Here is a 57,671-nt window from a genome sequence, read left to right as displayed (position 1 = left end):
TGTTATTAGACATTAACTAATTGATAATCTAACTATGATTTTATAATAGATATCAATTTAAAAATAACTTAAATAACAAATATGTTAGTAAAGGTGCAAATGAACAGTGAATCTGTTGATTATAGTTTCGAAATGATATAAGATTGTAATGAGAATAAATTGAGAATGGATTTAGTTTTTCCATATCTACAATATCATCATAATAAAGTTCTGGAGGTATATATATGGCGGGATCTACGTTAGAAATTAAGGATCTTCATGTAACTATTGAGGATCAAGAAATATTAAAAGGTGTTAATTTAACAATTACAGGTGGAGAATTTCATGCGGTCATGGGACCAAATGGAACAGGGAAGTCTACGCTTGCATCTGCAATAATGGGGCATCCAAAATATGAAATAACTAAAGGAAGCGTACTTCTAGATGGCGAAGATGTATTAGAAATGGAAGTCGATGAAAGAGCACGAGCAGGTCTGTTTTTGGGAATGCAATATCCAAGTGAAATCAGCGGAGTAACAACTTCCGATTTTCTACGTTCTTCTATCAATGCCCACCGTGAAGAGGGTGACCAAATTTCATTGATGAAGTTCATTAAAGAAATGGATGCTGCAATGGATTATTTAGAAATGGATAAAAACATGGCACAACGTTACCTAAACGCAGGTTTTTCTGGCGGGGAGAAAAAACGCAATGAAATTTTGCAATTAATGATGATTAAACCAGCTATCGGAATTTTAGATGAAATTGATTCTGGTTTGGATATTGATGCTCTTAAAGTAGTTTCAAAAGGAATTAATAAATTACGTAACGAATCATTCGGTTGTTTGATAATCACTCACTATCAACGGTTATTAGAATACATTACACCAGATAAAGTACACGTTATGATGCAAGGACGCGTTGTAAAATCAGGTGGTCCAGAACTAGCACAACGCTTAGAAGCAGAAGGTTATGAATGGATTAAAGAAGAATTAGGTATCGAAAACGAAGTTGTAGGGCAAAAAGCGTAAGTAAGGAGGGTTATTATGGCTATAGATACAAAACTTCCATATGAGAAGGATTATGTTAGCAGTTATTCAGAGCGTCTCAATGAACCGGAATGGTTGAAGTCATTGCGATTTCAAGGATTGGAATTAGCAAATACACTTCCAATGCCTAAGCCGGATAAAACGAATATAAGTAAATGGAACTTTTCAGATTTTAAACATGAAGCTGAAGGTAAAAAAATAGATTCATTAGAGGAATTACCTAATGATATCAAGGTATTGTTAGATCTTGAAAATGAGAATAAGAATTTGATTATTCAACGTAACCAATCTGTTGGATACCAATCATTATCCTCTTCACTTACAGAAAAAGGTGTTATTTTTACTGATATTTTCTCAGCAATAAGAGAGCATAGCAATCTTGTTCAACGTTATTTTATGAAAGATGCCGTATCAATTGATGAAAATCGATTAACTGCATTACACACTGCATTAATGAATGGTGGAGTCTTCGTCTATGTTCCCAAAAATGTAGTTATTGAAGATCCACTTCAGGCTATATTTTGGCAAGAAGATTTAGAAGTAGCTTCTTTTAATCATGTTATAGTCGTAGCTGAAGAAAATAGTTCTTTAACTTATGTCGAGAACTATGTCTCTAATAACAAGACTGAAAATGCGGTAGCAAACATCGTTACAGAAGTAATCGCACACGACAATGCTAAAGTGTCATTTGGAGCAGTTGATAATTTCGGTGCAGGCACTACAGTATATGTGAATCGTCGCGGTGTTGCTTATCGTGATGCTACAATTGATTGGGCATTAGGACAAATGAATGATGGTAATACAGTTTCTGAAAATATTACTCACTTGATTGGTGATAATTCTATTTCACATGCAAAAACAGTTACTGTTGGACGTGGTGATCAAACACAAAATTTCACAGCTAAAATCGTACACTTCGGACAAAACTCTGAAGGCTACATTTTACAGCATGGAGTTATGAAAGATAGTGCTTCTTCGGTATTTAATGGCATAGGTAAAATTGAGCATGGTGCAACTAAATCCAATGCCGAGCAGGAATCACGTGTATTGATGCTAAGTGAAAATGCTAGAGGTGACGCTAACCCTGTTCTATTGATTGATGAAGATGATGTAACAGCAGGGCATGCTGCATCAGTTGGCCGTGTTGACCCATTACAAATCTTTTATCTAATGAGTCGTGGTATTTCGAGATTTGAAGCGGAACGTTTAATTATACATGGTTTCCTTGCTCCAGTAGTTAATGAAATTCCAATTAAGGCTGTAAAGGAACAACTAACAGAGGTTATTGAAGGGAAAGTACTTTAATGGATGTTAATGCCATTAGAAAACAATTTCCTATTTTAGACCAGAATGTTAACGGACAACCGTTAGTGTATTTAGATTCATCGGCAACTTCTCAAAAACCACTAGCTGTAATTGAAGCAGTTGAGAATTACTATAAATTTCATAATTCAAACGTTCACCGCGGTGTTCATACCTTAGGTACTAGGGCAACAGATCAGTATGAGGGTGCAAGAGAAAAGGTTAGAAACTTTATTAATGCAGAGAGTACTTCACAAGTAATCTTTACTCGAGGTACAACGACCTCTATTAATACAGTTGCCTATAGTTATGCTCGTAACAACTTAACTGAAGGCGATGAAATACTAATTACTCCTATGGAACATCACAGCAACATTATTCCATGGCAACAAGCTGTTAAAGCGACCGGAGCAACGTTGAAGTATTTACCACTTCAAGAAAATGGAACAATTAGCTTGGATGATGTTAAGGAAGCAATTACTAATAAAACAAAAATTGTAGCGATTATGCATGTTTCGAATGTTTTAGGTACGATAAACCCTATAAAAGAAATAGCTCAGATAGCGCATCAAAATGGTGCTGTTATGTTAGTCGATGGTGCGCAAGGTATTCCACACCTTAAAGTTGATGTTCAAGATTTAGACTGTGATTTTTATGCCTTTTCTGGACATAAAATGTGTGGTCCAACTGGAATTGGTGTTTTATATGGAAAGAAACAGCTGTTAGAAGAAATGGAGCCTGTTGAATTTGGCGGAGAAATGATTGATTTTGTAAACCTTTATGACTCTACTTGGAAGGAATTACCATGGAAGTTTGAAGGCGGAACACCAATCATTGCCGGCGCAATTGGCTTAGGTGCAGCTATTGACTTTTTAACAGAAATTGGACTTGAGAATATAGAGAAGCATGAGTCAGAGTTAGCTTCCTATGCCTTACAACAATTGCGAACAATTGATGGTCTAACGATCTATGGACCAAAAGAAAGAGCAGGTCTTGTGACATTTAATTTGGATGATGTCCATCCGCATGATACGGCAACGGTATTAGACGCTGAAGGAATTGCTGTTCGTGCTGGTCACCATTGCGCACAACCTCTGATGCGATGGCTAGATGTATCTTCTACTGCAAGAGCGAGTTTCTATTTGTATAATACAAAAGAAGAAATTGATCGGCTTGTAGAAGGATTAAACAAAACAAAGGAGTACTTTGGTGATGTCTTTTAATAACCTCGATACGTTGTACAGACAAGTGATTATGGACCATTATAAGAATCCGCGTAATCGGGGTGCATTATCTGATGAATCTTTAACGATTGACATGAACAACCCGACTTGCGGAGATAGAATACAAATACACCTACAAGTAAATAACGGAAAAGTTGAAGATGCTAAATTTGAAGGAGAAGGCTGTTCAATTAGTCTATCTTCAGCTTCGATGATGACGCAAGCTATAAAAGGAAAGAATATTGACGAGGCTTTAAAAATGTCAAAGATTTTTTCAGATATGATGCTTGGTGAAGAAATAGATGAAGATGAGATTGACTTAGGTGATATCGAAGCACTACAAGGTGTATCTAAATTTCCTGCCCGAATTAAATGTGCTACGCTTGCTTGGAAAGCGATGGAAAAGGGAATAGATGAAAAGAAAAAGTAGATAGCTTTTGGACGTATAACCTAAATAGGAGGTTTTAAAATGGCGAAAAAAGCGCCTGAAGTTGGAGAAGTTGAAGATTACAAATATGGATTTAGTGATAGAGACGTTTCTATTTTCCGAACAGAAAAAGGACTAACTAAAAATATTGTTGTAGAAATTTCAAAAATGAAAGAAGAACCTCAGTGGATGCTCGACTATCGTCTTAAAGCGCTAGAGCAGTTTTATAAAAAACCAATGCCACAATGGGGTGGGGATCTCGCTGAGTTAAATTTCGATGAGATTACCTACTATGTAAAACCATCCGAGAGATCAGAACGTTCTTGGGATGAAGTTCCAGAAGAAATTAAAAACACGTTTGATAAACTAGGCATACCAGAAGCTGAACAGAAGTATTTATCAGGGGTATCCGCACAATATGAATCAGAAGTTGTTTACCATAGTCTTAAGGAAGACTTAACTGAGAAAGGAATCATCTTTAAGGATACCGACTCAGCTCTAAAAGAAAATGAAGAATTATTCAAAGAATACTTTGGTAAGGTGATCCCTTCACCTGATAACAAGTTTTCAGCATTAAATTCAGCTGTATGGTCTGGAGGATCCTTCATCTATGTACCAAAAGGTGTAAAGGTTGATACTCCACTGCAGGCTTACTTCCGAATTAATTCAGAGAATATGGGTCAATTCGAACGTACGTTAATTATTGTTGATGAAGGTGCATCTGTACACTATGTAGAAGGTTGTACGGCGCCTGTTTATACAACAAATTCCCTGCATAGTGCTGTAGTTGAAATCTTTGTTAAAAAAGACGCTTATTGCCGTTACACTACTGTACAAAACTGGGCGAATAATGTTTATAACCTAGTTACGAAACGTGCAATTTGTGATGAAAATGCAACAATGGAATGGGTTGATGGTAACATTGGTTCTAAACTAACAATGAAATACCCAGCTGTTATCTTAAAAGGTCAAGGTTCTCGTGGTATGACTCTTTCCATTGCTATTGCAGGAAAAGGTCAACACCAAGATGCTGGAGCTAAAATGCATCACCTAGCGCCAAACACATCATCAACTATTGTTTCAAAATCAATTTCGAAACATGGTGGTAAAGTAACCTATCGCGGAATCGTTCACTTTGGACGTAAAGCAGATGGTGCACGTTCTAATATTGAGTGTGACACATTAATTATGGATAATAAGTCAACTTCTGATACTATTCCTTACAATGAAATCTTTAACGAAAATATTTCATTGGAGCATGAAGCTAAGGTCTCTAAAGTTTCAGAAGAGCAGCTATTTTATCTAATGAGTCGTGGTATTTCAGAACAGGAAGCAACAGAAATGATTGTAATGGGCTTTATCGAGCCATTTACAAAAGAACTTCCGATGGAATATGCGGTTGAAATGAACCGACTAATCAAGTTCGAAATGGAAGGTTCTATCGGTTAATACCTTTTAATGTTAAACCATGATGCAAAGTATTTGCATCATGGTTTTTTCTTTGTGAATATCCTCTTGTGCCTACCCAAAATTAAATAAGGATTCTGTGAGATTTTTTTGTTGAGATGAATTTATTCAGCTCATCCTCATCGGTTTAATCAACGACATCAAGATAGATATCAGAAGTATTTTTCTATCTATTCCTCACTGGTTTTTATTTGACATTCCTCTTTGTTCTGATCCAATCGATACAAATTTGGTTACCTTCCTTTAAAATTCAAGCTTAGCTTTTACCAGTTCTTTAAAAACAACCCCCAAACAAAGAACTCAGCTGTGACTAACTCCCATAAAGAAAGTAAGATACGAGGTAGATATCAAGGGACTAAGTCAGCTTAGCATTTCGTAATCAAAATTTTAAAGGGATAACCCTATATAAAAAGGAATCATTCAGCCTGAAAAACACCCGAAGGATCTCCTGAAACTTTTTTTACTCAGAAGTTGATAACGAGACTAAAATCTCCTTGGGAGCTATTGAAAGAATTAAGTGGTCAATGGTTTGGAGAATGAGAGAGTCGAAAAGTTCATCTGTAGATTGCAATTAAACCGTAAAATAGTAAGTGCTGCATATTATTAAATATGTTATTCCATTATTATTTTTGTCTAATTAAACATTCTTTTCGATAACTCGATGGTGTCTGATTAGTAATTCGTTTAAACGCTTGTGTGAAAAATGATTGAGAAGAAAAACCATTGATTTCAGCAATCTCTGCAATACTGTAGTTTGTGATTTCTAACAAAATTTTCGATTCTTTAATTCTAATGTTATTTAAGTAATCAATTGGAGCGATTCCCATATCCTTTTTAAATAGGTGTGCTAAGTAGTATTTGTTGATGTGTCCAGCATCAGCTAGTATGTCCAGTGTAATCGTATCTCGATAATTCTGATTCATATAATGTATGGTATGTGTAACAGCTTTATTTATATTTTTTGTTACTGTTTTCTCAATAGTGAAATTCTTTTCTCTCTTCAGTTTAACAATCAGAATTTCAATTATATTCTGGCAGATAAATTCATAATCTTTGTGGCTATTTTTCGCCTCGTCCAATAATTTATTAAGATAAAATAAGATATCTTCACGTTCTTCTTGATATGTGTACAAGCCCATAGGAGAATCATCATGTTTAGATGGTGAAAAAGCCAGACCTTCAATTCCTAACGCAATGTATTGGAGAGAATCCTGGTGATTGGATTTTTCGGTATGCTCGACATTGGGATTAATAACTACTAAATCATTTTCTTTTACGGGTATTTCATGATTTGTTAATACAAAATAGCCTTTTCCTTTTACAATATAAAGTAGTTCCGTGAAGTAGTGGCTATGTTGTGTGCTGTGCCAGCCTTTATCGTATTCTGAGCGAGTAATATAGAGGAGTTTAAAAGGCGTATGTTCAGTTGGAGTTTCTTCCATTTCATAAAATTCATGGGACATAATATACACTCCCTAACATCGATTTAATTATATTTTATAGCTAGGATAAATAAAAAGCAATATAACTAAAAATATCGACAAGATTTTTATTGTGAAAGCGCTTTTTTACATATAGGATTAGTGTATGGTATTAATAAAAAGGGGGCATTTGAATGAATGTTAAAAAGCTATTATTTGCTTTATCTGTTCTATTTTTAACAATTGGACTGGTTGCTTGTAGTGATTCAAAAAGTTCTGAAGGTAAAGAAACAAATGAAGAAACAAATGAAGAAACAAATGAAGAAACAAATGAAGAAACAAATGAGGAAGGAAATGAAGAAGAAGGTACAACTCTACATGTTGCTGCTTTGGAGTCAGCGTATGGTGCTGACATGTGGGAAAAGATTGCTGATTCCTATGAAACGACTAATGAGAATGTAAAGATTGAACTTACCATTAAAAAGAATCTGGAAGAAGTAATCCGCCCAAATATGCAGGCAGGGGAATATCCCGATGTTGTTTTACTCGCAACCGGAAGACCTGAAGCATTGACAGAAACATTGATGAAGGAAAATGGCTTAGAAAATATTACAGATATATTCGACCAGAAAGTTTCTGGTGAAGATAGTACCGTTAATGAAAAGATTCTTGACGGGTTTACCGATACACTAGCTACAAACCCTTATGCGGATGGAGAAACATATCTAGCACCAATGTTCTACAGCCCGACTGGATTATTTTACAATGCTGGTTTATTTGAAGAAAAGGGCTGGGACGTTCCAAAAACATGGGATGAAATGTGGGAGCTAGGTGATAAGGCAAGTGAGGAAGGAATTGCATTGTTCACGTATCCAACAACAGGATATTTTGATACATTTATTGGCTCTATGTTGTATGCATTAGGCGGACCGGATTTCTTCAACTCAGCAATGACCTATGAAGATGGTATTTGGGAGTCTGATAAATCAACAGAGGTATTTGAAACGATAGAGAAATTGGCTTCGTACACAGAAAAAAACACGGTTGCAAATGCGAATCCAAATGACTTTACAAAAAATCAACAGTTGGTTTTAGACAATAAAGCATTATTCATGCCAAATGGTAACTGGGTAGTTGATGAAATGAAAGAAGCACCTAGAGCAGATAACTTTGAATGGGGCATGACATCCATTCCAGCATTTGAGGATGGTGGAGACCGTTATGCATTTACTTTCTTTGAGCAAATATGGGTCCCTTCTGCTGCTGAAAACAAAGTTGATGCAAAAGACTTTATTACGTACATGTATTCAGATGAAGCATCATCTATCTTTTTAGAAGCTGGTGCAGTACAGCCAATTGAAGGAATTACCGACCAGCTTGATGGACAAAAGCAAATCTTCTACGGTATTTATGATGACGAAGATGTACTCCCTGCAATGGGAACCTTTGCTTCGACTGAACCAGTAGCCGGTGTAAATATGGGTGATACTTTGTATGGAACTATTGGCAGTGTGATCAGTGGAAAAATTACAATTGAAGAATGGCGGGCCAGTGTTGAAGAAGCTAGTGATAAGCTAAGAGAAGCTATGAATTAGGGGATTTAACGTATGAAATTTAAGTTCAGTAATAAACGGCGGGTAAATACTGACTCGCCGATTTATTTTCTGAAGAGAGGTGACTACCCTGAAGAAAACAACTTCTAGAAATATATTTATTGGTGTATGTATAACTCCTGCAATTCTCTTATTTTTTTCCTTTATGGTTGTACCAACATTTGAGGTATTTCGAATGTCTCTTTATCGTTGGGGAGGTTTTTCCAATACCAAAGAATTTGTAGGGTTTGATAATTTTATAACACTTTGGAATGATGTAGATTTCATCCAATCCTTCCAAAACTCAATTCTATTAATAGTAGTCGTCGCTATTTTTACCTTGTTAATTGCGGTGTTTTTTGCAGCTGTTTTAACAAAAGAAACGATTCCTGGTGGGAATTTCTTCAGAGTAATATTCTATGTACCAAATATTCTATCGATTGTAGTTATTGCGGGTGTTTTTTCGGCTATTTATGACCCATCCAGTGGTTTATTAAACAGTATCTTTGGAACACTCAGCCTGGAAAATTTCCAGCAAATGTGGCTAGGTGATCAGGACATTATTATTTATAGTGTTGCAGGTGCTTTAGTCTGGCAGGCAATTGGATATTACATGGTGATGTATATGTCCAGCATGGCTAGTATTCCGCCAAGCTTTTATGAGGCTGCTTCATTGGAGGGAGCTAGCAAATGGAAGCAATTTACCAACATCACCTTGCCCTTAATCTGGAATACCATAAGGACAACATTAACTTTTTATATTATTAGTACGATTAATTTAAGCTTCCTACTCGTAAAAGCGATGACAGGTGGAGGACCTGATGGATCAACTGAAGTCTTCCTCTCCTATATGTATGACCAAGCTTATGGGAATTCAACCTATGGCTATGGAATGGCGATTGGTGTAGTTGTCTTTATCTTCTCATTTGCACTCGCTGCTATTGTAAACCATATTACTAAACGCGACGTGCTGGAGTACTAAGGAGGGTTTGCACGGTTATGAGTAAATCAAATGGTCCACGTACAGAGGTCTTATTTAAACTATTCATTTATGTGGCACTAATTACACTTGCCATTTTTATTATTGTACCAGTTGGATGGGTGTTCTTAGCATCCATTAAAGAGAACGCTGAATTTTATGGAAGTCCGTGGGCAATGCCAGTTGGTTTCCACTTTGAAAATTTTATCGAAGCATTTAATGAAGCGCAAATGGGTGAATATCTATTAAATTCAATTGTGGTTACAGTATTTGCGCTATTAATTCTACTAGTAGTAGCTTTACCTGCAGCCTACGTTTTATCTAGATTTAAATTTAGAGGAAACGGTTTTATTAACTCTTTTGTTAAAGCAGGATTATTTATAAATGTAAGCTACATTGCTGTACCTATTTTTCTAATGCTTCTGGATTGGAACACGGTTATGAACACAATATTTGGCGAAGGATTATTGTTAAATAATCGGTTGGTTCTTGCTTTTATTTATGCGGCTACAGCATTGCCGTTTACCATTTTTTTGCTTTCAAGTTATTTTGAGACACTACCGTCTGATTTCGAAGAAGCGGCAAGCATAGATGGTGCGGGTTATTATAGAACAATGTTTTCTGTCATGTTACCAATGGCAATCCCGAGTATAGTAATCGTTATCTTGTTCAATTTTTTATTGTTTTGGAATGAGTATATTCTGGCATTAACTTTAATGCCTGGAGAAAATCAGACATTGCCAGTTGGTTTATTAAACCTAATGGCAGCTGAACGCTCGGCAGTTAATTATGGACCAATGTACGCTGGAATGGTGATAGTTATGCTACCAACATTAATTTTATATATTTTTGTACAAAAACGTTTAACTCAAGGTATGACAGTTGGAGGATTGAAAGGATAGGTGGTAAAGATGAAAAAATTAACAGGACGAGTGACGTTACCGAGTGAACAGAACTTTTTAGAAGAAACAAAGGAATTGATGGTGCGTTGGGGTGCAGATTCTCTGCGAGACAGTGATGGAACGAAGCTGGATGATGAGCTGAAACAATTAAATGCAAAAATTTATACAACATATTTTGTAGCACGAAATCATAATGAGTTTGCAGAGCAGCATCCTGAAGAAATGCAGCAATTATATCTAATGTCACAACATAATACTGCAACAGGCAATGAATTATCTGTTCCATTTATGAAGGGGTATTTTGATGAACAGGTAGAACCGGATTATATTAATAATCCAAAGGTTTGGTGGGAAGTCATTGATCGTACAACTGGAGATGTGATTGATCCGGATAAATGGGAGGTCATCAAAGATGAGAATGTTGTTTTAATCCATGATACAAAAGCATGGCATGAGTACACAATTTCTTTCCTTGTATATATGAAGTGGGATCCGACCCAGATGTATAATCATATTACAAACGATTGGGGAGATACGCCGCATGATATCCCCTTTGATGTTCGTCAGCCTTTTTCGAATCAATTTGTAAATGACTATTTAAATAAGTGGCTGCAGGAAAACCCTGATACAGATGTTGTTCGATTTACCACCTTTTTTTATCATTTTACCCTAATATTTAATAATCTAGGTAAAGAAAAATTTGTTGATTGGTTCGGTTATGGCGCAAGTGTTTCCGTTGCAGCACTTCAAGCATTTGAAAAAGAGAAAGGCTATCAATTAAGACCAGAAGACATTGTTGATCAAGGATATTATAATACGACATTCCGTGTTCCGACTCAGGCCTATTTGGATTACATGGATTTTATTCAGCAATTTGTTGCGGGTGAAGTTAAAAAACTTGTTAGTATGGTGCGGGAAAGCGGCAAGGAATCAATGATGTTTTTAGGTGATAACTGGATTGGAACAGAACCTTATGGAGACTATTTTAAGGAAATAGGCATTGATGCAGTTGTTGGTAGTGTTGGGGATGGATCTACATTACGAATGATTGCAGATATTCCACATGTTAAATATACAGAAGGTAGGTTCTTGCCCTACTTTTTCCCTGATACTTTTTATGAGGGGAATAATCCGGTTTTGGAAGCCAATGAAAATTGGATGACTGCGAGAAGAGCGCTAATGCGCAAACCTCTTGATCGAATCGGTTATGGTGGATATCCGAGTTTGGCTTATAAATTCCCTGAGTTTGTCAGTTATGTAGAAAAAATCACCGATGAATTTCGTGAAATCTATGAAAAAATTAAAGATATACAACCATATACGGGCATCAAAGTAGCAATTCTTAATTCTTGGGGGAAAATTAGAACTTGGCAAACACATATGGTGGCACATGGAAAATGGTATAAACAAGCATATTCCTATCAAGGTATCTTAGAAGCACTAAGTGGTTCAGCAGTAGAGGTAACATTTATCAGTTTTGATGATGTCATTAAAGAGGGAATCCCTGAAGATGTTGATGTTATCATTAATGCAGGGGACGCGGGAACGGCTTTTTCTGGTGGAGAAAAATGGCTTGACGTAGAGCTGGCATCAACCTTAAGGAAGTGGGTATATAATGGGGGAGGTTTTATCGGTGTTGGTGAACCAACGGCCTGCCATTCCCAAGGACACTTTTTTCAACTAGCAAACCTATTAGGGGTTGATAAGGAATTAGGGTACAGCTTATCAACTAATAAATACTTTATGGAAGCTGTCGCGACGCATTTTATTAAGGAAGATCTTACTGAGTATAACTTTGGAGAAGATGTAAGGAATATTTATGCATTAACTAAGGATACCGAGATTATTAGATGCTCCAATGAAGGAATCCAGCTCTCCAGTTCTTCCTTTGGAAATGGCAGAAGTGTTTATATGGCTGGATTACCTTATAGCTATGAGAACACTCGTCTCTTGATGCGATCCTTATTCTTTGCAGCAAATAAAGAGAATGAACTTAAAAAATGGTATGCTTCAAACGTCCATTGTGAGGTTCACGCTTATCCAGAAGCTGCAATTTATGCAACTGTAAATAATTCAAATGAAAAACAAACTACTACTATCTATGACGGATTAGGAAAAACGCATATGTTGACACTAGAACCAAGCGAAATTATATGGGAGGAATATTAAGGTGAATGAAAACATTAAGAAGCTTTTAAAAATCATCTTTTTTTTCTTTTGTATGTTTCTAATTATTAATGGGCAAAGAACTGTAGGCAAGGTGGAATTACTGACTCAATTAATCGGTTTAGCAGGATTACTTTTTTTACTGTGGAATTATAATAGAAAATTTGTTTGAAAAGAAACAGGCAAAACTTATTGGATTAACTCCAGTTAGTTTTGTCTTTTATTGAAACGAGAGAGGGAGGGGATTAAATGAAATACGCGATTGGACTTGATATTGGTGGTACAAAGATCGCAGCAGGTTTAGTGAACGAAAAGGGTGAGCTAGGTCAAAAGGAAATAGTTAAAAGTAAAGCCATGGATAAAGAGAGCATGTATACACAAGTGGTTACATGTATTAATCAGCTCTTGAATCAAACGAGTATTCCAGTCGGTGAAATCTATGGCGTTGGTGCTGGAATACCAGGTAAGGTTGACCGGGAGAATGGGGTAGCTATTTTCCAAAACAATTTGCCATGGGCGAACTTTCCATTTGCAAAAAGACTGAAAGATTCTCTGGGGATAGACCGGATAGTAATCGACAACGATGTGCACATGGCAGCATTTGCAGAATGGAAAAGAGCCGGTTTACAAAAAAATGAATTATTTGTATATATGACGATTAGTACAGGAATATCCTGTTCTATTATCCAAGGAGGGGAATTTATCCGCGGAAATGGATTTGCTGGAGAATTAGGTTTAATTCCTGTTTTTACACCGAATATCGAAAAGCAGATGGAAAGACTGGAAATAGCAGCTTCAGGGCTAGCATTGGAAAAAAGGGCGAAGAAATTGTTTTCAAATGAAGCAATAACGACATCAGATCTATTTGTCGCGTTTAACAGGGGTGATCCCGATGCGATTCAGCTTATTGACAATATGGCAGGGGCATTAGCTCAAGGTGTGTATATGATTAATAGCTTGCTCGACCCACAACAGATTGTATTTGGGGGGAGTGTATCTACAAATAATCCCTTTTTACTGGAGATAGTGAAAGAAAAACTGTATCCTTACATGATTGATGAACAGAGACATATATTAGGTGAAATGCATGTAAGTCGCGACAATGACCAAGGACTTATTGGGGCAGGATTAAGTGTATTAAATAGCTGAAAGACTAGGTAGTGATTTCCGTTAGTTAGAAAATAGAAAGTGTTAAAATGAGATACAGGGTTGAAGCAAATAGAAAGCTAAGTGAATAATAATAGATACTATGAAAAAACATTTAAAAGAAACCCTTTACATTTCGAGTTTAGTATATTAAACTGTATTCAACTGGTTATAACCAATAATTTTTAATGAAGTTTATTGGAGGTGACAATATATAATTGGATAGAAATAGTAGGGTTCCTTTATATCTGCAATTAATAGAAGATTTAATTAAGAAAATTGAAGCCGAGGAATACGAGCAGCATCAAAAGCTGCCTTCAGAGCGCGAGTTATGTGATATCTATAATTTAAGTCGAATAACAGTTAGACAAGCTTTGCAGGAGTTGGAGCAAGAGGGTTATATTTATAAGTTACATGGAAAAGGGACCTTTGTTGCTCCTAAGTCAATTAACCAAAATTTAGTTAAGCTTTATAGCTTTACGGAAGAAATGAAAGAGATGGGTAAGACTCCGACTACACAAGTCCTTTCTTTTAAGGAAATAGCGATTGATGAACGTGTGGCACAGAAAATGGACCTCGTGCCGCTAGATGAAGTGTTCAAGGTAGTTCGTTTGCGTCTGGCAGATGATGAGCCTTTAATGTATGAAACATCCTATTTGCCTAAGAAATTTTTCCCTAGATTAACAAAAAAAGATTTAGAGGAAAGACCAATGTATGATATTTTTCACGATGATTACAAGGTTGTTGTGACTAAAGCAATTGAACGTTTTTCTGCTACAAATATACGTGAAGTGGAATCTGAGTATCTAGGTATGATAACGAATAGCCCTTCTATGCTTATCAAGCGCTTCGCTTACCGTAAGAATCAGTTAATCGAATATACAATTAGTGTGGCACGAGGAGACAAATTTGATTATACTGTTGAATTAAATTAATATCTCTATTAAGTAGCAAGATACCTTAATAGAGTATATTTTTTAAGTTAACTGGTAATGACAACATAACCAGTATTAATGATAGATTACTAGAAATAAAAAAGTATGGGGGATGTAAAATGTTTAACATATCAGCTGAAGAGTTAGAAAACAGCAAAGCAGTAAATACAGCTAATGAGATTTACCAACAGCCAGGTGTTTGGAAGGAAATGTTGGAGTCGCTTTTTAATAATAAGGCCTCCATTCAGGAGTTCATTGATTCTATTTATAAAAAACATGATCGTGTACGTGTTGTGTTAACTGGGGCTGGAACGTCCGCATTTGTAGGAGATACATTAGTCCCGGAATTACAGAAACAAAATCAATCAAATGTTGAATTTGAAGCAGTTCCTACAACGGATATTGTGTCAAATCCTTCGGGATACCTGTTTAAAGATAAACCTACTATATTAGTCTCGTTTGCAAGATCAGGGAATAGTCCAGAAAGTGTCGCGGCTGTTTCGTTAGGGAAACAAATCATAGACAATTTCTATCAAGTTGTTATTACGTGTAACAAAGATGGTAAATTAGCACAAAACATTAAAGATGATAGCAATAGTATTACGGTATTAACGCCGGAAAAAGCTCACGATCAAGCTTTTGCTATGACTAGCAGTTTCACGAGTATGATTCTTGCTGCTTATTCTATTTTCTCTGTAACTGAATTTACAGGTAGTCAACAGAAACAATTAATTGTAAATGCAGAGCGTCTAATAGATTCTATTACGGATAAGATTGATAAGATTCTCACCTTTGATTTTGAAAGAATTGTTTATTTAGGGTCTGGTTTACTTGGTCAGTTAGCACATGAGGCTTCGTTAAAAATGCTTGAGCTATCGGCTGGTAAAGTTGTTGCTATTCATGAATCATCTTTAGGTTTTCGACATGGACCTAAATCAATTTTAAATGATAGATCCGTTGTTGTCTTATTTATGTCAGAAGATCCTTATACTAGAAAATATGATATGGATATTTTACGTGAATTAGCAGGAGATGATTCTGGAATTAAGGTGATTGCTCTATCCGAAAAACTTGATAAAGAAGTGGAACAACTTGCAGATTGGTCCATTCATGTAAATTTTGGAGAAGAAGATCTGTCAAGTGATTTTAATTTGGCATTGCTATATGTAATTTTTGCCCAAACCTTGTCATTAAAGAAATCACTACAATTATGTATTACACCAGATAATCCAAGTCCAGATGGTCGTGTAAACCGTGTGGTGCAAGGTGTTACGATATATGATTATACTGATGGAAAATAGAGGCAACATCAGCCTCTAACAAAAAAATGATAGCACTTACAGTAAATGTAAAAACGTAAAAATGAAAGGATGATACGTATGTCAGGCCCCAATATTTTATTAACAAGAATTGATAATCGTTTAATTCATGGACAAGTAGGAGTTACTTGGGTAAACCACCTCGGTGCAAATCTGGTGGTAGTCGCTAATGATAAAGTTTCTGAGGATGAAGTACAACAAAGTTTGATGGATATGGTTTTACCGGACGTAATCCAAGCAAGATACTTTTCATTGCAAAAAACAATTGATGTGATTCATAAAGCGTCACCAAAACAAAAAATATTTCTTGTTGTAAAAGATGTGCATGACGTATTGGCACTGAAAGAAGGTGGCGTACCAATCGATCACATAAATATTGGAAATATGCATTATGAAGAAGGTAAAAAACAGGTCTCATCTACAGTTTCTGTCAACGAGAAGGATATTAAAGCATTTAAACGCCTTGATGAATTGGGGGTGAATCTTGATTTACGAAAAGTGCCAAATGAAAAGGGACAGAACATTTTAGATTTATTTTAAAAAAGTTAGATGTTACAAGATAGTAGAAATTTATGAAAAGGGAGTGTTTAACTATGTTTGTAGAAGCTATATTGATAGCTTTATGGGCTGGGATTATTGGTATTGACCTGTACAACGGGTTAACGCATATTCATCGACCGCTAGTTACTGGTCTAGTAGTTGGACTGATATTAGGTGATGTTACAACGGGTCTAATTGTCGGAGGTACATTGGAGTTAATTTGGATGGGAATGGTTCCGCTTGCAGGCGCACAACCACCGAATGTGGTTATTGGTGGAGTAATTGGTACGGCATTTGGTATTATCGCTGGCCAGGATCCAAATGTTGCAGTTGGGGTAGCAATTCCATTTGCTGTTGCTGTACAAGGGTTGATCACATTGTTCTTTACAATATTTGCTCCTGTAATGCACAAAGCAGATAAGTTTGCTCTTGATGCAAATTACAAGGGTATAGAGCGGATAAATTATCTTGGTTTAGTTATCTTGTTTTTCTTCAATGCAATCATCGCATTTTTACCGATTTATTTTGGAGCTCAATCAGCTGCCAACCTTGTAGAATCAGTTCCTGAGTGGATAATTAATGGACTGTCCATTGCTGGTGGAATCATGCCTGCTATTGGTTTCGCGATGTTATTAAGAATTATGATGAAGGTCGAATATGTCATGTTCTTTATTGTTGGATTTGTTTTAGCTGCTTATTTAGAAATGCCAATCTTAGCTATAGCGTTAATTGGTTTAGCGATTGCACTGTATGATTTTAATCAAAATAAAAACAAACAAGGACCAGCACCCAGAGAGGAGGAAATAACCGATGGAATCTAATGGATATAAATATGAAGATACAACCGAAGCAACGGAGCTGAATTCGAAACAATTACGACATCTAGCATGGAGATCGCTGTTACTGCAAGCATCATTTAACTATGAAAGAATGCAGGCAGCAGGTTGGCTGTACTCAATTTTACCGGGATTAAGACACATCCATAAAGATAAAAAAGATTTAAGTAAATCAATGAAAGATCATATGGAATTCTTCAACACGCATCCATTTTTGGTTACCTTTATTATGGGGATTATCCTAGCAATGGAGCAAAAGAAAGAAGATAGAGAAGCAATTCGAGGAATCAAGGTTGCTACAATGGGACCTTTAGGTGGTATCGGAGATGCAATGTTCTTTTTAACACTACTGCCAATTACAGCCAGTATTGGTGCATCGTTAGCAGTTGAAGGGAATGTTCTCGGGCCATTTGTATTCCTGATAATGTTCAACGTTATTCACTTTGGTGTTCGCTTTGGTCTAATGGGCTATGGTTACAGAACAGGTGTTAAAGCCATCGCCAAATTAAAAGAAGGAACAAAACACGTATCCCGTGCTGCATCAATCGTTGGTTTAACGGTTGTAGGTGGATTAATCGCAACGTATGTATCGTTTAATATTGATTATGCATGGGTTTCAGGAGAAGCAGAATTAAATGTTCAAACTGACATTCTAGATCAGATTATGCCAGCATTACTTCCATTAGCTTACACGCTTTTAGTTTATTGGTTATTGAAAAAAGGTCGTTCACCAATAGCATTAATTGGTCTTACAGTTGTTGTTGGTTTACTAGGTTCCTTCCTAGGCGTTATGTAACTATAGGTAATAGGGAGAAGCTTTCGGATTGTTAGATAGCTTTTCCCTCATCAACACCATGAAAGGGTGAATTAAATGATCGGATTTGTAATAACAGGACATGGATCATTCCCAAATGGATTGCTAGAATCGGTTCAGTTAATTGCCGGGGATATAGAGCAAGTTGAAGTAATTCCATTTGAAGAAAGTTCAGATAGACTGGAAAAATTATTAACTCAATCTATAGAAAATGTTGACACTGGATCTGGAGTTGTCTGTTTCGCAGATTTAGCTGGTGGTACGCCATTTAATGTAAGTTCAAAAATAGCTTCCATAAATGATAATATTCGTGTGATTGGTGGTGCAAATTCACCAATGCTTTTAAGTGGACTATTCCAACGGAAACTTCCTGTTGATGATTTTGTCGATATCGTTTTAAAAGAAGGAAAAGAAAACATTAAAAAGTTTGAAGTTAATGTGATAGATACTGTAGTAGATTCGGATGGAATTTAATAAATTAAAAACCAAAAGGAAGCATGTCTAATGAAGTATTTTATAAAAGCAGATCGTTTTTTGCTCGAAAAGGAAGTAAAGAAAGGGAGCTATTTAGTAGTAGAAGACGGACATTTTGGTTCGTTTGTTGATAGCCTTCCAGCTAATTCGAAAATTATGGATTGGAGCGGATATACCATTGCTCCTGGTCTGTTTGATACCCACATTCATGGAATAGATGGACACGACATTATGGATGGCAGAACAGATGTAGTACATGGTATTTCTGAAGCTTTACTAAAACTTGGAGTGACAAGGTTTTTGCCGACAACATTAACATCTAACAAGGAAGATTTAAACCAAGCAATTAAAGCAGTTACGGATGCTGTTAGCACGGGATTAGCAGGTGCTCAGTCTGAAGGCATTTATCTGGAAGGTCCGTATTTTACGGAAAAACATAAGGGAGCGCAAAATAAAAATTATTTTCGTGATCCTGCTATTGACGAGTTCTTAGAGTGGCAGCAGCTTTCCAAGGGTACAATTGTAAAAATTGCGCTGGCTCCTGAACGGGAGGGATCAATGGGATTTATTCGTTCAGTAAGTGAAAGAGGTGTCCTGGTAAGCATAGGGCATACGGATGCGAGTTATAACTGCTGTACTGAAGCGGTTGATGCAGGTGCGCGAAATTTTGTTCACTTATTTAATGGTATGTCTGGGCTGCACCATCGTGAACCAGGAGCTACAGGTGCCGGACTAATTGATCAGCGCGCATATAGTGAGCTGATTTGTGATGGCTTTCATGTGCATCCTGACATTGCATGCTTTGCACTAAAGACGAAGCAGGATAAACTTCTTTTAATTACAGATTGCATGCGAGCAGGATTAATGCCTGACGGAGATTATCTGCTTGGCGAGTTTCCTGTTGTGATGCGAAATGGTGTTGCGCGGACTGAGACAGGATCATTAGCCGGCAGTACCTTAAATTTAATAGATGGAATCAAGAATCTTCAGCAATGGAGCGGAAATTCATTGACTGAAATCTGGCATCTTGCATCATTGTCACCTGCAAGGAGTTTAGGAAAAGAAACTATTTTAGGTAGCATTAAGCCTGAGAAGACAGCAGATTATGTGGTAGTAGATGATAACCTGCACGTTCAGGCAACAGCTGTTCAGGGAGAAATTAAATACCGTAAACAGGATCTGTAAAATAACATCATTGTCAAGGAGGAGTATTATTATGGGTTACGTTCAAAATACGAAAGAAATGCTTATTAAAGCACGAAAAGAAGGGTATGCAGTACCTGCATTCAACATTCATAATCTCGAAACGATTCAAACGGTTGTTGAAGCTGCAGTTGAAATGAATTCGCCACTTATTCTAGCAGCAACACCAGGAACAATGAAATATGCTGGTCGTGCATACATCCAAGCAATAGTTGAGGTTGCAGCGAGGGAAAACGATATTCCCATCGCATTACATTTAGATCATCATGAGACGGTTGAATCGATTGATGAATCGTTGGAACTTGGTACGAAATCGGTGATGATAGACGGCTCACATGGCACGTTTGAAGATAATATAGCACTTTCTAAACAAGTTGCTGATAAGGCACATACTCATGGCGCTACAATTGAAGCTGAACTTGGAAAGTTAGTGGGCCAGGAAGATGATTTAATTGTTGAGGCAAAGGATGCAGCTTACACAGATCCCGATACTGTACAAGAATTCGTTGAACGTACGGGTATTGATTCTTTAGCTGTAGCAATTGGTACCGGACATGGTTTATATGAAAGCAAACCAGACCTAGACTTCGATCGTTTGGAAAAGATTAAAAACCTTGTTGATATTCCGATTGTTTTACATGGTGCATCTGGAATATCTAAAGAGGATGTACAAAAGTGTATCTCTCTTGGTTGTGCTAAGGTAAATATTTCCACAGAACTAAAAATTCCGTTTTCAACAGCATTACGAGATCATTTATTCGCAAATCCCGATGAAACAGATCCAAGAAAATATATGAATCCAGCAAAAGCTAAAATGAAAGAAGCGGCTATTGAAAAAATACTGATTTGTATGAGTGATGGAAAAGCATAGATTTATAGGGGGAAGTGAGATCTTGATCTCACTTCTTTTCAGAATGCTAGAAATGAGGTGAAGAAAAGTTGATTTTAACTATTACATTGAACCCGTCTGTTGATATAAGCTATAAACTAGATTCGTTTTCACTTGATACAGTTAATCGAGTAAATGATGTTTCAAAAACTGCTGGAGGCAAGGGGTTAAATGTTGCACGTGTAGTGCATCAACTTGAAGAGGAAGTAGGTGCTTCAGGTTTTCTGGGCGGAAACTTGGGAGACTATATCCGGACGGAAATCACAACACTCGGTATCCGGGATCTATTTTTAAATATCCAAGACGAAACACGTAATTGTATAGCGGTAATTCATGAAGGAAAACAAACAGAAATACTAGAGTCTGGACCGACTATTTCGAGTAGTGAAGCTGACTTGTTTTTAGAAGAAATATCTAACCATGTCCAGCAAGCGAAAGTTATCACGATTTCTGGTAGCTTGCCAAAGGGTTTAGAAGATAAATTTTACAAAAAGATATTAGAGATCGCCAATCGGCATAAGACGCCAGTGCTGTTGGATACGAAGGGTGAGTTACTTTCAGTGACTCTAGAAAGTGAAAGTAAGCCATATTTAATAAAACCCAATCAGGACGAACTAACCGACTTAGTTGGTAGAAATTTAGATTCAGAAGCTGCTATTATCGACGTTTTGCGTTCATTTCGATTTGAATATATTCCATGGGTCGTTGTTACACTTGGAGCAGATGGCGCGATTGTGAAACACGGTAACAACATCTATCGAGCAATACCCCCAAAAGTTAACGCAGTTAATCCAGTTGGATCAGGGGATTCAGTAATCGCAGGATTTGCAACAGGAATTTCCCGTGAGTTGACAGATGTCGACCTAATTAAATTTGGTCTCTCCATGGGGATTTTGAATGCAATGGAAGAAAAAACAGGCTATATTGATGCTACAAAAATCACTTGGTGTGTTCGAGAAATGCAGGTTAATCAGATTTTTTAAATATACGATTAAACATCCCGGAGTTAAATGTGTCTCATCCAAAAATTAAAATTATATCTTAATGCAATTATGATCTGTTTAAGGGCTCATTCTTTCGTTTGGACAGTAAACGTCCAAGCGAAAGAATGAGCCCGTTTATACACACACATTCACACAAGCCTCTATTAAACGGGTTCCGATACCTGTCACAAACGTTAAAAAGGTAATTTGAAACGGCCATCAACATTCATACTGGTTGGTAGCCGTTTTTTGTTAGTATATTAATACTTTCAATGTGATTTATTAAATTTTGTAGTGTAATTTGCACCCCAAACTGTAAGAATAATAGCCGGCTACAAATGCTTTTTTATTTGAGTCAGAACTTCTGTGGCTAGTTTGTTTGTATCTTTAAAATCTCTTGAATCGATGGGATCAGAGTAATGGACAGAAACTTTTGCTGGTGTATTCTTGCCCTTTTTTCCTATCAATTTGTAAGAATCCTTGAAGGTCACAGGAACGACTTTTACCCCTGATTTAATCGCAATTCGTAAACTGCCCGATTTAAAGTTTCCAATTTCAGGACCTTTACTTCTCGTTCCTTCTGGAAAAACTGCTATTGAATTACCGGATTTTAAACTTTCTATTGCTTGCTGAATAGCTTTTAGGGAACTACGAGCGTTATCCCTATTGATAAACACGCATCCTCGTTCCTTCATCCAATAACCCAACAATGGAATTTTCTCCATTTCTTTTTTCGCAACAAAAGCCATCGTTTGAGGAGCGGTTGAATATAAAATTGGTATATCCATATTACCTTGATGGTTGCCAACATATAATACAGGTTCATCTAAAGGGATATTTTCTGTTCCGGTTATTATAAGGTCTGCACCTGAAATATTAATTAAATTCTTTGTACATTTTAAAATAATTTTATCCATTAGTTCTAGTTTTTCTTTCATCTTACCTGCCTTGTTTAATCTATTAATAGTAAATGATTTATTTGCTTTACTTAAAATATAACCCCACATGTATCCTTGAAATAATAGAGTGCGCATATTTATTCCTCTTTTCGAACATATTTAATCTATTGCAATCATAAAAGACATGAACAAATTAAATAAGTTACAAATGTCACTAGTTGATATTGAATTTGTCACACTGTTTTAATAGAATAATTAACATTTAAGTTCATATTAAAAATTGCTTAGTTATGAATGTAGTATGGTAAGGTAAAGTAGATTGATTGGCAGTAGGTCAATCACAGTACTTAAATTATAGTCTGGTCAAAATACATGTTAAAATAGACAAACAATAACTTTAAGAACGGTAGTGGTTTAGTTTGGTTTTCCTCTTTTGTGTAACAATTGGTTTTTTGTCCGCTTTAACTGGAAGTCTTGTTGGTTTGGGCGGTGGCGTAATCCTTGTACCGAGTTTATTAATTTTAAATGAGTTTATTGAAAGTTTTAATTGGGCAACAGCTCAAAATATTGTTGGGATTTCTTTGATTGTAATGGTGTTCACTGCGTTGTCATCCAGTATCTCCTATTTTAAAGACAAACGGATTGATTATAAAAGTGGTACTCTATTTGTGCTAGCAAGTGTTCCTGGTGGAATTGTTGGATCATGGCTGAACCAGTTTATTGATACAGACTCATTTTCTTTGTATTTTGGATTTTTAATGCTTGCTATGTTTGTAATGTTTTTCTTTAAGACAAATGTTCCAAAAAAAAGAAATAGAACTATTACTACGAAATGGACAATAAATAGAGAAGTAATCATAAATGGTGAGGCTAAGACGTATTCTTATCCGTGGATTGCTGCAGTGGGTCTTGCATTTTTAGTAGGAAATTTATCGGGGTTATTTGGGATCGGTGGTGGATCTTTAATGGTACCGATTATGATTTTATTATTTGGTTTTCCTGCTCACGTTGCAATTGCAACGTCCATGTTTATGATTCTTTTCTTAAGTTTAATAAGTTCGCTAACACACATAAATCTTGGTCACGTACCATGGGAATATGTTTGGCTTTTCATTCCTGGTGCATGGATCGGTGGAACGATTGGTGCAAAAGTAAATCAACGATTAAAAGAGAGTACGGTTGAATTGATTTTGCGTTTCATTCTTATTATTATTGGTATTAGACTAATTTGGCAAGGACTAGGCTAAGGGAGTAATTACATGGAAGAGAAAATATTTTTCTATTATACAAGTGATATACATAGTCATTTTGAAAATTGGTCAAAGGTTGTAGGCCATTTTAATGAAAAAAAACGGCAAAGAAAAAGAGATAATCAATCCTATTGGTTAATAGACAATGGTGATTTCGTTGACCGCTTTCATCCAATTGCTGAAGCAACAATGGGTAGAACAAATGTGCAACTGTTGAATGCTGCAGAATATGATTTTGCGACAATCGGAAATAACGAGGGGATTACGCTCAAGTATGATGATTTATATCATTTATACGATGATGCTCAGTTTGAATTAATATGTGCAAATTTACATACAATTAATGGGGTAAACCCTTCTTGGTTGAAACCCACGTTAACAGTAGAATCGAAAAACGGTATTAAAATAGGAGTAATTGGACTAACTGCTCCTTTTAACGCATTTTATAATTTATTAGGATGGAACGTGAACTATCCGCTTGATGTATTAGATCAATACATCAAGCAATTAGCTAATGAAACGGACATCATTTTATTACTATCTCACTTAGGAATTAACGAAGATGAAGAAATAGCGCGTCGTTATCCAGAAATAGACGTAATTATTGGTGGGCATACACATCACTTATTTCGAGATGGCGAATACATTGATAATACACTATTAACCGCAGCCGGTAAGCATGGTAATTATGTCGGAGAGGTTATTCTAACATGGGACCATCTTGCTGGTAAATTAACAAAAAAAGAAGCTTACACAACGAATATAGCGCCATTTCATCAAGATTTGGATACGCAGAGTCAACTGGAAATCTATGGTGAACAATCAAAGCAAATTCTAAACAAGCCGGTCATGACGTTAACCGCTCCCCTTGAAGTGGATTGGTTCTGTGAGACGCATGTAATAAGCAAGTTAACAGAGACACTGAAAGAGTGGACGGATGCTGATTGTGCTATGTTAAATGCTGGTTTATTATTGGAAAGTTTTAACGAGGGAATAGTGAGCTATGCTGATGTACATAGGATTTGCCCTCATCCAATCAATCCTTGTGTCGTAGAGATTAGGGGAACAGAACTAATTGAAGTGATTAGAGGCTCATTTGCAAAGTCATTTATGGAATTGGAATTAAAAGGATTTGGGTTTCGAGGGAAGATAATTGGAAGAATGATTTACTCAGGAATAGAAGTTGATGTTGTTTCTAGTGATAGTGGAGATCTTCATGTCAAAAAGATTTTGATAAATGGCGCCCCAGTAGATATGGAAAGAACATATAAAATCGCAACTGCAGATATGTTTACTTTTGGTAAGTTATTACCAGAAATATCTAGATCGAAGTCAAAAAGCTTTTATATGCCGGAATTATTAAGGGACTTATTGGTAAAGACATTGCAGGAAAAAATATAAATTATTCACACGAGCCTCTTTTCTCCATATATTGAATGGAGAAGGGAGTGTTTTAATTGATTTCGGTAAAACCTTTAATGATTGAAGATCACTCTTTTGTAGCAACTAGCGTACAATTACCTAAGACAAATTTGCTGATTATCTCTAATGAAATTGGCTATGTGATGTGCGGTGCGCTGGATGTGGATTTATTGAATGAAAAACTATCAGATAGAAAAATTATTGCAGCTCGAGCGACTGGAGTTAAAACCATTGAACAATTACTTGAAGCACCACTTGACAAAGTGACAATTGAAGCTAAAAACAAAGGCTGGTATAAAGGGATTACGACTAAGGATGCACTGCTTAAAATTGCAGAGTAGTAGTTTAGAGGGTTATCTTTTTATGAAAAAGTTAACCCTCTTTCAGTTAATGAATTTTATTACCTTCTTCTATAGATCCTTTCGATTGCGATATTTGTAGAAATTTACAGGAATTTGTAGCTTGTCTTGTCTTTTTTTGGTAATATGAACTAAGGTGTCGATTGATATCATAGTAAGTAAGGAGAACAATATGAGACTAGTAGCTACAAAATCTACTGTACAAGGAACAGAGCTTGCTAAACCAATATACAATGATAACGGACAAGTCTTAATTCAAAAAGACGTAAAACTTACTAAGAGAATGTTGATGAGACTTCAACATTTAGGGATTACATATGTTTATATTAAGGACGCCTATACAGATGATATTATTATAAATCCACCGATTCCAGATGAACTCCGTATTGAAGCGATACAAATGGTTAAGACTTCTTTTGATCATTTTCAACAAGATGGGTTGATGAAGAACTCATTTCTATTTGATAAAACCGGTCAAAAAATGACTGATATGGTTCGTGTTATAGTAGACCAAGTAAATAACCGTGAAGAAGTTTTATCTATTCTTTCTGATATATTGATAAGTGATGACTATATATTTGCACATTCAATTAATGTTACGATTTACTCATTGGCACTTGCAACTGAATTAGGTTTACCACAAAAGAAGATAGAACAAATTGGACTTGGTTCTATGCTTCATGATGTGGGTAAGGTGTTAATCCCAGAAGAAATACTTCAAAAAAATTCTCGATTATCTAAACATGAATATGAAATTGTTAAAACTCATACCGAAGAAGGTTTTAATTTATTAAGAAAATCACCTAATATACCTTTACTTGTGGCCCACTGTGCTTTTCAGCACCATGAACGATTAAATGGTTCTGGATATCCAAGAGGATTAAGTAACAATGAAATCCATCCTTATGCAAAACTATTAGGTGTTGCTGATGTATTCGATGCTGTAACAAGTAATCGTGTGTATCGCGATGCTATGCTCCCACATGAAGGATTAGAGATTCTCTATGCTGGGTCAGGAGAATTATTTGAAAAACAAACAATAGAAGCATTTCGTAAAACAATTGCTGTTTATCCAAAAGGCCTCACAGTGGAATTAAGTGATGGAAGAACTGGCATTGTTGTTAAACAAAACAAGAATTTATACGAAAGACCTTTTATACGAGTTATAAAGGAACAAGATCAAGAAGTTGCTCCTTACGATATAGATTTAGCTGAATCTTTAAATGTAGTGATTACAGCTTGTAATACAGACGGTGCTAATAAAGTTAAATAATAATTCTAATCAATTTCATAATACTGATTTTTTGCAATTGTCATTCATATATAGTTGGGATAGACCGTTCCCAAACTATATGTGAATGACAATTACTACATAAGGTAATTATGAAATTAATTCTAATGCCTTCTTAAAAAGCATATTGTTTTTTGAGGGGGTTTTTAATTTGAGACGACGGCCTAAATTTAAAAGACATATTACTCCACCTCCAGCAAGACAAATATTCATGGTAACTCTTGTTTTCTTTTTATTATCAACTTTGATTAGTATATTAATTATAAACAATCAAATAAAGCCAGTACTAATGAGTATTGCTGTTGATAGAACTGAACAATATGCAAACAAGGCAATGGGGATAGCTGTTAGTAAGAGAATATCTGATGATTTGGATACGACAAATCTGTATCAGGCTCAAACGGATGAAGCCGGCAACATAATTAGTTATGTATTTAATACAGATGTAGAAAATAGAATTCAAAGAGATATACAGTATCGAGTCGAAAATTTCTTAGACAGAGTAGAAAAAGGGGATATTCCTGGTCCGGGTGCACCACTCGATGTAGAAGTGGAGCCTGAAGAAGAACAAACAATTGAAAAGGTTAAGGAAAATCAAAATTTGTTGGAAATTCCGATTGGTCAAGTTTTAGGCATACCATTACTTGCAAATTTAGGTCCTACCGTACCTGTAAATATCGACACGATTGGTATTGTCTCTACGGAGGTAACTGATGAGTTTATTGAGTCTGGCATAAACGGTGCTTATATTAATGTATTAGTCCATATTGAAGTAGAAGTAAGTGTTGTTATACCTTTTGCATCAGCTCCAATTAAACTTGAACAAGATATACCGATTACTCGTTTTTTTCAACCAGGCGATGTTCCGCAGTATTATAATAAAGGGGGAAATAACGATCCATCTTTATCAATACCAATTGACCCCTTGCAATAGTAGTGACGGATTGATATAATTCCTTTTGGAAATTAAATAAAAACTTGTCAGATCGGTGAGGTAGAGGTGCAGGTTAACAGAATTAATTAATGTAAGGATGACACCAGTGATCATTGATGAAAGGGTTAACTTGCCGAAGCAATAAAGAATGTCGAATCTCTATTGCTGGTATATCTTCAGAAGAGGAGATGTACTGTCATGTCTTGATGATACATGAGGGGCTACTGATCGAATCCTGAGGATAACATAGTTGCTAAAAGGCAGTGGTAGGTTATTTTCTATCACTGTTTTTTTATACTGTTATAAAGAATATACTTTTTAAGGAACCCACAGTATAGGAAAATAGTAGTTAAAACTGGATGATCCTTGAGAAGCGAAAAACAAAAATTATAGATTGATGCGGTTGATTTACGTTATAAGGTTACAAATGAAGCGCTTTTTAGATGAAATTTATTTGAGGTTTATTCCTGTAATTTAAAACTAAACCTCGTTTATGTAGAATTTAACGTTTGTCGTTTTTTCTAAATAAACCTAGTGATATCAAAACTAAACATGGGTAGATTAATCATCAAGACACTACTTTAATAGATATAGTTAATTGTCACAGTTTTTTGATTTCCACCAACTATTCTAATGGAGGTTACAGCATGGAAGGAACCATTTTTTCATTAATACCCGCATTGCTTATGCTTATTCTTGTTTTATTAACAAGGCGTGTCTTACTTTCACTTGGATCGGGTGTTCTAGTAGGCGCATTTATGTTGCATGATTTAAATTTATTAGGTGCTTCTAATGAAATTTGGCAAGTTTTCAGAAATATATTTGTAACTGATGAGGGGCTAAACCTAGGTAATCTGTACTTATTTGGTTTTTTATTATTATTAGGTATTACTACGGCTTTTATGACCGCATCAGGGGGGAGCCACGCATTTGGAGAATGGGCAATAGAGAAAGTCAAAACTCGCAAAGGAGCGCAAATTCTACCAGCTATTTTAGGTGTAATAATATTCATTGATGATTATTTTAACAGTCTAGCAGTAGGACAAGTTGCTCGTCCTGTAACAGACCGATATAAAATCTCAAGGGCAAAGCTTGCTTACATTATTGACTCAACGTCTGCACCAATCACTGTAATTTCACCAATATCGAGTTGGGGTGCATATATCATTGGTACAATTGGCTTTATTTTAGTTGAAAATGAAATTACTAATTTTCAACCATTGGAAGCATTTGTGAAAATGATTCCGCTAAATATGTACGCATTTGCTGCAATTTTCTTAGTTTTCTTTGTTGCAATAACTAATTTAGATATTGGACCTATGAAAAAACACGAGAAACGTGCGAAAAACACAGGTGAACTTTATGATATTGAAAAAGGTAATATTCCTGGGGACATGAAAGAAACATTTAAAGTAAATAAAAATGGTAAAATCTATCATTTAATTATTCCAATCGGGGCATTAATTATTGGTACTGTAGCTGCTATGATTGGAACTGGATTTCTTAATACGGATGAACAAGCGACTGTATTACTGATTTTTGAAAATACAGATGTGAATCTTTCGTTATTTTTAGGAGGACTATCTGCTGTAATAATTGCTTTTATCCTTTATCTATTTCAATTGCAGCCCAAAGCTAATTCTGCGAAAGTTTTTTGGGAAGGCGCAAAGACAATGCTTCCGGCTATATATATATTAATCTTGGCATGGATGATTGGAGCAATCATAGATAACTTGGGGACAGGTGAGTACTTAGCACAACTTGTTGAACGGACATCGTTAAACCCTGCTCTTTTACCGTTACTTCTATTTGCGGTTGCAAGCTTTATGGCTTTAGCAACTGGTACTTCTTGGGGAACATTTGGTATCATGTTGCCGATAGCAGGCGAAATTGCGGCTGTTACGGATATTGATCTTGTTTTGCCAGCACTAGCGGCCGTACTTGCAGGTTCTGTATTTGGAGACCACTGTTCACCAATTTCTGATACATCAATTCTTTCGTCTACAGGTGCTGGGTCAAATCATATTGACCACGTAATAACCCAGATACCATATGCTTTAATTGGTGCGGGAGCATCGGTAGGTGGATATTTATTATTAGGCTTTACTGGACAAGTGTTATTATCTCTTATTGCAACACTACTAATTGTGATAATACTTGCTATAGCTCTAAAGATGTTAAATACAAAAAAAGGCATAAACTAAACGAAAAGTACTTCACTATTTGTATTAATGAAGTACTGTGAGCAGAAAAATAGTAGCTGGGCATTTTAGGATGCTATTACATTGATTGTGGTACTAAGTCTTGCCTAGTTTTACGGTTAATCTAGTTATTTCAACTCTTTATTAACAAATAACAGAATCAATTTCATAATGACACTATGCAGCAGTTGTCATCCACATATAGTTCGGTAGCGGTCTATCCCAACTATATGCGGATGATAACTTTCAAAAAATCAATAGTATAAATTGACTGAACAGTAAAATTTTTCCTTAGTATGTAATCTTTTCTTACAATAGTTTTTAATTCCTTTGACAATGAAGAAAGTACTAGTTATAATCATTAATTATCAGAATACAATAAAAATTTGAAACATTCTTTCGCAAATAGTATTAATTTTTTAATTCATATGTTGAGTGTTTCCAAATTTGAAAAGGGGAGTAACAAATGGAAAATCGTTCACAATGGGGAACACGTCTTGGTTTCCTACTAGCAGCAATGGGTTCAGCAATTGGTTTAGGTAACATTTGGCGTTTCCCGGCAACAGCTTTTGAAAATGGCGGGGGAGCGTTTTTTATACCATACCTATTTGCCCTTCTAACGGCAGGTATTCCACTTCTTATTCTTGAATACACAATTGGGCATAAGTACCGTGGATCGGCACCAAGATCTTATTCTAAAATCAGCAAAGGTATGGAATGGATTGGGTGGTGGCAAGTTGCTGTTTCCTTCGTTATTTCTACTTATTACCCAATAATTATTGCATGGGCAATTATGTATTCTTATTTTTCTTTTGGGCAACAGTGGGGAAGCGATGCAACAGCTTTCTTTGTAGGAGATTATTTACAGTTAGCTGATCCAGGAACATTTGGGTCAATGGTACCTAAGGTGCTATTTCCAGTACTAGCTGTATGGTTAATTGTGTTTTTCTTCCTAGGTAAAGGTGTCAGAAAAGGCATTGAAGTAGCCAATAAAATATTTATTCCAACTTTAATTGTTATCTTTTTAATTATAGTTGTTCGTGCAGTTACGTTACCAGGCGCGTTACAAGGTTTAGATGCTTTCTTTAAACCGGATTGGTCCAGTATTACAGATGCTTCGGTATGGGTTGCAGCTTATGGACAAATATTCTTTAGTTTATCTATTGCATTTGCGATTATGATTACTTATGCTTCGTATTTGCCTAAAAAGTCTGATATTACCAATAACGCATTTATCACTGGTTTTGCGAACTCTTCGTTTGAATTATTAGCTGGTATCGGGGTATTTGCTACCTTAGGTTTCATGGCATCACAATCTGGTGAAGCAGTTTCTGATGTAGTAGCTGGTGGTGTTGGGCTAGCCTTTATGGTATTCCCGGAAATTATCAGTCAAATGCCAATGGCAGGATTGTTTGGATTCTTGTTCTTTGCATCGTTAGTACTTGCTGGTTTATCTTCAATGATTTCAATTTCTGAAACCTATATTGCCGGTATTCAGGAAAAGTTTAATGTTTCACGTGGTAAAGCTGTCGCATTCGGTGGTGGTCTTGCTGCAGTATTTTCATTATTTTTTGCCAATCAAGGCGGACTAAACCTTCTTGATACGGTTGATTACTTCATTAACAGTTATGGTGTAGCGTTAGCGGGTCTGTTTGAGGTTGTAGCAATCGCTTGGTTTGCTAAAGGGTTAAAAGATTTTCAAGCTCATGCAGACGGTGTCTCAGATATTAAACTTGGACTATGGTGGAGAATTTGTCTAGGTATTATTACCCCTGTAGTATTGGGTTATATGATGTTTCAAAATCTTAAAACAGAGGTAGTTGGTGATCCTGAAACAGGTGCACCATATGGTGGTTATCCACTTGAATTTTTATTCACCTATGGTTGGGTAGTAGCAATCGGTGCAATGTTTGTTGGTGCCTTAATGACTGTGAAAAAATGGCCAAAGAATGCATCTGAAGCAAAATTACATGATTCTGAAGATGAGGGGGTTGCTAAATAATGTCAGTTAGCGCTATTGTAATGGCTGTTATTGGTATAGTAATTATATGGGGAGGACTTGCAGCTAGCATCACTCATGCTGTTAAGTCATCAAAATAAATGATAAGATAACAAACCCTTACCGGATCCAATTCGGTAAGGGTTTTCTTAACTTTGGAAATAATAAATGACTACCCCACCTGAGATTTTAAGACACGCCATTCTGTTGAAAAAACCACGACGAGGTTTGTCTTATTGCCCTAGGGTGCTGTTAAAGGCGCCTGTTTATTTTAAGGATTCAATAAGAGGGTTAGACAATGTAGAACCGAATCTTCCTAACAATTTTAACCAATTATTTACTATTTCTTGCATTCCTTTCCCATCGTTTGAGTGATGGATATGGGTCAAACGACCATTCGCTATAACCATTGTCTTTATACATCCCATAATGCAAATGAGGAGGGAACTTTCCAGATGTCCCAGGTGGACCATATCCAGTTGCACCAACAGAACCAATAACGTCTCCTGGTTTTACTACATCTCCAACTTCAATGCCCTCCTGGTATCCATTTAAGTGAGCATAATAATGGTATCTGTTTTGAACATCACGTATCCCTATTCTCCAACCACCATATCTGTTCCAACCTTTTATTTCTACGACGCCATAAGTGGTAGATTTTACAGGTACACCATAGTTGGCAAAGATATCAGTACCTTCATGAATTCTTCTTCCACCGAAACCACGAGCATCTCCCCAAGTGTTTTTATAGCTAAAATTCATATTGAGTGGTAACGGAAAATCATTATCTTCCAGGGTAATGGTATTAAAGGTTTGGTAAACCTTAGCAATATTCATAATCGTTTGGACAGTAAGTTCACGTTGATAGTACTTCCATAAAGCGATTTTTATATCTTGTCTTGTTTTTCCTTGTCGCTCAATAAAGCTTGCCATGCTGTATAAAATATCTTCATCATCTGTTGGGTCAGCGGTTCCATCACCGTTACCATCTTGTCCAAAACCATTAAACATAGATATCCATGCTGATGTTTTATCCTTGCTAGGGTTTCCAATACCAAACCAATTAATTTCAGGAATGGTTATTGAAATGAGGTCATCAGAGGCTGTTTCTTTTTGACTATGTTTTTCATATTGATCTATAGCAGCTAAGTAGAACCAGGATATATTGGTTAACGCCTCAGTTTTCTTATATAAAGCCATTTTTTCTTTATCAATGTCTTCTTTTTTATCATTTTCCTCAGCATTTAATTCTAAAGGAAACATAGAAAAAGCAAGGAAGAAAATAATGATTTTTTTAACAATTTGATTTGAAATGATTTACACCCCCTAATCGTTTTGTTTTTGATATTAAGTAGTGTGCACGACATCTTTATAAAGATAATTGGAAATAGAACCCTTATCATTTCTGAGGATTGTAAACGTCCGTAAAACCCTCACTCTAAGTGTCTCTGCTAACGAAGTAACTGTTAGTGAGGATTTTACGAACAACCATAGTTTGATTTTGAAACTGTTGTGTACGTGTGCAGATTGTAAATTTATTCGATTAAAAATTTACCTATTCATATGCTCTACTTGTTCATTATTACTTTTATATTCATCGTACACTTCTTCACCTTGAGGTGTTTTTTTCATATCTTTAATAATACTCTCAAGTGTACTTTCATACTCATCGTCAACTGTTAAGGAGTTTTCTAGGCTTTGGATATCTCTAAACGTAACGGACTGATCTGAAACATAAACTTTATAGAAACGTGGCAAAAGTGATAAACCTGTTTTTCGTGCTATTGTTGCAGCTTTTTCTCTTTCCATATTTTCAGGTTTATTATAAGCAATTAACACTTCTTTGTCGGTAACTAATGTAGCAACATCTTCAAACCCATCATAACGAATAATCATACGGGTAATTGTATCAGCCATTTCCCATCGATCCATCGCGACATAATGATTACTTTCTTCTTCCATATCGATTTCATCTTTGTTATATTTAACGTATCCAAGGCGTGATGTGATTTCTTGATCAACATCCTTTTGATCGGACTGAAACTCATCTCTAGCATTGTCTCCCTGCTGAGTACCACTGTTTTCATCACGTTCTAAGGTGCGCTCTAGATCATGTCCAGCTTCATTACCTGCAGCACAACCTGAAATGACTAAAGTACTAGCAAATAGGGATGACAAGATAAACGTTTTTGTGCTCATAATTTATCCTCCTGACCTAATAAATCTCCCCGTTTTAGTGTTAGTATTTTATCCTGAACACATGCTAGCAAAAATAATACTATTATAATAAATCCTTCCAATCTTGGGTAAATAACCAAGTTGATTCAAATTCAAAAAAATATGGTACACTATATACAGTTTAAGGAGTGGATGGGCATGATTGAAATTCAAGGAAAAAAGTATGAAATGATAGAGAATATAAGAGAAGGTTTTCAAGAAGAGGCGTTCATTGAAAGATATAGTGAAATTTTAAATAAATATGACTTTATATTGGGCGACTGGGGTTATGACCAATTAAGGCTAAAGGGTTTTTTTGATGATCAAAATCCAAAAGCAGCTTTTGATACAAAAATAAGTACTGTAGATGATTATTTATATGAATATTGTAATTTTGGTTGTGCCTATTTTATAATAAAACGTATTTATACATAAAAGCTAGTTCGTTTTTTCACCCTTTTTAGCATAAATAAAAAATCCTCCAGATTTTCGGTTATGTTTGCTGGAAAAAGGAGGATTTACTAGCCATGAAATTATAAAATGGACTCTTGTGGATGACCTAAGTCCTAAGTAGCCACCTCGAGTTCCAGTGAAAGCACTTTACTGAATTTACTTCGAAGCTTTGTATCGAGTAATCGCACTTGGTTGGTGAATAATCTAAGTCCCAACTACCCCCACCTGAGGTCATAAGACTTCCCTCATCACAGGTAATAACACCATGACAAGGCTGTCTATTGCACTAGGATGACCACTTAGGAAATTTGTTCAAAGGCGTCTTTTACTTTTGCTGTTGATTAAACTATCTCACTGCTCTGCAGGCTATAAAAGCTCTTGAAGAAAACTTCGTAAATCTTGAGCATCAATTTCTGTCAGCTTGTAGGCATGTTCAAGAGTTCCTTTTTCAGCTATATTTTCCTTATTTAACAGTGCATACCTGTTGCTGTTTAAATCTAGAATTAGCTTTTTGTTTTCATATTGTTCAGTAGTAATTATAGCGATATCAAAGCGTTTATAATCACCTTTAAAACTTACAATTCTTGTCTTTGCATGGAAACTTTCATCCTTAATTAGTACATGACTATCTTTCATCTCATACCTCCGTCATTAACTGTTCTATTTAGTAATTGACATTATAAAGACCGTTATTCATCACGTCTTCTATATTAAAATAACAAATAGATGCGACAAATTAAAGGGATATCTTAAGGAATAGCATTAATATATGGTATGATAAATGTATCCTTAATGTAAACAGGAGGCTGTTAGATTGTACTTTGTTGATAGAAACGAAATAGAGAAAACATTATTATATATAGAAGGATTGCTCCAGGAGATTGAACAACATCAATTTAATTCCTTTCTAGAGAGATTAAGTTTGGAAAGAATGTCCCATATGATTATTGAATCGATCCTTGATGTGGGGAACATGATGATTGATGGTTTTATTATGAGAGACCCTGGAAGTTTTACAGATATAATTGATATCCTAGTTGATGAAGATGTGTTGCCAGAGACAGAATCAGATAATTATAAAGAAGTAATTAATTTAAGAAAGATGTTAGTAAAGGAGTATTTAACGATTGATCATGACCAAATACTTTCTTTGATAAATAACAATTATGATTCTCTTGAGAAATTCAGTATGCGTATTAGAAGTTATCTTGATAATCAAACAAACGTTGCGACAGCATTTTCTAATCAGTAATAGGATTATCTCGTATTCACATCGTGATACCCCTCGTTCAATTTAACGAGCAAGGCCTAAGCTTAACGGGTAATCTACTCTATTAGTCACTGTTCGATTAAAATTGAAAAGGAGGTTTTTTTGATGATTAAAAAAAGTTCTGTCAAAGAAAAAATATTACTGCAACTTAAACAGAAAAATAAACTTTCGATTGTTCAATTAATGGAAAATTTTCAAATTACGGACATCGCTTTACGAAGGCATATTCATAAGCTTGAGCAGGATGGTTATATAAATTCCTTCCAAGAAAAACAAACGGTAGGCCGCCCTTACCATATTTATCAGTTAACTCCAAAAGGGGAGGATATATTCCCTTCTCATTATCAACAGTTTTCTGTGGACCTGTTAAAAGAGCTTGAGGAATTAAAAGGAAAAGATTTTGTTTATCAACTTTTAGCTAGTAGAGCGGAAAAAACTACAAGTGAGTATAAAAGTAAAATAGCGAATGAAGAGGATTATTTAAATAGAATAGAAAAATTAGTTCAAGTTCAAGAAGAGAAAGGTTATATGACCGATTTACAAACAAACACAGATGGTTCTTATACGTTAAAACAATTTAATTGCCCAATTTCAAGTGTTGCCCATGAATATAAAGGTATTTGTGAGCAGGAAGTCGATTTATTCACAGAACTATTGAAGGATAGTAAGGTAGTTGCAAGTACATGTATTGTAAACGGTGCTAACTGTTGTAGCTTTTTAATTGAAGATAATCGAAAATAAGACAGGCTCCTTTTATAAAGGGAGCCTGTCTTATTTTCGATTATCCTTGGATTTTATATTAGGTAAGGACCGAAGAAAAACGCTAGCATTGTGATGTGAACACCCATAAAGTAGAGCAGTCTAACTGGAACATTCCACTCATTTTGAGTAGCCCCAATTGAGGCGCATAAATGGGCTAATATACCTAAAATTAGTAAGAATACCAAATCACTATTTTGGAAAGTAAGATAGCCAGGTGCTTTTATGTCTATTGTGTCGATAAAGAAACGGTGTTTGAACAAAAGTACGGCCACTGCATAGGATATTAACCCAACATAGTAGACCCAAGTTGGATCTCGATCTAGCAGGTTTCGTTTAGACATGTAGATAATTGTTATCAGCAGTAACGGCCAAATGAACCACATACTAGATATTAAGATAGCGAATATAGCTACTGAACCCATGCCGATGGTTTTGCCTAAAGCCTTGATATATTCAGTACCAGTATATTGCTTCGTCAGGCCAATTAACGCTTGGTCAGAAGAAGAAAGGAGAATGTCATTAGCCTCACTTTGAAAATCTATCCATGATATTGTATCGTTATTAATCCACTGAGGTTTAGCTGAATAATCGGATGTATTACTTCTACGATAAATTTTATAATCTTCTTCATTTACTACAGCTTCGTAAATATTAAAAGCAGTTGTTCCTTGATATTTTGTTTTACTTTTACCTTTTGCTGAGAAAAGTATCTTCACATTTTCATTTTCAAATGCTAAAGAAAGATCACTAATATTTCTTAACTCATTAGCTCCTTTTGGATCGTTAAATGTGATTTTGTTTAATTTAGGTTTGTTTTCATTTTCGAAGAGATATACGTTATTAACCGGTACTGAACCTCCTGCACCTTTTCGTTCTGTTTTAAACACAAAGGCTAGATGGTTATCTTTATATGCTAGAGCGGCATCTTGTACTCGTTCACTTCGTGATATAGAGAACTTTTGTTTGTGAATGGTTGTTGTCAAATTATCGCTATGTTTATATACGGAAACATCTAATTTGTCCTGATTCTTAGCATATGTGAGAAAAACAAGTTCTTCAGTCTCTGCTTGATAAGTAACCAGTTCATCAAATTCACCTTCAATGGTGTAAAGTATTTCTGATGTTTTTGTTTTTAGATTTAATTGATAAACCACATTGTTTTTTAGATAAATAAGTGCATCCCTAAGTGGATGAAAACTATCTGCGTTTGTAATTTCCTTTTTCGTGGTACCATCGTATATCGTTTTATATTGGAAATAAACTAAATCGTTCCCCTTTGAAAATACTTTCGTCCACTTATTAAACGGTATATCCGGGAAATTCTCCTCATCAATTACATTATACTGGCTTCCATAGGTTTTCTTAACTAATATTTGGTCATCGAATTCTACAATCTCAATGGCACCATCCTCAGTTTTTGAAATAAACGGGTACTTATTTATGTTGGTGCTTCCAATCGGTAATGCTCTACTCCAGTCCTCATCAGGAACCTCTGTTACATTTTTAAAATTCTCGCTAAATAATAAACCAATGGCAACTAATAAAATGATTGCTGGAATTAACCAATATAGGCGTGATTTTAAACGCATACCATAGACCTTCTTTTTTAGATTTTTTGATTATTAAATACTAAACTTATGGAAATTTTATCATTTTTCAGAAAAATTTGGAAGTAGTTAATCTAATGCTGTCTTCAGTTATAAAAGATTCGAGAGGACTAATTTGACAGCATAGATAAATAATAGGGGAATTTCCCCCTCAAGATGAGGAGGTTCCCCTATACCATTGTCTCCATAATTTGCTTACAATTAAATTAATAAAGAAAACGTTCGTAAAGGGAGAGTTCAAATGGAAGATGTCAGTATGAAAGAACCAATGGGTAATATGGAAAAAAGGACTAATTCGATAAATAACGCATTTGCATCAAAATTTGCGAAATCAATGTTTCTCGCCGTAAGTGGTCTAGTAATTCTTTCTATTATTGGTACTAGAATGTTTACGCATGTGGATTTAAATCTATATGGGTACATGGTTGGTACAATTGTTTTTTTAGGTGGCTTTTTCTATCGCTTTATTGCTTGGGGGGAGAGACCACCAACCAAAATTTTTATTAAAAAAGGATTTAAGCTATTATTTCGTAAAACGACACCGAAAACTGCGGTGAATCATCTAGCGGTATATAAATTCATCTGGAATAGGGGAATTTACCGATGGACTCAACACATCTTAATAGGTTGGGGCGTTATACTATCGTGTCTAGTGACCTTCCCACTCGTATTTGGCTGGATGTATTTTACAATGGAAGATAGCGGAATGTACACGATCGTTGGAATGGGAATGGATCTTATGACTGTTCCAGCTGATGGTTTTATCGCTTTTATGTCTTATAACGCGCTTAATTTCAGCGCAATTATGGTAATCATGGGTGTTTGTATGGCACTCTATCGACGCCTTAAAAATATGCAGGCTAGAGCAGAACAGAATTTCATGTATGACTTTTTACCACTTTATCTTTTGATTTTTATAAGTGTAACAGGTCTTCTGTTAACGTTTATCAATGTATTCTTACATGGTGCAGGACATTATGTGATGTCTCTAATCCATCAATATTCAGTTATTGTTACCTTAATTTACTTGCCTTTTGGAAAGCTTGCTCACATTCCTTTTAGACCACTTAGTGTGTTTGCCAGAAACTACCGTGAACATTACGGAGAGAAATCTATGAAACAATGTAAGGTTTGTGGAGATGACTTTGTTTCAATTGAACAATCCAACGATGTTATCGAGGTGTTAGGAACGAATGATATTGAATTCAACATGAAAGATGGTTTCAATCTAGCTGAACTGTGTTTACCTTGTCGAAGAAAATATCGTATTTCAAGATTTTCTGGCTTTGCTACACATGAAGTACCAATCAAGGAGGCAAATCAAAATGCAAAAGGATAAATTTTTTAGAGATATAGAAAACGTAAGACATCGAAATGAAGAGTTGGTTAAGACACATTGTAGCTATTGTGGTATGCAGTGTGGTATGAACTTACGAGTAGATAAAAGTACAAATAAAATTATTGGTGTTGAACCGAGATATGACTGGCCAGTAACTCTCGGAAAGATGTGTCCTAAAGGTGTTACGGCTTATCAACAAACAAACCACGACGACCGCATTCTTAAACCACTTATTCGCGATGACGCTTCATTAAAAGGAACGAAAGAAGGCTTTCGTGAGGCGAGTTGGGACGAAGCATATGATCTGATTGCTAAAAAGTTTGGTGAACTTCAAGAAGATTATGGTAAAGATAGCCTTTCCGTATTTAGCGGTGTATCAATGACTAATGAAAAGTGTTATTTAACTGGTAAATTTGCCAGAGTTGCAATGGGAACTAGATACATAGACTACAACGGACGTTTCTGTATGTCTAGTGCTGCAGGTGGTTTTTTAAGATCATTTGGTGTTGACCGTGGATCAACCTTACCTTGGACAGATGTTCATCAAACTGATTGTCTGTTTATTGCTGGAAGTAATACGGCTGAATGTCATCCGACTTCAATGTTTAGAGTATGGGCTGTTCAAGAACGTGGTGGTTATCTAATCGTTGCAGATCCAAGAGAAACCCCTGTAGCTAGAAGAGCAGATGTACACTTAGACCTAAGACCAGGGACGGACTTAGCGTTAGCAAATGGTATCTTGAATTTATTGATTCAAAATGGTTATGCAGATGAATCTTTCGTTAATCAACACACAAATGGATTTGAAGAGACAAAAGAGTTAGTAAAAGATTTCACTCCGGAATACACAAGCATGATTACTGGTGTTGCGGTTGAAAAGATTGAAAGAGCAGCTGAAATATACGGAAAAGCTCCTAATGCGATTGTTATGTTTGCTAGAGGAGTTGAACAACAACATAAAGGTGTTGATAACGTTTCAGCATATACAAACATGGCGCTAGTTACAGGAAAGATTGGTAGACCAAAAGCGGGTGTAGCTACCTTTACTGGACAAGGAAATGGCCAAGGTGGTCGAGAACACGGACAAAAGAGTGACCTACTACCAGGTTATCAAAAAATAACAAACCCTGAAGCGGTCGAACGTGTAAGTAAGGTCTGGGGAATTGAGCCTGAAGAAATGCCAAAACCTGGTGTATCTGCTTATGAAATGTTTGAACTAATGGATAATAAAACAATTCGTGGACTATATTTACTTTGTTCGAACCCGGCTGTTTCGGCACCGAATTTAAATTTTGTAAGAGGCGCACTGAAAAAATTAGACTTTATGGTATGTGGGGATTTCTTTTTATCGGAATCAGCAGAATATGCAGATGTGATTCTACCCTCAGTTTCATGGTCTGAGGATGAAGGAACAACAACGAATCTTGAGGGTCGAATTATTAAAATTAATAAAGCACAGGAACCTATTGGTGAATCAAAGCCGGATTGGCTGATGCAGGTTGAGCTTGCTGAAAGACTTGGTAAGGGTAAGCATTTTTCACACTTAAAGACTGCTAAAGATGTAGCGGAAGAATTCAGATTAGCTTCAAAGGGTGGAGTTGCCGATTATTACGGGGCTACTTGGGATAAGATCGATGAACAAGACGGTGTTTTTTGGCCTTGTACAGATAAAGAAGATAAGGGAACTCCGCATATGTTCCTTGATAAACAGTTTTATCACCCTGATGGAAAAGCGAAAATTTGTGCACTTCCATACAGACCGCCAGCAGAGGAACCGTCTGAGAAGTATCCACTTCGTTTAACAACCGGACGTGTCGTTTACCATTATTTATCAGGAAACCAAACGAGGAGAATTAAGTTTCTTAACGATATGTGTCCAGACCCATACGTTGAAGTTCATCCAATTACTGCAGCGGAGTATGACATCGAGCATGATGAAGTAGTTCTTCTCTATACACTTAGAGGGAAGGCAAATTATAAAGTGAAAATAACAGAGGCAATTCGAGAAGACACTGTTTTTGTCCCTTATCATTTTGGAGATTTAGAATCAATTAATTTATTAACTATAGCGGCATTAGATCCTATATCAAAAATGCCGGAATATAAAGCATGTGCTGCTCAAATTGACAAAATAAAAGTTGCTGGGAAGGTGCTTTAAATGACGACAACAACAACGACAAGAAGAAAATTATACATGGAACTTGAGAATTGTATAGGCTGTAGAGCGTGTCTTGCTGCTTGTACGCAGTGCGGAGGACATGAACAGAAAAACAGAAACTATGTCTATGATGTAAATCCTTTAGTAAACAGTCAAACAATGCCATTGATGTGTTTACATTGCGTAGATCCTGCTTGTGCTAGAAGCTGTCCTGCTCAAGCGATACAAATCCATGAAACTGGTGCAGTATTATCTGCCACGGTAGACAAATGTATTGGTTGTCAAAACTGTACAATTGCTTGTCCATATGGAATACCTAAATTTGACGAGGAAGAAAACCTCATGTACAAATGCGACTTATGTATTGATCGTACCAAAGATGATATCCCACCAATGTGTGCAAGTGTATGTCCTTCAAACACGCTGCAATGGTTAACAGAGGACGAAATCGCAGACAAAAAACAAGCTACTGATGTTGGTAACGATAAATGGGTAACAAGCATGCCTTATCTTGAGGGCGAAACACATGTAACAGTTAATCTTCCTGGTGTCTTACAGGGGACAGTAAAACTGTTTTAGGGAGGGTATTTAAATGACAAACAAAAACGGTAAAATTCCAGAAAAAGATGACAATTACACAAATAATATTAATAGAAACAATGATCGTTCACTAGACCGTCGTGGATTCATGAAGACATTAGCAGGTGCTGCTGGCGTATTCGCAGTTGCCTCCCTTCCTTGGGGCACATTGGCTGCCAAAGAACTCATGGGACTCGCCGATAAAGAATATCCACATAAAAAGATAGTTGATATAAAAGATATCGCAGTAGGAGAATCTGTCGAGTTTCATTTCCCAAGTGACCACGATAGTGCAGTATTAATAAGGCTGGAAGAAAATAAATATGTTGCCTATCAAAATGCTTGCACACACTTGAGATGTCCAGTTTATTGGGTAAAAGAACAAAAAGAAATGGTATGTCCTTGTCATCATGGAAAATTTGATGTAAATACTGGTGCGCCTACTGCTGGACCTCCAAGACGACCACTTCCTGAAATTGTAGTACATCAAGAGGATGAAGCGATCTTCGCAGTAAGGGTGAAACGTTATGAAGCGTAGCTATCTAGGAGTCATTATTCTTTGTCTTATTTTAGCGATGAATATTGTTTTTACTCAATTAATTGTTCACCAATATTACCATGAAAATTATCAAAATGTCCTAATTTATATGGGGATTAACATTATACTATTTCCTATTGCCATTCTTGTTTATAAAAAGGAAAAAAACAAAGGAGGCAGTTAAAAATTATGAAAAAAAGCGAAACTTACTTAGACTTTTGTTTTATTCGAGAGAAGTCAGGTCAACTAGCAACAGAGGTCGAATCAATATTTGAACAATTATTTAAATACGAACGTCTCCAGTGGTATCTAGATGAAAAAGAGGAAATGGGAGCTGAAATAGTCGTAGCTGAGGTTAAAGGCATGAGCAGGTGGTTAACAGAACAAGAAGTTATTGATTATTTAGAGGATAATGCTAGTGAAAACTTTTGGTCTATGTTACAAGGTTATCAGTTTCAAGTTCTTCCTGTAATGAAAGGATGTTAGTCTATGGAAACTGTGAAAATGAATGATTTAGAAAAATATATTAATTCCCCTGTTGAGGTTTGTATTCATGGTAAAGAAGGTGAAGATAGAGCACCTTGGATAAATAGGAAAATTAGTAATTTAGAATTGTGCCCTGATAAGACGCATTTAAGGATATATTTTGACAAGCATTTCTTTTTCGCTGTCCCTTTAACGAGTACAGTTGTTCAAAAGGAAAGTGAATGGTCAGCTTATGACGAAACTGCCGCTCTTTATTATTCAATTAGAAGCGAGGAAAAATAAATGATACAAAAAATGCAACTTCCATTACAGACAATGAATTTAATAGTAGGGTTTATGGTATGGGTGATTTTATCTTCTTTACTATCTTTTATTATAGAGGATATACAAATAACTCCACAGCAAGCTGCTTGGGTTACGGCAATCCCGGTAATTCTTGGATCGATACTTCGTGTTCCACTTGGCTACTTAACAAATCTATTAGGAGCTAGATTGATTTTCATCATCAGTTTTATTCTCTTAATACCACCGGTTTATTATATAAGCATAGCGGACTCTTTTATTGATCTTGTAATCGGTGGATTATTCATAGGTATTGGTGGTGCTATCTTCTCTGTAGGTGTTACTTCATTACCTAAATACTATTCAAAAGAGCGTCATGGCTTTGTAAATGGAATCTATGGTGCTGGTAACATTGGTACGGCAATTACAGCTTTTGCAGCACCAGTACTTGCTGCAAAGTTTGGCTGGTCGACAACAGTCCAATTCTATATGGTACTTCTTGGAATTTTTATCCTAGCCAATATATTTATGGGTGATAGACAAGAAACAAAAGTTAAAACGCCGTTAATTCAACAAATAAAAAGTGTATATAAAAATGAAAAACTATGGTTATTTTCATTATTTTATTTTATAACATTTGGTTCTTTTGTTGCGTTTACAGTTTATCTTCCGAATTTTTTAGTTTCTGAGTTCAATCTAGCTCAAGTTGATGCCGGGTTACGCACAGCAGGATTTATTGCAATAGCAACAGTTACACGTCCTCTTGGCGGGTGGTTAGCGGATCGTTTCAATCCATTAATAATGCTAATGTATATCTTTGCAGGTTTTACTTTAGCAGCAATGCTACTATCTTTTGCTCCTTCAATAAATTTATATACTGTCGGCTGTTTAACAATCGCTAGTGTTGCTGGTGCAGGAAATGGTGTTATATTTAAACTTGTACCAATGTATTTTAATAAGCAAGCGGGAATAGTGAACGGAATTGTTGCTGCAATGGGTGGCTTAGGTGGATTTTTCCCGCCACTGATACTTACGAGCCTATATACATTGACTGGTCACTATGCAATTGGTTTTATGGCTCTATCACAAATTGCACTAGCAAGTTTAGTAATTGTTATTTGGATGTATTACCATGATAAGCTTACCTTATCGCACCAAGTGATGAAAACTACTCCTTTAGGGATGATGGTGACAGATATTAATGGTAAAATAGTTACTGTGAATCCTGCATTCACAGAACATACAGGATACAGTCTTGAAGAATCAGTAGGTAATAATCCTAAGATGCTTAGCTCTGGGAAGCAATCAAAAGAATTTTATCAAAAAATGTGGATAGAATTGAAAAACAAGGACTTTTGGCAAGGAGAAATTTGGAATAAACGAAAAGATGGTAGTCACTATCTTGAATGGTTAACGATCAATGCGATTAAAGATGATAGTGGTGAAATAATCCAATATGCTGGCGTATTTAGTGATATTACTGAAAAAAACAAAATAGCGGAGAATAAATTAGAATCCAGAAAGATAAATTAGGGAATGGTAAAGTCCGGTAATAATCAGCCCAAAAGAGGTGAGCTATCTTAGTTTTTAAAGGCTAAATTGTGTTTAACTATTAGGGTTCGCAGTTATTATAGAGGAGGTTAGTTATTATGGAGCTTAGGGAAATGAACCATGCAAGCACGTATATCATTCAATCACAAGAAGAGGAAATAAAACGGATTGCTCTTGAGCTTCATGAGGGAATTAGCCAAAACCTCTATAGCGTATCCACAGGATTAGAGTTTATCCAATCTGGGATTGAACATCCAGATCTACAAGCTTACACAAAAGAATTGTCAGAAATCGTTAATCGTACCATTAAGGAAGTTAGACTGTTATCTGTTGAACTCTATCCTTCTACACTAATGACGCTAGGATTAAGTTCAGCTTTAAAGAGCTATATTAAATTATTTACCTCAACGTTTGGCGTCAAGATTAATGTTGAATCTAGTGGCGAAGAACAAAAGATATCGGAATCAAAAGGTTTGGCAGTTTTTAGATCATGCCAAGAAGCTTTGATTAATATAGCTAAATATGCTGATACATCTGAGGCGAACTTATCTTTCAAATGGGAAGAAAACTTGTTAGAAATAGTCATTGATGACATCGGAATTGGTTTCAATGTACAAGAAGCGATAGATAATAACCTATTTAAAGGTATAGCAGCGATGAAGCAACGGATGACTACTGCTGGAGGCAATTGTTATCTGTCTTCTAGTATAGGAAAAGGTACAAAAGTAACAATAGTTTTGCCTACTGAAATAGGAGGAATGTAAATTGATAAAAATCCTATTAGTAGATGACCATGCGGTTGTTAGGATGGGGCTAAAGGTATTATTAAATGCGGTACCAGATATGGAAGTGGTAGGAGAAGCTTCAGAAGGCAATGAAGGTATAGAGAAAGCACTGGATTTAACACCTGATGTTGTGTTAATGGACCTAAGTATGCCACATGGTAAAGACGGATTATCCGCAACTTCTGAATTAAAGAAACTATTAGCAAAAACATCTATCTTAATATTGACGATGCATGATGATGAAGAATATTTGTTCCGTGCTATTCAAGCTGGTGCATCTGGATGTGTATTAAAAAGCGCACCGCATGAAGAACTTATTAGCGCAATAAAATCTGTATGTAATGGAGATGCTTACTTGCATGCTGCTGCAACCAAGCGGTTAATGGAAGAATATTTAGGTTCAGTAAAAAGTGATGGGTCTGACAACTATCAACTTTTATCTGATCGTGAAAAGGAAGTATTAACACTTATTGCAAAAGGTTACGCCAATAAGGATATTGGTGAGCAGTTAATCATAAGTGTAAAGACTGTTGAAACACATAAAAGTAACCTAATGGATAAATTACAAATGAAAACAAGACCTGAGTTGGTTGCCTATGCTCTCAAGAAAGGTTTGCTTGGTTATGGAATTTGAACAGAGCTCAAAAGCTGAAGAATTAACAGATTTACTTTTGTTAGAATGTGATCAATTGAAAGAAAACATGCCGTGTGATTTCAGTGGAATAGCATTACAAAAATATGGGGAAATGGATGTTGTATGGCCATATGTTAGTGGCAACAGAAATGAAAAATACAAGTACATTACAGTTCGATATGGCAAGGGAATAGCCGGAAAAGTAATATCAAGCGGAAGTTCAATGACGATAGCATCTTTTCCAAATGATATTATCGGTAAGTCAACAGAATACCCAATTATGTTAGCTGAAAAAATCATATCTGCTTATGCATGTCCATTGATATGGAAAGGGGTACCTAAAGGTGCTCTTTTAATTGGTTTTAGGGACCCACATACTTTCAATCAAGATAATTATCAGAAGGTGAAGCAAACAGCTGAAAAGGTGGAAAGTTTATTAGCTTCTTATTATTTTGGGAACTAGGAGGGGAAGCTGAAGCTATGAAAAAATTAAATCCTAATAATAATTCAACCAGTCTAACTCCTGGAGATGGATCCATTGTCGTTGATGAATACGGTGTGATTCAGTCTGTAAATCATAAAGCTACTCAAATGCTTCACCTTGAACAAGGTGATTATCTAGGCGAAAATATACAACAGCTAATGCCTTATATAGATTTTAATAGGATTGAAGAGGGAAAGATTATCCAACATTTTGCAAAAAATAAACAAGAGACTTCAATCCCTTTATTTGTCCGGAAAAGTCTCATTTCTATCAAAGGTGAAAGCTACACCTTACTCTTTATCCAACGCAGTAACAACTATTCTAATCTTGGAATGGAGCCTCAAAAAATATCAGATGAATTATTCGATATGAAATACGCCCTTGACCAATCAACTATCGTAGCTATCACAGATCAAACAGGAAAAATTAAATATGTAAATGATAAATTTTGTGAAATATCACAGTATTCAAGCGACGAATTAATTGGTAAAGACCACAGAATTATAAACTCTGGACATCATTCAAAAGAATTTATACGTAATCTGTGGCGAACAATTGCTAACGGTAAGGTTTGGCACGGGGAAATAAAGAACAAGGCAAAGGATGGAACATATTATTGGGTTGATACAACGATTGTTCCTTTCATAACTAATGAAGGAAAGCCATATCAATATTTAGCAATTAGAAAAGAAATTACTGATTATAAGCGTGTCGTTGATGAACTGAACAAGTCTATGCAAGAATTGGTAGATTTTAAATTTGCTTTAGATGAGTCTTCGATTGTAGCAATTACAGACCAGCAAGGAAAGATTACCTACGTGAATGATCAGTTTGTCCATGTTTCAAAGTATCCTAGAGAAGAATTAATTGGTAATACACATGCCATTATTAACTCTAGGTATCACCCTAGGACATTTTTTAAAAACCTATGGAATACCATTGGTAATGGCCATGTCTGGCATGGCGAAATCTATAATAAAGCAAAGGATGGCACCCATTATTGGGTAGATACAACAATTGTTCCTTTTTTGAATGAACATGGAAAACCTTATCAGTATTTAGCCATACGTTTTGATATTACCAACAGAAAAAAGGTTGAAGAAGAATTACAGCACACGATGACACGTATTATTGACGTTCAAGAAGATGAGAGAAAGAGATTGTCACGTGAGCTTCATGACGGAATCGGTCAGAACCTATATAGTCACTTAATAACTATTAACCGTTTAGGTAATGAAATAAATCATCCCTTACACGAACAAATGGTCAGAGAAGCAACAGAATTAATTGAAGAAATCAGAGATTTCTCTTGGGAACTCAGGCCTTCTGTTCTAGATGACCTCGGGCTTGTTCCTGCAATTCGTTCTTTTCTCAATCGATTTTCTGAGAATTACAATTTTGATGTTTTATTTGAATGTTTCCTTGAACAAAGATTGGTCAATCAAATTGAGGTAACTATTTATAGAATAATACAAGAATCCCTTACAAACGTGCGTAAATACGCTGATGTTAATCAAGCTTCAGTAACAATTCGAGAAGTAGAGAATGTGGTTCGAGTAGTGATTGAGGATAATGGCAAAGGATTTATTAAAAATCGATTAACTTCGGGAGTTGGATTAATTAGTATGGAAGAAAGAGCGCGTTCAGTGAATGGAGAACTTCAAATTAGATCTATACCAGGAAAAGGAACGGTAGTCGTACTAGAGATTCCGCGCGTTTAATAGTGGGGGCAACAATTCTAATGAAATAGGGGTCTTTCGTAAATGTTGTTGCTTTTCGTAGTTGATAGAAAATGCGACGTAACTTAAATGTTGGTGAGTGCATAATACCTGCCCCGGAAATACACTCAAAAGGACCTTCATAGTGCTTATGAAAGTCTCTTTTCATCACTTTCACTATCAAAAGGACCTTCATAACGCTGATGAAAGTCTTATTTCATCTCTTTCACACTCAAAAGGACCTTTATAATGCTTATGAAAGTCTCTTTTCATCACTTTCACTATTAAAATGACTTTCATAGTGCTTATGAACGTCTCTTTTCATCACTTTCATTATCAAAATGACCTTCATAACGCTGATGAAGGTCTTATTTCATCTCTTTCACACTCAAAAGGACCTTCATACTCGATAAACAGCTTATGGATCACTTTGATTCATTATCCAAGTGTATTTCTCAGTCACCTTGTAAACAACCTCTCTGGGTACCCGCCACGTACTTTCCAGTATGACGTGGTATGTTACGTCGCATTCTATAGTTTTTGTGTCCATAATAATAATCTAATAGAAAACAGTCTAAACTATTAATCATTGAAAAAATGTAATTTTAGAGTAGTAGAAACATAGTTTCATTCAGAACCTTATGGTTCCATCAACTATTAAAAACTTTATGCTCGCGTTATTTTTTCTGGATGAGAATAGACATTAAAAGAGTTACCACGAATAAATCCTACAGCTGTTATGTTCAAATCATTCGCGAGTCGTATGGCTAAATCAGTTGGAGCTGATTTTGAAAGTACAATACCAACACCGATTTTTGCAGCTTTTGTCATAATCTCAGACGAAATTCTCCCGCTAAAAACAATGATTTTATCTCGTACAGATATTTTATTTAGCAAGCTATATCCATATATTTTATCAAGTGCGTTATGTCTTCCAATATCGTTTCGACCAATAATTATATCTGTAGGTGTACATAGAGCTGCATTATGTACGCCACCAGTCTCCTTAAAGACAACACTATCTCCTTGCATCCTATTCATTAAGTTTATACATTGTTCAGCTGTTAGAGATATCTTTGTCATTGATGTTTTCGCAGTCTTTACATCACTTTGAAAGTAAAATTGCCTACTTTTGCCACAACATGATCCAATAAACCGCTTTGAGTAGTGTTGTTGATCTACATTAATAGTCGCTTTTTTTAAAGTAACATATGCAAAGCCACGATCTTCATCAATATCAAGATTCTTTATATCATCCTTGAACAAAATAACTCCTTCAGAAGCTAAAAAACCAATAACTAGTTCTTCAAGATGGGTAGGAGTACAAACCATTGTCGCAAACTCTTGACCATTTATATGAATGGTGATCGGAAATTCAGTGACAATATCGTCTTCCGTTGAAAGTAGTTCCCCGTAAGTGTATTTTACAATCGGTTCTTTAGAGCTTGTGTTATGAAGCATATTCTTCACCCAATTTCATTTTTTTAATTTAATAATCATGTAAGCATAATCTATTTTATAAGACAAGTAACACACATAGAGTTAAGAAGTATGCTATTCCACTTGAATATCTAAAAAGCTAGTTTTTATTGAAACAACTTTAAAATTAAACTATTAATTTGTAGTAATTTAAAAAATGGTTGTATATTTCTTTTAGTTCATGATACTATAATAATTATAAAAAGTCACAATTTTGTAACATTTTTGACGCGAGATAGCGATCCTGTCATCGGTTAAAAATTCACAAACATTAATGAAAACGATTACTGTTGGTCCAATAGTAGCGAGTCCTGCTGTTTACTAACCGTCAATCTTCCAAAAGAATGCGAAGTTGCATTTCTTCTTAGGTGGATTGACGGTTTTATTTTATGAAAAGGATGTGGAATTGGTGCAAAAGGTTAAAAATAGATGGTTTATAGCTGCATCAGCTATAGGGATACATATTTCAATTGGTTCTGTATATGCGTGGAGTAACTTTACTACGCCTTTAATCGAAGAATTTGGATGGTCATCCAGGGAAGTTCAATTTACGTTTAGTGTAGCAATTTTATTTTTAGGTTTGTCAGCAGCGTTTCTTGGTCACTTCGTTGAGAAGTATGGTCCTAGAAAAGCGGGATTGCTAGCGGCTGCATTTTTTGGAATAGGTATTTTTGGATCTGGTTTTGCAGTTGCAATCGGTTCATTACCACTTTTATATATTTTCTATGGAGTGCTAGGTGGAATCGGGTTAGGAGTCGGTTACATAGCTCCGGTTTCAACATTGGTAAAATGGTTTCCTGACAGACGTGGTCTTGCAACAGGTTTAGCAATTATGGGATTTGGTTTCGCTGCAGCAATAAGTAGTCCAATAATGGATGCTTTAATTAATTCTGTAGGAATTGCAAATACATTTTATATTCTAGGAATCTCTTATTTTGTAGTGATGACAGTATCATCACTTTACTTAGAAAAACCTCCAGTTGATTGGGCTCCGGAAGGTTTCAAGGAAAAGGTTGCGTCAGGGAAAACTAAAATTAAAGAAGATTTAGCACAGTTAACGGCAAACGAATCAATCAAAACAAAACGTTTTTATTTCTTATGGTTGATGTTGTTTATTAACGTAACATGTGGTATTGCGGTTATTTCAGCGATGAAACCATTGGCAGTAGAAAGTATTGGAATTTCAACTACAGAGGCTGCAGCACTTGTTGGGGCTTTAGGGATAGCGAATGGGCTTGGTCGTTTAATCTGGGCAACTGTGTCAGACTACATTGGCCGTGTGACAACATATATGTTGTTTTTCATTATTCAAATTCCGATTTTCTTCATCTTACCAAGCGTAACCAGTCAGATCATTTTCAGCGTATTAGTAGTTCTTATTTATGCATGTTATGGTGGAGGATTTTCTACTATCCCAGCATTCATTGGAGATGTCTTTGGAACAAAACAACTAGGAGCGATTCATGGGTACATTTTAACGGCTTGGGCGGCGGCTGGGTTAGTTGGTCCAATGTTTGCTGCATGGATTAAGGATACAACAGGTGGCTATCAAGCAAGTTTAACGTTTTTCGCTTGCTTGTTTATATTGGCCCTATTCATATCAATTGCTACGGGGAAAAATGTTACTAAGTTACGGAGCCAAAAAGATAATCAAACAAAATCTAGTTCGATAGCTGGCTAAAAATTTTATTAGGAAAAAGTAATATGATACAATATTAATAGTTTAATATTGTTTATCAGGAGGCATTAATGAATAGGTACGAAGCAGAATTCAGCAACCTTGTGCGCTCGTTTAGAAAGAAGCATATGGGAAAAGGTCCAAGTAAAATTACCACAACCTTCTGTAAAAACTGGGCAATTTGTGAAATGGAAGGAAATCTTTCGCCGGTTGAAAAGTTTATTGCAGGTTCGGACGAAGGAAAACAAGTACTCAGAGCCGCACGAACAGAAATGGTGAAAGAAATGTATCGTAAGAATCCTCCTGAAGAAATGGAAGAATTCTTAAAGTGTAAGCTTGTTGATTTATTTGTCGATATTGACATTAATCGAGACTTTGGGATGTCTATCTTCGTTTTTGATGAAAATTTAAGTGATAAATTTAATGAATAAAGGTTAGGTACTTGTCAGCGCTCCTGTTAAAGACTCAACCACCGTAGTATTTTTCCCTAGAGAAATGTTTACGGTGGTTTTTTGTGTCTAGTAGGAATATATATAAGTTCATGGCAAGGTAGTCTGTGTATTGATATAGCGTTGTTCTCACCTGATAATCCAGGGTTAAATTATACAAAAAGTAAGGAAATAAAATTTAAGGAGTGATTATTCTATGGGAGAAACAAAACATCAAGGCCCGATGAAAGTCTCGAAAGTTCCATCACCTGAACATTGGGTTAGTCCAATTCCGTTTGGTATTGGAAAAGTAAAACCAAAACATATTAGAGATACAATGAAGATTGTGTGGGAAAACAAAGATAATTTAAATTATGCGAAAAACATTCTAACAAAAGGTGTTTGTGATGGTTGTGCCTTAGGGGTATCTGGTCTGCAGGATCAAACACTTAAAGGACCACATATTTGTACATCTCGTTTAAATGTTTTGCGTTTAAGTACAGCACCAGCTATGAAGGAAGAAATTGTCCACGCAAAAATTGACGAGTTAAAGAAGTATAGCAGTGCAGAGTTGCGTGAATTTGGACGTATTCCATATCCATTAATTCGTAGAAAAGGAGAAAATAAATTCTCTCGTATTAATTGGGACGATGCAATGGACATGATTGCAGAAAAAATGAAAAAACTTGATCCGAAACAATATGGTTTTTACTTAACTTCGAGAGGGATTACGAATGAATCCTACTACGTAGCTGGAAAGGTATCTCGTTTCCTTGGAACAAATCATATTGATAACGCATCTCGTATTTGTCACTCTCCATCGAAAACAGCTCTTAAACGCTCTGTAGGAATTGGAGCAAGTAGTGCTAATTATCAAGATTGGATTGGCACTGACGTACTTTTATTCTGGGGATCTGTTGCATCGAACAGTTCACCTGTTTCAACAAAATATATGTTAGCGGCTAAGAAAAAGGGCACAAAAATTATTGTTGTTAACCCATACAAAGAGCCTGCGATGGATAAGTATTGGGTGCCTTCAAATGCTGAATCTGCCTTATTCGGAACTAAGATTGCAGACGATTTCTATCAAGTAAATATCGGTGGGGATATTGCTTTTATGCATGGAATTATGAAACATTGGTTTGATATGGAAGAATTGGAACATGGCTCGGCAGTTAATCATGAATTCGTTAATGAGCATGTTAATAGTTACGAGGAGCTTAAAGCGAAAATACAAGATTTTACGTGGGAAGAGATTGTTAAGTCTTCAGGGGTAACCAAAGATAGAATTATAGAGTTATCTGAGCTTTTGGCTAAAAGCAAAAGCGCTGTCTACGCATGGGCATTAGGTTTAACAATGCATTCATTTGCAACAGATAACATCTCGCAAGTAGCAAATCTTGCACTTCTACGTGGGCATTTAGGAAGAAAACATGCTGGACTCATGCCATTCCGTGGACACTCAAGTGTTCAAGGAAGTGGTGAAATGGGTGCAGATCCATTCGTTCTTCCAGGCGGTGGCTGGGATGAGGAGAACGTTGAGAGAATAGAAAAGATATGGAATTTTGAACTTCCAAAATGGAACGGAGAAATCGTCGGTGTATCTCTTGAAAATGCGGTTCTTCCAGAAGATCACGAAAGAAAACTTAAGCTATATTACATGAGCGGTGGTAACTTTTTAGAAACAATGCCAAATCCTGAATTCATTGAAAAAGCGCTGTCTGAATTAGACATTCGTGTCCATCAAGATATCATTTTTAATACTTCCACATTGGTTGATGCGAAGGAGGCAGTTATTGTACTACCAGCTAAAACTCGCTTTGAACAAGAAGGCGGTGGAACTTCTACTTCAACAGAACGTATGGTTTATTATTCACCTGAAATTGAAGGGAATAAACAAAAAGTAGAAGAAGCACGGGCAGAGTGGAAAATTTATATAGACTTGGCTAAGAGGGTAAAACCTGAAACAGCACATTTAGTTGATTTTAAAAACGGTCAGGAAATACGTGATGAGATCGCAATTGCTAATCGAGATTATGATGGGATTCAGCATCTTAAAAAACAAGGGGACGTTTTTCAATGGGGTGGCGCATGGTTATGTGAAGGTGGAATTTGTCCAACTCCGGATGGAAGAGGTAACTTAATTCCAGTTGATATTCCTAACGTAGAAAAACCAGATGGTACATTCTATATTACAACCCGTCGCGGAAAACAGTTTAACTCAATGGTTTACAAACAAACAGATCCATTCAATTCAGCTGGTCGCTTTGATGTGCTTTTGAATGAAAAAGATGCGAAAGGGTTAAATATTGCCAATGGTGAACCAATTGTTGTTTATAACCAATATGGTACTTTTCAAGGTAAAGCCCTTTTAGCAGATTTTGCACGAGGAAATATTGGACTTCATTTCCCAGAAGGTAACTTTCTAATTCCAAAAGGTATTTATGATGGACCTTCAGGAATGCCCCAATACAGTGTTGCAGTTAAAGTAGAGAAAGCAGAACGCTTCAATGCGAGAAAAGATGTTAACTACCTAGAAAAACATATAGAAGACTTAGAAACGACAATTAATTAATTTGAAACGTGTTCTAATAAATGATTAATTTTATTATCGTCTCATTCATTTGGACGGCATGAAAAATTCATTTGTAATTCTAGGATGAATTTTCAGGAAAAGGTGTTCCTGAGACGAAGTTATACTAGATGTCTTCATGGTAATTATTTTGCTATTCTAGTTTCAGAAACCATCAAATAAATGTTATGATAGGATAAAACGTTGCTACATAATTGTAGGGGCGTTTTATCTTATTATGATGATTATTTTTATCACAGTTTAACTACTTGTAAAAAGCCTCATGTCAAAATATATAGACATTTAAATAGATGGGGTCAACGTTCCACACAAGTTTGATTGATTAAACGAACATTCAACAGGGAAAGTGCCTTACTGAATGAAGTTTCACTTAATAAATAGCATCAAAAGTCTTACATTGAGGAGAGATATACATGGCAAACTCAACTTTACAAGATAAGTTTGGGCGTCCATTGCAAGACTTACGTATTTCTGTAACTGACCGCTGTAATTTCAGGTGTACTTATTGTATGCCGAAAGAGATATTTGGAAAAGATTTTCAGTTTTTACCTAAGGAACATCTGTTAAGTTTTGAGGAAATCGAGCGTTTGGCAACTATATTTGTTGAACTAGGTGTTAAGAAAATTCGTTTAACTGGTGGTGAACCACTGTTACGAAGAAACTTACCTGACTTAATAAAAAAACTATCAGTTATCGATGGGTTGGAAGACATAGGACTGACTACCAATGCATTTTTGCTTGAAAGAATGGCTAGCAAGTTAAAAGAGGCAGGACTTAAGCGGGTAAATGTTAGTTTAGATGCTTTAGATGATAATACGTTTAAATCAATAAATGATAGTGATGTAGGAATCGATCGCATTTTAAAAGGTATGAAAAAAGCGCAAGAGGTTGGATTGGAAGTAAAGGTAAATATGGTAGTGAAAAAAGGAATGAATGAACAAGAAGTCGTTCCAATGGCAGAGTATTTTAAAGAGCAAGGGATTGCACTTCGTTATATAGAGTTTATGGATGTTGGTCAACATAATGGTTGGAATTTTGACAAGGTTGTTACGAAGAAAGAAATGTTTACTCAATTATCGAGTAAATTTGAACTTGAGCCGGTTGACCCTGCCTATGTTGGGGAAGTCGCCCAAAGATATCGATATAAAGGGACAAATACCGAAGTAGGTTTTATCACTTCTGTTTCTGAATCCTTCTGTTCGACTTGTACGAGAGCAAGAGTTGCTGCAGATGGTAAGTTCTATACGTGTTTATTTGCATCAAGCGGCTTTGATTTGAAAGAAATAATTCGATCAGAGGCTAGTAATGATGATATAAAAGCGGCAATAGTTCCAACTTGGGAAAAGAGAAGCGATCGTTATTCTGATGAGCGTACAGAAGAAACGGCGAAAAACAGGAAGAAAATCGAAATGTCATACATTGGCGGATAGAAGTAGGTAGTTAGAATTCGAAAGGGAGTTTGAAAAGTGAATGAGCGGTACTCTCGTCAAGCCTTGTTCAAGCCAATTGGTACGCTTGGGCAAACGGAAATTGAAAAAAGCCACGTGTTGATTGTCGGGTGTGGCGCTTTAGGATCTGCTAGTGCTGAAGCACTCGTTCGAGCTGGTATTGGTAAGCTCACTTTAATTGATCGTGATTATGTTGAGTTTAGTAATCTTCAAAGACAACAATTGTTTGCTGAGAGCGATGCGGTTGATCAACTACCAAAGGCAATAGCAGCCCAAAAAAGGTTGACTCAGATTAACTCACATGTGTTCATTGAAGCACATGTGATGGATGCGACAAGTCTTAATCTAGGTCCGTTGCTTCATGAAGTTGATCTTTTGATCGACGCAACGGATAACTTTGATATTCGTTTTATTATCAATGATCTGTTACAGTCCTACAATATACCCTGGATTTTTGGTTCTTGTGTTGGTAGTACTGGTATGAGCTATACTATTTTACCAGGTCAAACACCTTGTCTCCATTGCTTACTGAACGTTACTACCCTGTCAGGAGCAACCTGTGATTCTGTTGGTATTATTTCGCCAGCTGTTCAAATGGTGGTAGCTCATCAAATGACGGAAGCTTTTAAACTATTAGTAGAAGATTATCAATCATTGCGGAAAGGTCTAGTTATGTTTGATATGTGGAACAACCATTATCAAACAATTAATGTCGATCGAGCTAAAAAAGCTGATTGTCCTTCTTGTGGGAACGAGCCCAGCTATCCTTATTTAAGCTATGATGCACAAACAAAAACGGAAGTGCTCTGTGGAAGAGACACAGTACAAATTCGTTCAAATCGGGAATTTCAATTAGATGTCTTGGCATCGAGTTTGGAGAATTTGGGGACAATCACACTAAATCCATTCCTATTATCTATTGTTTACGATAATTACAGAGTAGTTTTCTTCCGTGATGGGCGGACATTTATCCATGGAACAAATTCAATTGAACAAGCAAAAAAGGTTTATTATAAGTTAGTAGGTTAAGGAGGATAATCATGGTTGAAAGAAGAAAACCGATTAAGGTAACTGAAGCAATAGAACGAATAATGGAATTTGCGGTTGCAGGTAGTGTGAGTTATCTACCAATTGAAAAAGCGTATGGACATTTTTTAGGTGAGGACCTTGTTGCTGATCAT

56 protein-coding genes and 1 riboswitch (1 of these 57 running past the window's edge) are annotated in these 57,671 nt (G+C 35.9%); of the genes, 49 read left to right on the top strand and 7 right to left on the bottom strand.

What is annotated here, in order from left to right; genetic code table 11:
• Positions 1–224 precede the first annotated feature (224 nt).
• From sufC to sufB, 5 genes are read left to right on the top strand one after another with little or no spacing between them, the layout of a single operon-like run.
• A complete protein-coding gene (sufC, locus tag LD272_RS07295) occupies positions 225–1,010 on the top strand; it encodes a Fe-S cluster assembly ATPase SufC (protein WP_226035947.1) in 786 nt (261 codons plus the stop codon).
• Between the two features lie 15 nt (positions 1,011–1,025).
• Positions 1,026–2,333, top strand: a complete 1,308-nt coding sequence (sufD, locus tag LD272_RS07290) for a Fe-S cluster assembly protein SufD (protein ID WP_226035946.1) — start codon at positions 1,026–1,028, stop codon at positions 2,331–2,333.
• Positions 2,333–3,553 carry a cysteine desulfurase gene (locus LD272_RS07285; protein WP_226035945.1) on the top strand — a complete coding sequence of 407 codons (1,221 nt, stop codon included), beginning with the start codon at positions 2,333–2,335 and terminating at the stop codon, positions 3,551–3,553. The genes sufD and LD272_RS07285 overlap by 1 nt, the downstream gene beginning before the upstream one ends.
• Positions 3,543–3,983: a Fe-S cluster assembly sulfur transfer protein SufU gene (gene sufU / locus LD272_RS07280; protein WP_226035944.1), complete on the top strand. Its 441-nt coding sequence runs from the start codon at positions 3,543–3,545 to the stop codon at positions 3,981–3,983. Before LD272_RS07285 ends, sufU begins: the two co-directional genes overlap by 11 nt.
• Positions 3,984–4,022: 39 nt before the next feature.
• Positions 4,023–5,429 (top strand): Fe-S cluster assembly protein SufB, encoded by a 1,407-nt coding sequence (gene sufB, locus LD272_RS07275; RefSeq protein WP_226035943.1) that lies wholly within the window; start codon positions 4,023–4,025, stop codon positions 5,427–5,429.
• Positions 5,430–6,070: 641 nt separating this feature from the next.
• Here sufB and LD272_RS07270 read toward each other — a convergent pair.
• Positions 6,071–6,910 (bottom strand): AraC family transcriptional regulator, encoded by an 840-nt coding sequence (locus tag LD272_RS07270; protein WP_226035942.1) that lies wholly within the window; start codon positions 6,908–6,910, stop codon positions 6,071–6,073.
• A 152-nt stretch (positions 6,911–7,062) separates the two neighbouring features.
• Between LD272_RS07270 and LD272_RS07265 the strand changes: the two genes are divergently transcribed.
• From LD272_RS07265 to LD272_RS07200, 15 genes are all read left to right on the top strand, one after another.
• On the top strand, positions 7,063–8,463 hold the full coding sequence (locus LD272_RS07265; protein WP_226035941.1) for a carbohydrate ABC transporter substrate-binding protein: 1,401 nt from the start codon (positions 7,063–7,065) through the stop codon (positions 8,461–8,463).
• Positions 8,464–8,656: 193 nt separating this feature from the next.
• Entirely contained in the window at positions 8,657–9,442 is a 786-nt protein-coding gene (locus LD272_RS07260) for a carbohydrate ABC transporter permease (protein ID WP_226035940.1), read from the top strand.
• A 17-nt stretch (positions 9,443–9,459) separates the two neighbouring features.
• A complete protein-coding gene (locus tag LD272_RS07255) occupies positions 9,460–10,341 on the top strand; it encodes a carbohydrate ABC transporter permease (protein ID WP_226035939.1) in 882 nt (293 codons plus the stop codon).
• A gap of 9 nt (positions 10,342–10,350) precedes the next feature.
• The gene (gnpA, locus tag LD272_RS07250; RefSeq protein WP_226035938.1) at positions 10,351–12,510 is read left to right on the top strand and encodes a 1,3-beta-galactosyl-N-acetylhexosamine phosphorylase; all 2,160 of its coding nucleotides are present in this window, start codon (positions 10,351–10,353) and stop codon (positions 12,508–12,510) included.
• A 1-nt stretch (position 12,511) separates the two neighbouring features.
• A complete protein-coding gene (locus LD272_RS21750) occupies positions 12,512–12,679 on the top strand; it encodes a DUF6903 family protein (RefSeq protein WP_439647384.1) in 168 nt (55 codons plus the stop codon).
• A 77-nt stretch (positions 12,680–12,756) separates the two neighbouring features.
• Positions 12,757–13,656, top strand: coding sequence for an ROK family protein (locus LD272_RS07245; protein ID WP_226035937.1), 900 nt, complete (start codon positions 12,757–12,759; stop codon positions 13,654–13,656).
• Between the two features lie 215 nt (positions 13,657–13,871).
• The gene (locus LD272_RS07240) at positions 13,872–14,588 is read left to right on the top strand and encodes a GntR family transcriptional regulator (RefSeq protein WP_226035936.1); all 717 of its coding nucleotides are present in this window, start codon (positions 13,872–13,874) and stop codon (positions 14,586–14,588) included.
• Between the two features lie 119 nt (positions 14,589–14,707).
• The gene (locus LD272_RS07235) at positions 14,708–15,889 is read left to right on the top strand and encodes an SIS domain-containing protein (protein ID WP_226035935.1); all 1,182 of its coding nucleotides are present in this window, start codon (positions 14,708–14,710) and stop codon (positions 15,887–15,889) included.
• A 78-nt stretch (positions 15,890–15,967) separates the two neighbouring features.
• Positions 15,968–16,447, top strand: a complete 480-nt coding sequence (gene agaV, locus LD272_RS07230; protein WP_226035934.1) for a PTS N-acetylgalactosamine transporter subunit IIB — start codon at positions 15,968–15,970, stop codon at positions 16,445–16,447.
• A gap of 53 nt (positions 16,448–16,500) precedes the next feature.
• Positions 16,501–17,268 (top strand): PTS N-acetylgalactosamine transporter subunit IIC, encoded by a 768-nt coding sequence (gene agaW, locus LD272_RS07225; protein WP_226035933.1) that lies wholly within the window; start codon positions 16,501–16,503, stop codon positions 17,266–17,268.
• A complete protein-coding gene (locus tag LD272_RS07220; RefSeq protein WP_226035932.1) occupies positions 17,258–18,079 on the top strand; it encodes a PTS system mannose/fructose/sorbose family transporter subunit IID in 822 nt (273 codons plus the stop codon). The genes agaW and LD272_RS07220 overlap by 11 nt, the downstream gene beginning before the upstream one ends.
• Positions 18,080–18,154: 75 nt before the next feature.
• Complete coding sequence (locus LD272_RS07215) at positions 18,155–18,571, top strand: PTS sugar transporter subunit IIA (RefSeq protein ID WP_226035931.1); 417 nt, start codon at positions 18,155–18,157, stop codon at positions 18,569–18,571.
• Positions 18,572–18,601: 30 nt separating this feature from the next.
• Positions 18,602–19,756 (top strand): N-acetylglucosamine-6-phosphate deacetylase, encoded by a 1,155-nt coding sequence (gene nagA / locus LD272_RS07210; RefSeq protein ID WP_226035930.1) that lies wholly within the window; start codon positions 18,602–18,604, stop codon positions 19,754–19,756.
• Positions 19,757–19,787: 31 nt separating this feature from the next.
• A complete protein-coding gene (gatY, locus tag LD272_RS07205) occupies positions 19,788–20,645 on the top strand; it encodes a tagatose-bisphosphate aldolase subunit GatY (RefSeq protein WP_226035929.1) in 858 nt (285 codons plus the stop codon).
• A 68-nt stretch (positions 20,646–20,713) separates the two neighbouring features.
• Entirely contained in the window at positions 20,714–21,646 is a 933-nt protein-coding gene (locus LD272_RS07200; protein ID WP_226035928.1) for a hexose kinase, read from the top strand.
• 332 nt (positions 21,647–21,978) lie between these two features.
• Here the strand turns inward: LD272_RS07200 and LD272_RS07195 are convergent, their stop codons facing one another.
• Positions 21,979–22,680 carry a lysophospholipid acyltransferase family protein gene (locus LD272_RS07195; protein ID WP_226035927.1) on the bottom strand — a complete coding sequence of 234 codons (702 nt, stop codon included), beginning with the start codon at positions 22,678–22,680 and terminating at the stop codon, positions 21,979–21,981.
• A gap of 284 nt (positions 22,681–22,964) precedes the next feature.
• On the opposite strand from LD272_RS07195, the gene LD272_RS07190 reads away from it, so the two are divergent.
• From LD272_RS07190 to LD272_RS07155, 8 genes are all read left to right on the top strand, one after another.
• Entirely contained in the window at positions 22,965–23,792 is an 828-nt protein-coding gene (locus tag LD272_RS07190) for a sulfite exporter TauE/SafE family protein (protein ID WP_226035926.1), read from the top strand.
• 12 nt (positions 23,793–23,804) lie between these two features.
• Positions 23,805–25,196 carry a bifunctional metallophosphatase/5'-nucleotidase gene (locus LD272_RS07185; protein ID WP_226035925.1) on the top strand — a complete coding sequence of 464 codons (1,392 nt, stop codon included), beginning with the start codon at positions 23,805–23,807 and terminating at the stop codon, positions 25,194–25,196.
• 56 nt (positions 25,197–25,252) lie between these two features.
• Positions 25,253–25,558, top strand: coding sequence for a YunC family protein (locus tag LD272_RS07180; protein ID WP_226035924.1), 306 nt, complete (start codon positions 25,253–25,255; stop codon positions 25,556–25,558).
• Between the two features lie 190 nt (positions 25,559–25,748).
• Positions 25,749–26,849 (top strand): HD-GYP domain-containing protein, encoded by a 1,101-nt coding sequence (locus LD272_RS07175; protein WP_226035923.1) that lies wholly within the window; start codon positions 25,749–25,751, stop codon positions 26,847–26,849.
• Between the two features lie 169 nt (positions 26,850–27,018).
• Positions 27,019–27,801: a sporulation protein YunB gene (gene yunB, locus LD272_RS07170; RefSeq protein WP_226035922.1), complete on the top strand. Its 783-nt coding sequence runs from the start codon at positions 27,019–27,021 to the stop codon at positions 27,799–27,801.
• Between the two features lie 53 nt (positions 27,802–27,854).
• A riboswitch (Lysine riboswitch) is annotated at positions 27,855–28,033 on the top strand.
• 415 nt (positions 28,034–28,448) lie between these two features.
• On the top strand, positions 28,449–30,005 hold the full coding sequence (locus tag LD272_RS07165) for a Na+/H+ antiporter NhaC family protein (protein WP_226035921.1): 1,557 nt from the start codon (positions 28,449–28,451) through the stop codon (positions 30,003–30,005).
• Positions 30,006–30,468: 463 nt separating this feature from the next.
• Positions 30,469–32,004 carry a sodium-dependent transporter gene (locus tag LD272_RS07160; RefSeq protein ID WP_226035920.1) on the top strand — a complete coding sequence of 512 codons (1,536 nt, stop codon included), beginning with the start codon at positions 30,469–30,471 and terminating at the stop codon, positions 32,002–32,004.
• Complete coding sequence (locus LD272_RS07155) at positions 32,004–32,102, top strand: methionine/alanine import family NSS transporter small subunit (protein ID WP_226035919.1); 99 nt, start codon at positions 32,004–32,006, stop codon at positions 32,100–32,102. The genes LD272_RS07160 and LD272_RS07155 overlap by 1 nt, the downstream gene beginning before the upstream one ends.
• A gap of 232 nt (positions 32,103–32,334) precedes the next feature.
• On the opposite strand, the gene LD272_RS07150 is transcribed toward LD272_RS07155, so the two are convergent.
• Together LD272_RS07150 and LD272_RS07145 are read right to left on the bottom strand one after the other, a co-directional pair.
• Entirely contained in the window at positions 32,335–33,264 is a 930-nt protein-coding gene (locus LD272_RS07150; protein WP_226035918.1) for a M23 family metallopeptidase, read from the bottom strand.
• A gap of 288 nt (positions 33,265–33,552) precedes the next feature.
• Positions 33,553–34,200, bottom strand: a complete 648-nt coding sequence (locus LD272_RS07145) for a YhcN/YlaJ family sporulation lipoprotein (protein WP_226035917.1) — start codon at positions 34,198–34,200, stop codon at positions 33,553–33,555.
• Positions 34,201–34,377: 177 nt separating this feature from the next.
• On the opposite strand from LD272_RS07145, the gene LD272_RS07140 reads away from it, so the two are divergent.
• Entirely contained in the window at positions 34,378–34,653 is a 276-nt protein-coding gene (locus LD272_RS07140; protein WP_226035916.1) for a YutD family protein, read from the top strand.
• Between the two features lie 384 nt (positions 34,654–35,037).
• Here the strand turns inward: LD272_RS07140 and LD272_RS07135 are convergent, their stop codons facing one another.
• The gene (locus LD272_RS07135; protein WP_226035915.1) at positions 35,038–35,307 is read right to left on the bottom strand and encodes a DUF3055 domain-containing protein; all 270 of its coding nucleotides are present in this window, start codon (positions 35,305–35,307) and stop codon (positions 35,038–35,040) included.
• A gap of 178 nt (positions 35,308–35,485) precedes the next feature.
• On the opposite strand from LD272_RS07135, the gene LD272_RS07130 reads away from it, so the two are divergent.
• Positions 35,486–35,923: a DUF86 domain-containing protein gene (locus LD272_RS07130; RefSeq protein ID WP_226035914.1), complete on the top strand. Its 438-nt coding sequence runs from the start codon at positions 35,486–35,488 to the stop codon at positions 35,921–35,923.
• Between the two features lie 123 nt (positions 35,924–36,046).
• On the top strand, positions 36,047–36,682 hold the full coding sequence (locus tag LD272_RS07125; protein ID WP_226035913.1) for a helix-turn-helix transcriptional regulator: 636 nt from the start codon (positions 36,047–36,049) through the stop codon (positions 36,680–36,682).
• 53 nt (positions 36,683–36,735) lie between these two features.
• On the opposite strand, the gene LD272_RS07120 is transcribed toward LD272_RS07125, so the two are convergent.
• Positions 36,736–38,292 carry a hypothetical protein gene (locus LD272_RS07120; RefSeq protein ID WP_226035912.1) on the bottom strand — a complete coding sequence of 519 codons (1,557 nt, stop codon included), beginning with the start codon at positions 38,290–38,292 and terminating at the stop codon, positions 36,736–36,738.
• Positions 38,293–38,608: 316 nt separating this feature from the next.
• On the opposite strand from LD272_RS07120, the gene LD272_RS07115 reads away from it, so the two are divergent.
• The 12 genes from LD272_RS07115 (at position 38,609) to LD272_RS07060 (ending at position 48,867) form a co-directional block, all read left to right on the top strand.
• On the top strand, positions 38,609–39,649 hold the full coding sequence (locus tag LD272_RS07115; RefSeq protein WP_439647387.1) for a hypothetical protein: 1,041 nt from the start codon (positions 38,609–38,611) through the stop codon (positions 39,647–39,649).
• Positions 39,636–41,807: a molybdopterin oxidoreductase family protein gene (locus LD272_RS07110; RefSeq protein ID WP_226035910.1), complete on the top strand. Its 2,172-nt coding sequence runs from the start codon at positions 39,636–39,638 to the stop codon at positions 41,805–41,807. Before LD272_RS07115 ends, LD272_RS07110 begins: the two co-directional genes overlap by 14 nt.
• Entirely contained in the window at positions 41,808–42,386 is a 579-nt protein-coding gene (locus tag LD272_RS07105) for a 4Fe-4S dicluster domain-containing protein (protein WP_226035909.1), read from the top strand.
• 13 nt (positions 42,387–42,399) lie between these two features.
• A complete protein-coding gene (locus tag LD272_RS07100) occupies positions 42,400–42,924 on the top strand; it encodes a QcrA and Rieske domain-containing protein (protein WP_226035908.1) in 525 nt (174 codons plus the stop codon).
• A complete protein-coding gene (locus LD272_RS07095; protein ID WP_226035907.1) occupies positions 42,914–43,108 on the top strand; it encodes a hypothetical protein in 195 nt (64 codons plus the stop codon). Before LD272_RS07100 ends, LD272_RS07095 begins: the two co-directional genes overlap by 11 nt.
• 5 nt (positions 43,109–43,113) lie before the next feature.
• Positions 43,114–43,410: a hypothetical protein gene (locus tag LD272_RS07090; protein ID WP_226035906.1), complete on the top strand. Its 297-nt coding sequence runs from the start codon at positions 43,114–43,116 to the stop codon at positions 43,408–43,410.
• Between the two features lie 3 nt (positions 43,411–43,413).
• Positions 43,414–43,692: a hypothetical protein gene (locus LD272_RS07085; RefSeq protein WP_226035905.1), complete on the top strand. Its 279-nt coding sequence runs from the start codon at positions 43,414–43,416 to the stop codon at positions 43,690–43,692.
• Positions 43,693–45,225, top strand: a complete 1,533-nt coding sequence (locus tag LD272_RS07080; protein WP_226035904.1) for a nitrate/nitrite transporter — start codon at positions 43,693–43,695, stop codon at positions 45,223–45,225.
• A gap of 116 nt (positions 45,226–45,341) precedes the next feature.
• Positions 45,342–46,007, top strand: coding sequence for a sensor histidine kinase (locus LD272_RS07075; RefSeq protein ID WP_226035903.1), 666 nt, complete (start codon positions 45,342–45,344; stop codon positions 46,005–46,007).
• A gap of 1 nt (position 46,008) precedes the next feature.
• Positions 46,009–46,662, top strand: coding sequence for a response regulator (locus LD272_RS07070; protein ID WP_255639677.1), 654 nt, complete (start codon positions 46,009–46,011; stop codon positions 46,660–46,662).
• The gene (locus tag LD272_RS07065) at positions 46,652–47,125 is read left to right on the top strand and encodes a GAF domain-containing protein (protein ID WP_226035902.1); all 474 of its coding nucleotides are present in this window, start codon (positions 46,652–46,654) and stop codon (positions 47,123–47,125) included. Before LD272_RS07070 ends, LD272_RS07065 begins: the two co-directional genes overlap by 11 nt.
• 17 nt (positions 47,126–47,142) lie before the next feature.
• Positions 47,143–48,867 carry a sensor histidine kinase gene (locus tag LD272_RS07060; RefSeq protein ID WP_226035901.1) on the top strand — a complete coding sequence of 575 codons (1,725 nt, stop codon included), beginning with the start codon at positions 47,143–47,145 and terminating at the stop codon, positions 48,865–48,867.
• Positions 48,868–49,530: 663 nt separating this feature from the next.
• Here LD272_RS07060 and fdhD read toward each other — a convergent pair.
• Positions 49,531–50,325, bottom strand: a complete 795-nt coding sequence (gene fdhD / locus LD272_RS07055) for a formate dehydrogenase accessory sulfurtransferase FdhD (RefSeq protein WP_226035900.1) — start codon at positions 50,323–50,325, stop codon at positions 49,531–49,533.
• 427 nt (positions 50,326–50,752) lie between these two features.
• Here fdhD and LD272_RS07050 point away from each other — a divergent pair, with 427 nt between their 5' ends.
• The 6 genes from LD272_RS07050 to LD272_RS07025 form a co-directional block, all read left to right on the top strand.
• Entirely contained in the window at positions 50,753–52,024 is a 1,272-nt protein-coding gene (locus LD272_RS07050) for an L-lactate MFS transporter (protein WP_226035899.1), read from the top strand.
• Between the two features lie 68 nt (positions 52,025–52,092).
• Entirely contained in the window at positions 52,093–52,452 is a 360-nt protein-coding gene (locus tag LD272_RS07045) for a Na-translocating system protein MpsC family protein (protein WP_226035898.1), read from the top strand.
• A 214-nt stretch (positions 52,453–52,666) separates the two neighbouring features.
• On the top strand, positions 52,667–55,024 hold the full coding sequence (locus LD272_RS07040) for an FdhF/YdeP family oxidoreductase (RefSeq protein WP_226035897.1): 2,358 nt from the start codon (positions 52,667–52,669) through the stop codon (positions 55,022–55,024).
• A 431-nt stretch (positions 55,025–55,455) separates the two neighbouring features.
• Positions 55,456–56,472, top strand: coding sequence for a GTP 3',8-cyclase MoaA (gene moaA, locus LD272_RS07035; RefSeq protein WP_226035896.1), 1,017 nt, complete (start codon positions 55,456–55,458; stop codon positions 56,470–56,472).
• Between the two features lie 36 nt (positions 56,473–56,508).
• Positions 56,509–57,519: a MoeB/ThiF family adenylyltransferase gene (locus LD272_RS07030; RefSeq protein WP_226035895.1), complete on the top strand. Its 1,011-nt coding sequence runs from the start codon at positions 56,509–56,511 to the stop codon at positions 57,517–57,519.
• An 11-nt stretch (positions 57,520–57,530) separates the two neighbouring features.
• Positions 57,531–57,671, top strand: partial view of a molybdopterin molybdotransferase MoeA gene (locus LD272_RS07025; protein ID WP_226035894.1) — the 5' end (the start) only. Its footprint extends 1,137 nt past the window's final position; only the first 141 of its 1,278 coding nucleotides appear in the window; its start codon is at positions 57,531–57,533; its stop codon lies beyond the right edge, outside the window.

The organism is Aquibacillus saliphilus, from assembly GCF_020404745.1.
Lineage (GTDB): Bacteria > Bacillota > Bacilli > Bacillales > Amphibacillaceae > Aquibacillus > Aquibacillus saliphilus.
The sequence above is the reverse complement of the archived record's forward strand: the minus strand, read 5'-3'. Positions and strand labels throughout refer to the sequence as shown.

Excerpts from the sequence above, each read along its gene's own strand:
- gatY (WP_226035929.1), top strand. The coding sequence starts at position 19,788 with ATGGGTTACGTTCAAAATACGAAAGAAATGCTTATTAAAGCACGAAAA.
- LD272_RS07150 (WP_226035918.1), bottom strand. The coding sequence starts at position 33,264 with ATGTTTCCTTTAGAATTAAATGCTGAGGAAAATGATAAAAAAGAAGAC.
- LD272_RS07140 (WP_226035916.1), top strand. The coding sequence starts at position 34,378 with ATGATTGAAATTCAAGGAAAAAAGTATGAAATGATAGAGAATATAAGA.
- LD272_RS07185 (WP_226035925.1), top strand. The coding sequence starts at position 23,805 with ATGGAAGAGAAAATATTTTTCTATTATACAAGTGATATACATAGTCAT.
- sufB (WP_226035943.1), top strand. The coding sequence starts at position 4,023 with ATGGCGAAAAAAGCGCCTGAAGTTGGAGAAGTTGAAGATTACAAATAT.
- LD272_RS07090 (WP_226035906.1), top strand. The coding sequence starts at position 43,114 with ATGAAAAAAAGCGAAACTTACTTAGACTTTTGTTTTATTCGAGAGAAG.
- LD272_RS07160 (WP_226035920.1), top strand. The coding sequence starts at position 30,469 with ATGGAAAATCGTTCACAATGGGGAACACGTCTTGGTTTCCTACTAGCA.
- gnpA (WP_226035938.1), top strand. The coding sequence starts at position 10,351 with ATGAAAAAATTAACAGGACGAGTGACGTTACCGAGTGAACAGAACTTT.
- LD272_RS07235 (WP_226035935.1), top strand. The coding sequence starts at position 14,708 with ATGTTTAACATATCAGCTGAAGAGTTAGAAAACAGCAAAGCAGTAAAT.
- LD272_RS07040 (WP_226035897.1), top strand. The coding sequence starts at position 52,667 with ATGGGAGAAACAAAACATCAAGGCCCGATGAAAGTCTCGAAAGTTCCA.
- LD272_RS07065 (WP_226035902.1), top strand. The coding sequence starts at position 46,652 with ATGGAATTTGAACAGAGCTCAAAAGCTGAAGAATTAACAGATTTACTT.
- LD272_RS07270 (WP_226035942.1), bottom strand. The coding sequence starts at position 6,910 with ATGTCCCATGAATTTTATGAAATGGAAGAAACTCCAACTGAACATACG.
- LD272_RS07100 (WP_226035908.1), top strand. The coding sequence starts at position 42,400 with ATGACAAACAAAAACGGTAAAATTCCAGAAAAAGATGACAATTACACA.
- LD272_RS07215 (WP_226035931.1), top strand. The coding sequence starts at position 18,155 with ATGATCGGATTTGTAATAACAGGACATGGATCATTCCCAAATGGATTG.
- sufD (WP_226035946.1), top strand. The coding sequence starts at position 1,026 with ATGGCTATAGATACAAAACTTCCATATGAGAAGGATTATGTTAGCAGT.
- LD272_RS07155 (WP_226035919.1), top strand. The coding sequence starts at position 32,004 with ATGTCAGTTAGCGCTATTGTAATGGCTGTTATTGGTATAGTAATTATA.
- LD272_RS07260 (WP_226035940.1), top strand. The coding sequence starts at position 8,657 with ATGTCTCTTTATCGTTGGGGAGGTTTTTCCAATACCAAAGAATTTGTA.
- LD272_RS07220 (WP_226035932.1), top strand. The coding sequence starts at position 17,258 with ATGGAATCTAATGGATATAAATATGAAGATACAACCGAAGCAACGGAG.
- LD272_RS07285 (WP_226035945.1), top strand. The coding sequence starts at position 2,333 with ATGGATGTTAATGCCATTAGAAAACAATTTCCTATTTTAGACCAGAAT.
- LD272_RS07120 (WP_226035912.1), bottom strand. The coding sequence starts at position 38,292 with ATGCGTTTAAAATCACGCCTATATTGGTTAATTCCAGCAATCATTTTA.
- LD272_RS07085 (WP_226035905.1), top strand. The coding sequence starts at position 43,414 with ATGGAAACTGTGAAAATGAATGATTTAGAAAAATATATTAATTCCCCT.
- agaV (WP_226035934.1), top strand. The coding sequence starts at position 15,968 with ATGTCAGGCCCCAATATTTTATTAACAAGAATTGATAATCGTTTAATT.
- LD272_RS07135 (WP_226035915.1), bottom strand. The coding sequence starts at position 35,307 with ATGAAAGATAGTCATGTACTAATTAAGGATGAAAGTTTCCATGCAAAG.
- LD272_RS07075 (WP_226035903.1), top strand. The coding sequence starts at position 45,342 with ATGGAGCTTAGGGAAATGAACCATGCAAGCACGTATATCATTCAATCA.
- sufC (WP_226035947.1), top strand. The coding sequence starts at position 225 with ATGGCGGGATCTACGTTAGAAATTAAGGATCTTCATGTAACTATTGAG.
- LD272_RS07175 (WP_226035923.1), top strand. The coding sequence starts at position 25,749 with ATGAGACTAGTAGCTACAAAATCTACTGTACAAGGAACAGAGCTTGCT.
- LD272_RS07165 (WP_226035921.1), top strand. The coding sequence starts at position 28,449 with ATGGAAGGAACCATTTTTTCATTAATACCCGCATTGCTTATGCTTATT.
- LD272_RS07265 (WP_226035941.1), top strand. The coding sequence starts at position 7,063 with ATGAATGTTAAAAAGCTATTATTTGCTTTATCTGTTCTATTTTTAACA.
- LD272_RS07110 (WP_226035910.1), top strand. The coding sequence starts at position 39,636 with ATGCAAAAGGATAAATTTTTTAGAGATATAGAAAACGTAAGACATCGA.
- LD272_RS07095 (WP_226035907.1), top strand. The coding sequence starts at position 42,914 with ATGAAGCGTAGCTATCTAGGAGTCATTATTCTTTGTCTTATTTTAGCG.
- sufU (WP_226035944.1), top strand. The coding sequence starts at position 3,543 with ATGTCTTTTAATAACCTCGATACGTTGTACAGACAAGTGATTATGGAC.
- LD272_RS07255 (WP_226035939.1), top strand. The coding sequence starts at position 9,460 with ATGAGTAAATCAAATGGTCCACGTACAGAGGTCTTATTTAAACTATTC.
- LD272_RS07245 (WP_226035937.1), top strand. The coding sequence starts at position 12,757 with ATGAAATACGCGATTGGACTTGATATTGGTGGTACAAAGATCGCAGCA.
- LD272_RS07195 (WP_226035927.1), bottom strand. The coding sequence starts at position 22,680 with ATGCGCACTCTATTATTTCAAGGATACATGTGGGGTTATATTTTAAGT.
- LD272_RS07105 (WP_226035909.1), top strand. The coding sequence starts at position 41,808 with ATGACGACAACAACAACGACAAGAAGAAAATTATACATGGAACTTGAG.
- moaA (WP_226035896.1), top strand. The coding sequence starts at position 55,456 with ATGGCAAACTCAACTTTACAAGATAAGTTTGGGCGTCCATTGCAAGAC.
- LD272_RS07060 (WP_226035901.1), top strand. The coding sequence starts at position 47,143 with ATGAAAAAATTAAATCCTAATAATAATTCAACCAGTCTAACTCCTGGA.
- LD272_RS07125 (WP_226035913.1), top strand. The coding sequence starts at position 36,047 with ATGATTAAAAAAAGTTCTGTCAAAGAAAAAATATTACTGCAACTTAAA.
- LD272_RS07045 (WP_226035898.1), top strand. The coding sequence starts at position 52,093 with ATGAATAGGTACGAAGCAGAATTCAGCAACCTTGTGCGCTCGTTTAGA.
- fdhD (WP_226035900.1), bottom strand. The coding sequence starts at position 50,325 with ATGCTTCATAACACAAGCTCTAAAGAACCGATTGTAAAATACACTTAC.
- LD272_RS07080 (WP_226035904.1), top strand. The coding sequence starts at position 43,693 with ATGATACAAAAAATGCAACTTCCATTACAGACAATGAATTTAATAGTA.
- agaW (WP_226035933.1), top strand. The coding sequence starts at position 16,501 with ATGTTTGTAGAAGCTATATTGATAGCTTTATGGGCTGGGATTATTGGT.
- LD272_RS07145 (WP_226035917.1), bottom strand. The coding sequence starts at position 34,200 with ATGAGCACAAAAACGTTTATCTTGTCATCCCTATTTGCTAGTACTTTA.
- nagA (WP_226035930.1), top strand. The coding sequence starts at position 18,602 with ATGAAGTATTTTATAAAAGCAGATCGTTTTTTGCTCGAAAAGGAAGTA.